We start from the raw sequence: 42,819 nt of genomic DNA on the forward strand, positions 1-42,819 counted from the left end.
CGCGGTGCCGCCGGCGGCGAGCGCCTTGGCGAGCATCTCGTCGACCTCGTCCTTGCTCTCAGCGCTGACGGAGAGCTGCATCTCGTTGCCGACGGTCGCGTCGACGATCTGCTTGCTCGTGAACTGCTGGAAGAACGGCTTGACGAGGATCATGACGTAGATGGTGTCGCTGATGACGATGCAGGCCGCGTTCGCGTCGGTGAAGGCGGGGTTGATCGACCAGCCGAGCGCCTCGTAGAAGGCCTTCGAGGCCTCGAGGTCGTCGACGGCGATGTTGACGAAGATCATCGTGGGCATGACGCACCTGGTTCCCATCGTCCCGAAGGCCCGGTGCCGCCGGTCGTGGGGTCAGCATGGCCCCGGCACGAGCGGCGGTCAAGGAACCCGCGGCATACGGTGCGGTCGGCGTCGGCGTCGGCGTCGGCGTCGGCGTCGGCGAGCCTGTGCGGCCGGTCGGTTCGGGGGTGCAGTCTCGACGTCATGAAGAACACGACACTCGGCCAGGTCGACGGCGGCCTCGACGTCGGACGCCTGGGCCTCGGCCTGATGGGCATGTCCGCTTTCTACACCGGCGACAGCACGGACGACGACGAGTCGGTGCGGGTCATCCACCGCGCGCTCGACGTCGGCGTCACGCTGCTCGACACGGCCGACATGTACGGTCCGCACACGAACGATCAGCTGCTCGGACGGGCCCTCAAGGGCCGGCGCGACCAGGCCGTCGTCGCCACGAAGTTCGGCAACGTGACGGACAAGGAGGCGCGGCTCGAGCGGACCGTCGACGGTCGCCCCGAGTACGTGCGCAGGTCGGTCGACGGATCGCTCAAGCGCCTCGGCATCGACCACATCGACCTCTACTACCAGCACCGCGTCGACCCGCAGGTGCCGATCGAGGAGACCGTCGGGGCCATGGGCGAGCTCGTCACCGCGGGCAAGGTGAGGTTCCTCGGGCTGTCGGAGGCCGCGCCCGAGACGATCCGCCGTGCCCACGCGACGCACCCGATCACCGCCCTGCAGACCGAGTGGTCGCTGTGGAGCCGTGAGCCCGAGGCCGAGATCATCCCCACCGTCCGTGAGCTCGGCATCGGCTTCGTGCCCTACTCGCCGCTCGGCCGCGGGTTCCTGACGGGCACGATCCGGTCGGTCGACGAGCTCGCGCCCGACGACTTCCGACGCTTCGCCCCCCGCTTCTCGGGCGACAACCTCGAGGCGAACGTGCGGATCGTGCAGCAGGTCGACGAGGTCGCGCGTGCCGTCGGCGCGAAGCCCGGACAGGTCGCGCTGGCCTGGCTGCTCGCGAAGGGCGAGGGGATCGTGCCGATCCCGGGCACGAAGCGCCGCGCGTACCTCGACGAGAACGTCGCCGCCGACGAGATCGTCCTCTCGGAGGAGCAGCTGCACCAGCTCGACGACGTCGCCGCGCCGAAGGGCGCCCGCTACGCCGACATGTCGACCGTCGACGAGTAGCACGGCGACCGACGTCCCTGGGTGAGCCGCCACCCCGCCTCGCCGCCACCCCGCCACGAAATGAACATCCCGCCACGTTTTCTCGTGGCGTGATGTGCACATCGTGGCGGGGTGAGACGTCCGCGCGAGGGGCGAGGCCGAGGAGGCGCGGGTACGGTCGAGCGATGGACGACGTGATCAGACGCCGGGCACTCGTGCACGGCCTCGTGCAGGGTGTGGGGTTCCGTTTCTCGACCGAGGGCGAGGCCGATTGCCTCGACGTGGGCGGTTTCGTCCGCAACCTGCCCGACGGAGACGTCGAGGTGGAGATCGAGGGGCGACCCGACCGCGTCGCTTTGATGCTCGAATGGCTGGAGCAGGGCCCGCAGGGGGCGACGGTCGACTCCGTCGAGGTACGGGAGCTCGGTCCGATCGGCGAGACGGAGTTCACCACCCGGCGCTGACATCGACGACTCGGCTCGCGCGACGCCTCGGCTCGCGCGTCGCCGGGGGTCGCCCTCGGACTGCGGCGCGGGTCGCGCACGGACCGCGGCGACGATCTCCGACCGGCACCTCACATACGGGGCTCGAGCACCGTCTACAGGGTGAGTAGCATCGCCGAGGGTGAGGAGCCGACCGTGACGACCGAGACAGACCTGCCGCCGACCGTCCATACGACCGTGCCGAGCCCGCTGGGCGATCTCACGCTCGTGGCCTCCGAAGACGGCCTCGCCGGGCTGTACTTCGCCGAGCACCGCAACCTCCCCGACCCGGCCGGTTTCGGGCGGGCTTCGCCGACGGGCGTCGGGGTCGTCGACTTCGACGAGGTCGAGCACCAGCTCGGCGAGTACTTCGCGGGCGAGCGTCGTCGATTCGACCTCCCGCTGGCGCCGCGCGGCAACGAGTTCCGCCGACGGGTCTGGGCCCTGCTGCGCGACATCCCCTACGGCGAGACGCGCAGCTACGGCCAGCTGGCGCGAGAGCTCGGCGACGTCGGCCTCGCCCGGGCCGTCGGGGCGGCCAACGGGCTGAACCCGCTCAGCATCGTCGTGCCGTGCCACCGGGTCGTCGGCGCCGCCGGTGCCCTCGTCGGCTACGCCGGGGGTCTCGACCGCAAGCGGCGGCTGCTCGATCTCGAAGAGCCCGAGAGCGCCTCCTCGGGCCGCCTGTTCTGACGTGCTGCCGTTCGCCCGCGTCGTCGAGCTGCACGGGGCCACCGTGTGGCGCGTCTGCCGTGCGGTGCTCGACGAGCACGACACCGACGACGCCTGGTCCGAGACGTTCGTCGCAGCCCTCGTCGCCTACCCCTCGCTGCCCGAGACGGCCAACGTCGAGGCGTGGCTGGTGACCATCGCGCACCGCAAGGCGATCGACATCGCGCGGGCCACGACACGTCGTCCGCAGCCGGTCGAGGTCGTGCCCGAGCGGCGACCCGCGCCTCCGGCGGACGAGGCGCTGGCCCGGCGCGACGAGCTGATCCGCGCCCTCGACCGCCTGCCTCCCGGTCAACGCCGGGCCGTCGTCCACCACCACCTCGTCGGGCTCTCGCACGCCGAGGCGGCGGAGCTCACCGGCATCACCCCCGCCGCCGCCCGCCGTGCCTCGGCCGACGGCATCGCCCGGCTCCGACTCCTCCTCAGCCCACCCGACCCGCGAGCACCGTCAGGGGCCCCATGACCGACACACCAGACACCGCCGCGAGCATCCCCGAAGGCGAGGCCCCGCGGTCTGCCGCGCCCGAGCTCGATGCCGTGCTGCGGCAGCGGCTCGGGGGCTTCGCTCCGAGCGACGACCGTCTCGCCGCCCTGCACGCCCGGTTCGTCCGCTCGGCGATGGACGCCGACGCCGTCGACGTGGCGTACCGCACGGTCGACTCCCCCGTCGGCCGGCTCATGGTCTGCACGACGACCGTCGGCATCGTGCGGATCGCCTTCGACGTCGAGGGGCTCGACACTGTGCTCGACCGGCTGGCCGCGGCCATCAGCCCGCGGATCATCGAGGCGCCCGACGCCCTCGACACGGCGGCGGGTCAGCTCGACGAGTACTTCCGCGGCGAGCGCCGGTCGTTCGATCTGCCGCTCGACCGCCGGCTGTCGAGGGGGTTCCAGCGCACCGTGCTCGAGCATCTGCCCGAGATCGGCTACGGGGCGACCGAGTCGTACGCGTCGGTCGCGCGGGCCTCGGGCAGCCCCAAGGCCGTCCGCGCCGTGGGCACCGCCTGCGCGACGAACCCGCTGCCCGTCGTCGTCCCGTGCCATCGGGTCGTGCGGAGCGACGGCGCCCCCGGGAACTACCGTGGGGGGATGGCCGCCAAGCAGACCCTCCTCGCGCTCGAGGCCACGTCGTGAGCCCCGCCGACGATCCCTCGGTCGTGATCGGCGACGACGGGCTCGCACGACCCGTCTGGGCCTCGACCGACCCTATGATGCGCGAGTACTACGACAACGAGTGGGGCATGCCCGTCCGCGACGAACGCGGGCTCTTCGAGCGACTGAGTCTCGAGGCGTTCCAGTCGGGCCTCTCGTGGGCGACCATCCTGCGCAAGCGCCCGGCGTTCCGCTCCGCGTTCGCCGACTTCGACCCCGACGCCGTGGCGCTCTTCGACGATGCCGATCGTGCTCGGCTGATGGGCGACGCCGGCATCGTCCGCAACCGGTTGAAGATCGACGCGACCATCCAGAACGCGCGAGCCGTGGTCGGACTGCGCGCCGACGAGGGCCTGGTCGACTTCGTCTGGTCGTTCCGACCGGCCGAGACCCCGTCGCCGCAGACCATGGCCGAGGTGCCCACGACGTCGCCCGAGTCCGTGGCGCTGTCGAAGGCTCTCAAGAAGCGCGGGTTCACGTTCGTCGGGCCGACCACCATGCACGCGCTGATGGAGGCCGTCGGGCTCGTCGACACGCACCTCGTGGGCAGCCACCGACGCGGCACGTCGGGGGTCTGGGTCGACGCCCCGCGGCCGGGCGCCCGGCAGGCAGCCTCGGCTCCGGGCCACGACTCGTGACGCGTCTCGACGTGCGGGCGGTCGGCGAGTACGACCACCGGCACGCCGTGGGTCTGCTCGCGGCCCACAGCATCCCCGGGGCCGAGGCCACCGACATCGGCGCGGCCTCGCATTCGCGGCTGGTCGAGGCGGGCGACGGGGCCTCCCGCGCCTCCTACCGGGTCGATCTGACCTTCACGGCCGACGGCGTCTCGGTCGACGTGGCGACCGACGACGAGAGGGTGCTCGCCCAGCTCGAGACGGTCGTCCGCCGATGGCTCGACCTCGACGCCGACATCGCCGCCGTGCACGACGCGTTCTCGAGCGACCCCGTGCTCGGCCCGCTGGTGACGGCACGACCGGGCATCCGCATCACCGGCAACCCCGACGGCTTCGAGACCGCCGTCGTCACCGTGCTGGGCCAGCAGGTGTCGTTGGCGGCCGCCCGCACCTTCAGCGGGCGACTCGTCTCGGCGTACGGCGAACCCGTCGAGGGCACCGGGCTGACGAGGTTCCCCCGGGCCGACGTCCTGGCCGCCGCCGACGTCGACGAGCTGCGATCGGCCGTCGGCATCACGAACAGTCGAGCGCGCACCGTGCAGGCCCTCGCCGTGGCCGTCGCCGACGGTCTCGTCATCGCACCGGGCGACGATGCGACCGAGGTGCGGCGCCGGCTGCTGGCCCTCCCCGGCATCGGCCCGTGGACGGTCGACTACCTGGCCGTCCGCGCCCTCGGCGACCGCGACGCCTGGCCCGCCGGCGACCTCGTGCTGCGGCGCGTGCTCGGCGGCCTGACCACGCGACAGGCCGAGACCGCCGGTGCCGCCTGGTCGCCGTGGCGGGCCTACGCGCTCTTCCACCTCTGGGCCGCCGTGCTGCCCACCGCACCCGCGGCGACGGCGCAGGCGACGGCGACGTAGCCGCCCGGCGCACCGCGCGCCGAACCTGGGAGTCGGTCACCGCCGCGGCGCGTAGCGTCACACGGGTCGAAGGCGTTTCTTTCGTCTTCTCTGGCCGGTGTTGCTCGCATCCCTGCCCGTGAAGCTCAACTGCGACAACATCGGCACGAGGGGCACGGACGGCGGCATCGCCACGACCGTGCCCCTCATCTCGTTTCATGTGACCAGTGAGCAGCGCCACTCAGTCGGGAGACGTGGACCGGGCGAGATGACAGCCGCGGGGATCTCGGACATCCTGGAGACCCGACAGGTGTCGACGTGTCGACCACCCCCGAGCCGACCGAGAGCACCGATGCGACTCCTCCTCATCCGCCACGGCGAGACCGCCGACAACGTCGCCCAGACGATCGGCTCGCGGCCGCCCGGCCCTCCCCTGTCGCCGGTCGGCGTCGATCAGGCTCGAACCCTGGCGGGTCGACTCGCTGGCGAGCCGATCGCCGCCGTGCACTCGTCACGGGCCCTCCGCGCCGCCGAGACCGCCGCCGTCGCCGCGGCAGCGCTGGGCGTGCCGCACCACGAGCTCGACGGCCTGCTCGAGATCGACGCGGGCGACCTCGAGGGCCTCTCGTACGCCGACGCCCTGCCCGGGTACATGGGCACCATGCAGAAGTGGTGGACGGACCGCGACGCGCGCATCCCCGGCGGCGAGAGCGGCAGCGAGTTCGTGGCCCGCTACGACGCCGCCGTCGCCTCCGTGGTCTCGACCACCGACCCGGCGTCCACCGCGGTGATCGTCTCGCACGAGGCCGCGATCTGCGTCTGGGCGGCGAACACCGCCGACAATCTGGACGCCGAGTTCAGCCGCACCCACGGGCTCCGCAACACCGGCGTGGTCGCCCTCGAGGGGTCGCCCGACCGGGGCTGGGTCGCCGTCTCGTGGGACGACGACCTGCTCTCGCGCTGAGCGTCGTCGGTCGAGCACCTCCTGCGGAGGTCGTCGCTTTTCGGCCATCGCACCGACGAACGCCCGATCGACCGGGATCGCCGAAACAGCCGGTCAGAGGGCGTAGTTAGAGCGACTAGGCAAAATCGACCACTGACCGGGGTTTTCTTGATTTGTCACCGCCCCTCCGGGGACGTATTTTCGAAGGGTGCCGACCATCTCGATGGCTCGGCGGGTCGCACCTCCGACCGAGCTTGCACGGGCAGGGAGCGGAGGCGCGACCCTCCCCGCCGGCCTCGCCTCAGGCGGCTCGCCTCGTTCACAGCTCGCCCCGCGCCTCCCGGACACAGATGCCAACGACTCCCCCCGCCCCTCTCTCGACCTTCTCTCGTCACGAGGAGTCCGGCACGGACCTGGCCGAGGCGGTGCGGGTGCGTTCGTCGCGCCACGGCGGCCGCGACTTCCGGGCGCGGCTGGCCGACGAGCCGTTCTCGTATCACTACGTCACCGTCGGCGATTCGCGGCTGGGGCTCCAGACGACGCGCTTCACCGCCTATCTGCAGGGCACCGTGCCGTATCCCGAGCAGTACGCGCTCATGTGGTTCCGTCGCGGCAGCGCCACCATCGACCATGGTGGGCGGACCTTCACGAGCCACGGCGCCGATCCCTTCCTGGTGCCCGCCGAAGATCCGTACTCGTTCTCGCTGACCCCCCGGCACAGTCAGCTCGTGCGCGTGGGCCGGGACTTCCTCGAGGAGACCGCCGCCGATCTGCACGGCGGACCACCGCAGCGCATCGTCTTCGATCACACGACGGCCCCCTCCGCCGCCGCCCTCCGACGGTGGCGGTCGGTCACCGCCGCGGCCACCCCGAACATCGTCGACGCGGCCACCGAGCCGCTGCTGCGCCTCGAGTCGCAGCTCAGCATCGTGCGGGCCATGCTCGAGCTGTTCCCGTGGCGGCCGCTCGACCTGCCCGCGAGCGTCCGCACCGAGCGCGGCGTCAAGGTGCGCCTCGCCGCGGAGTACATCCACGCCCACGCCGGTCAGGCCATCACGCCGGCCGACATCGGGCGAGCGGCGGGGCTCAGCCCGCGGGCCCTGCAGCTGGCGATGAACGAGCACTTCGAATCGTCGCCGACGAACTACCTGCGGCAGGTGCGACTCGACCGCGCGCACGCCGAGCTGCTCACGTCGCCGCCGGGCACCGCCCGCGTGTCGGACGTCGCACGGCGCTGGGGGTTCGGCAACCTCGGCCGATTCGCAGCCGCGTACGCCGCTCGGTTCGGCGAGTACCCGCGCACCACGTTGCGCCGCTTCTGAGCGCCGCACCGCGCCTCCTCGGGGGCGGGGGGTGGACGCGGGCGGCCCTGGTGGCGGGTGGCCCTGCTCGCTAGGGTGACAGGACCGATCGAGGGGACTGGTCACATGAACACCGCAATCGTCGTCATCGCCCTGGTGGTCGTCGGCATCGTCGCCGCCACCATCGCCATCGTCGTCCGCGAGCGCCGCGACCGCGCGGTCGCCGCCCGTCTCGACGAGGCGGACCCCGGGGCCGGCGTGCGCGCCCACGCCGACGCCGAGCGGCAGCAGGCCGGCCCCCGCGGCGAGGCCGGCGGCATGTCGTGGTCGGCCGGCGGGCAGAACTCGGCCTGAGCGCCCCGCAGCCGCGCGCATGCCCGCCTGCGTCTGCGCGCCGGTCTCAGGCGCTAGCGGAGCGCGTCGCGGGCGGCTCGAGCCCGGGTCTTGATCGCGGCGATGACCTCGTCCTTCGCGTCGGCGTAGTCGTTCGAGTCGCCCCAGCTGCGAGTCATGAGGCCCTGCTTCACGGACTTGTACAGAGCGCGGTCGGCGGCGTCGGAGCGGAGACGATCGCGCAGGAGGCGGTAGTCGTCGACCGCAGGATCCCCGCGTCGGTAGACGTGCACGTGCACGTCGCGAGCTGGCGTCCGCACGAGTCGGTGCCCCGGCTCGCGCACCCGCAGCTCGTACCCGGCGGCGAGCAGGGGCTCGAGGTAGTCCTCCTCCGCCGTGATGTCGGCCACGACCACCACGAGATCGATGATCGGCTTGGCCGCCAGGCCGGGCACCGAGGTCGATCCGATGTGGTCCACCTCGATCTCCTGCCCCGCCAGCGCCTCGAGGATCCGATCGCGGTGCGCGACGAAGTCGGCGGCCCATCGAGGGTTGTACGGCTCGAGCGTCACATGGAGCGGCTGCGGGCCGCCGACGAGCTCGAGAGTCGTGACATCCGGTCGGCGCGGGTTCCCGCTGTTCGTCGCCATCAGGCCTCGGCCGCGGCCCGGCCGCGTACTGCCGCGACATGCGCCCGCATGGCCGCCTCGGCCGCGTCGGCATCCCCCGAGTCGAGGGCCTCGAGCACGGCCCGGTGCTCGCGGATGGCGTGGTCGGCGTCGCTGACGCCCAGCCCGCCGAACATGCGGAACCGTTGCGCCTGACCACCCAGCGAGTCGAACGCCCGGTGCAGGAACGGGTTGGCGGCCTGCTGCGCGATGAGCTCGTGGAAGGTCTCGTCGGCCTCCCAGTACGCGTGGTACTCCGCGAAGGTCGGGCCCTTCGGCGCCTCGGCGAGCCGGGTGAGGGTCTCGGCGAGCGCGTCGATGAAGGCGTCGGTGCGCCGAGGAGCCGCGAGCCGCGCGACCGCGGGCTCGATGACGCCCCGGGCGTGCATGAGGTCGTCGAGTTCGGCCCCCGTCAGCAGGGGCGCCGCGCGATAGCCGCGGAGTGCCGCCCGGGTGACGAGACCGGTCGACTCCAGGCGGGCCAGCGCCTCGCGGATCGGCGTCTGCGACACGTCGAGATCGCGAGCCAGAGCGTCGATGTTGAGCGGCGTGCCCGGCGGCAGGGTGTCGTCGAACAGTCGGCGCAGCAGTTCGTCGTAGACGCCGTCCGACAACGAGACACGCTGGGGTCGGCGCGGGCCGTCACTGGGTGGCATCCGACCAGTGTTCCACACGTCGGGGCGTGTCGTCTTTCCTATAGGCGGTGTCATCGACCTCGTGCCGACGAGGCGTCCGGAGCCCGGCAGGAGGCGCGGGCCGCCTCGTCGAGGACGCTCGCCACCGCCGCGACGTCGTGGGCTCGTCGCCCCAGGAACAGACCGTCCACCGCGGGTGCTGTCCGTGTCAGCAGTCCCGGCCCCGCACTGCCGCCGTAGACGAGGCGCGTGGTCGGGGGCAGCCCGGCGCGCAGAGCGCGGGCCACGCCGACGATGTGCTCGACCGGAGCCGGCTCCGGTGCGCCGATCGCCCACACGGGCTCGTGGGCGACGACCAGCGGCTCGGCGGCGGCCGCACCGACCTGCGCCAGGCACGACGCCGCGGCCTCGACGGGGCCGACCCGCGCCTCCTCCCCCACGCAGAGCCAGGGCACGAGGCCGACTTCGCGGCACCGGTCGATCTTCGCTCGGATGACGGCGTCGGTCTCGCCGAGGAGCCCGCGACGTTCCGCGTGACCGACCTCGACGTAGGCGACGCCGATGTCCGCGAGGAGCGAGGCGACGTCCTCACCCGTCACCGCGCCTCCGGCGAATCGACTGACGTCCTGCGCCATGACCTGCACGCCGGTGCCGTCGAGCAGCCGCACGGCCGCCTCCAGGAGCGGCGTCGAGGGGGCCACGACGAGCTCGACCGCGCTGCTCCGCACGGCAGCGTGCCCCTGAGCGAGGTCCGCGACGGCCGCCAGCCAGTCGAGGGTGCGGGCGCGGGACAGATAGGCCTTCGTGCTGATGCCGACGAGCACGGTCAGGGCTGACGGAGGATCCGGCGACCGGCCACCGCGATGGCCACGTCGAGGGCGCGCTGACTCGAGGTGACGCTCGCGACGCCGGTCCCGGCGATGTCGAAGGCGGTGCCGTGCGCCGGGGTCGCGATGACCACGGGCAGGCCGCCCTGCACCGTCACCCCGCCGTCGAAGCCCAGCAGCTTGATGGCGATCTGACCCTGGTCGTGGTACATCGTCACGATGCCGTCGTAGCGCTCTCGCGCCCCGACGAAGATCGTGTCGGAGGGGAACGGGCCGACGACGTCGATGCCGCCCGCCGCCGCCTCGGCGACGCCCGGGGCGATGACGTCGATCTCCTCGCGGCCGAAGATGCCGTTCTCGCCGTTGTGCGGGTTGAGACCGCAGACGCCCAGTCGCGGGCGTGCGACGCCGGAGTCGCGCAGCAGCTCGTCGAGCAGGCGGACGGCGTCGACCACGCCCTGCGTCGTGATGCGGTCCGCGACGTCGCGGATGCCGATGTGCGACGTCACCCGGGCGGTCCACAGACCCGGGATGATGTTGATCTCGCTCGTCACGCCGTCGCAGTGCAGCTCCTTCGCGAACCAGCGCAGTTCGTCCTCCTCGGACATGCCTCCGAGGTGCAGGCTCGTCTTGTTGAGGGGCGTGAACACGATCGCGCCGACCTCCCCGGCGTTGGCCAGGTCGATGGCGCGCCGCAGCTGATGCAGGGCGCGCTCCCCCGCCTCCTTGCTGACCTGACGCGGCGGGATGGGCTCGGCGGGCGCCGACCCGTCGTCGAGGAGGGTGGCGAAACCGGGGCGCGGCTCGTCGCTGAGCGGGATCGTGACTCCGACGACCGCCGCGGCGGCGTCGAGCTCGGCGCGGTCGGCGAGCACCACGATGTCGGCCGCCTCGAGGTTCGCGGGGTCGGAGAGCAGGCGGGCCGCGAGTTCGGGGCCGACGCCCGCGGGATCACCCAGGGTGAGGGCGATGCGGGGGCGGCGCACCGATCCGTCGGCGGGATCGGCGAGGGCGGGGGCGGGTGTGCTGACGGTCATGCTGCGGATCCTTCCGGGGATGCCTCGTAGGTGCTGATGACGTCGACCTTGGCGGCCGATGCGCTGGTGGGGTCGAAGCGGTGGTCGAGCCACTCCGACGCGAGGCGCCGGGCGAGCTCGATGCCGACGACGCGCTGGCCGAAGCAGAGCACCTGCGCATCGTTCGAGAGCACGGCCCGTTCGACCGAGAAGCCGTCGTGGGCGGTCACGGCACGGATGCCGGGCACCTTGTTCGCGGCGATGGCCACCCCGAGCCCTGTGCCGCAGACCAGCAGCGCCCGGTCGGCCCGGCCGTCGGCGACCATGCGGGCCGCCTCGATCGCGACATGCGGGTAGGCCGTGTGCCCGTCGGGCCCGACGCCGACGTCGACCACGCTCGCGACGCGGTCGTCGCCCTCGAGGTCGGCCCGCAGGCGCTCCTTGTACTCGTAGCCGGCGTCGTCGCAGCCGACGACGATCCTCAGCGGTTCGTTCACGGTTCAGGCCTCCTGGTGGATGGGGTTCGCGGTCGGGGTGTCTCCGACCGTGTCGACTGTGATCGCGCCGCTCTGCGCCGCGACCTCGCGGGCGACGACGCCGGCGATGCGCGCGAACGACACCGCGCCCGCGTCGGGGTGACCGAGGCTCTTCTCGGCGAGCGGTCGCGCACGGCCGAGTAGGGGTCGGAGGCGCGCGGTCGCGTCCGCGGCCTCGCTCGCCGCCGCTGCGGCCCGCGCCCACGCCTCGGGCAGGTCGAGCCCCTCGTCGGCCGCGCGCCCGAGCGCGTCGACCAGGGGGACGAACGCGTCTACCAGGGTCTTGTCACCGACCTCGGCCCCGCCGAGACGCTGGATGGCCTCGAGCCCCGCCGCAGCGGCCCGGGCCGACGCCTGCGGGTCGCGGAGGTCGGGCTCCGCGGCCAGGGCGGCGCCGGCGCTCGTGAGGCAGACACCCCAGAGCGCACCGGAGGTGCCGCCCGCGTGCTCGGCCCAGCCCTCTCCGGCCTCGGCGAACACGGTCGAGACGCCGGCGCCGCGCTCGACGGCGGCGCGGGCCGACGCCAGTCCGGCGGTGATGCCGCGAGCCATGCCGATGCCGTGGTCGCCGTCGCCGGCCACCGCGTCGAGACGGCCGAACTCCTCCTCCGAGGCGACGACCATCTCGGCGACGTGCTCGAATCCCTCGAGCAGGCGCCGACCGGCGCCCACATGACGATCGTCGTCGGCCGGGGCGACCGACGGGGGCGCCTCGAGACCGGGGCCGCCTCCTGCGTCGTCGACCCGCGCCTCCACGGCTCCCTTCCGGAAGGCGGGGCTCGAGGCCGGGCTCCCCCAGAGCTGCTCGAGTTCGTCGTCGACCCAGAAGAAGGTCGCCGAGACGCCCGACATGTCGAGGCTCGTGACGAGCTCGCCCACCTCGGGCTGCACGACGGTGACGCCGGCCTCGTCGAGCAGGCGCCGGACGTGGCCGTAGAGCACGAAGAGCTCCTCGTACTTGTAGGTGCCGAGTCCGTTGAGCAGCACGACGATCCGGTCTCCGGCGCCTTCCGGGGCCTCGGCGAGCAGCGATCCGACGAGCAGTTCGGCCAGTCCGCGGGCCGACGGCAGGTCGGCCTCGCCGATGCCCGGTTCGCCGTGGATGCCGAGGCCGATGGACATCCGACCCTCGGGCACCGTGAAGAGCGGCTCCGTCGCGCCGGGCAGGGTGCATCCGGAGAACGCGACGCCGAACGAGCGCGTGCGGTCGTTCGCCCGTCGCCCGAGCTCCTCGACGCGGTCGAGGTCGAGACCGGCCTCGGACGCGGCGCCGAGCACCTTGAAGACCGTGAGGTCGCCCGCGATGCCTCGACGCTTGGCGATCTCGTCGCGGCTGCCGCTGGCGATGTCGTCGGTGACCGCGACCACGCGGACGTCGACTCCCTCGGCCCGGAGGCGCTCGGCGGCCTGGCCGAAGTTCAGGACGTCGCCGGCGTAGTTGCCGAACGACAGCACGACCCCGCCGCCGCGCTGAGCGGCCCGGGCCACACGGCACACCTGACCGGCGGACGGCGAGGCGAAGATGTTGCCGTAGGCGACACCGGCGGCGAGACCCGGACCGACGAGGCCGGCGAAGGCCGGGTAGTGGCCGGAGCCGCCGCCCACCACGACGGCGACCTGGCCGTCTGCGAGGGGTGTGCGCCGCACGACGCCGCCCTCCACACGGCGCAGGGAGTCATGGGCCGCCGCGAAGCCGTCCAGGGCCTCGTCGGCGAAGGTGGTCGCGTCGTAGTCGAGGATGGTCACGACACCATCTCCTCTCTCGGGTCGGTGACGGCGGAGGCGACCAGCGCCTCCCGCCCGTCGAGGACGGCCATCCGCTCGGCGCTGGGCAGCACGCGGCGGAGGTAGTCCCGGTTCAGGGCGGCGACGGAGAGCCCGTCGCCGCCGTAGTGCTCGCAGACGAAGGTGCCGCGGAAGCCCGCCTCGACGGCGTCGCGCACGGCGTGCCGGTAGTTGATGAGGCCGAGCTCGAGCGGGGCGGGCAGGGCCGTGTAGGCGCCCGTCGCCGGGTCCTCGTCACGGTGGTAGTTCTTGACGTGCCAGTAGTTGGCGTGCGGCAGGGTGGCGGCCAGTGTCTCGCGCCAGTCGTCGATCGGCCGATGCAGACGGACGAGGTTGCCCACGTCGGGATTGAGACCGACGTTGTCCAGTCCGACCTCGGTGACGAGACGCACCGAGCTGGCAGCGGTGCCGAGATAGGTGTCCTCGTACATCTCGAGCGTCAGGTCCAGGCCCAGTTGAGCGGCGTGCCGCCCGAGCTCCGTGATCCGCGCCACGGCGAGCTGCCAGTTCTCGGGGTCGTCCGGCGCGTCGATCTCGCCCTGCGCCGTCCAGAACCACAGCCGATCCCGCTGCTCGCTCGTGAGCGGCCGGTGGAAGCCGACGGAGACGACCCCCGCCCCCAGACGGGCCGCGGCCTCGAGGGTGCGGTGGCTGTAGGCGAGGTTCTCGAGACCGACCTCGGGGTCGATGACGCTCGACCGCACCACGCAGACGCTCGTGAGGTCGACGCCGGCATCTCGGCCGGCACCCGCCAGCTCGTCGAGACGCCGGCCGGACAGATCGCCGACCCGCAGCCAGTTGTCGTTGATCTCGACGAGGTCGAAGCCCGTCTCGCGGATCTCCTCGAACGAGGCCCGCCAGGCCTCCGGCTCGGCGTCGAGGGTGCTCGTGCCGTCGCGGTCGACCGCCGGGAACTGCAGCATCGCGGCCGCGATGGGCCAGTCGTCGCGCGAGGGGCTCATCGTCCGGCCTCTTCCCGGGCGTGATCGCGCGTCTCGGCGTCGTCGGTCGCTGCGACACGGGGGCTGCGGCGGACCGCGAAGCGCCCGGCGATCTTCGGGCCGACCATCAGGGCGGCGGCGAAGAGGAGGATGCCGACGCTGATCGGGCTCTGGAGCAGGACGAGGAAGCTGCCCTGGCCGATGGCGGAGGTCTGCACGAGCGCCTTCTCGAACAGCGGGCCGAGCACGAGGCCCAGCACGAGCGGCGCCATGGGCAGGTCGAGCTCCTTCATGATCCAGCCGACCACCCCGAAGATCAGGACGAGCACGACGCTGAACATGTTGTTGCTGACCGAGTAGGCGCCGACGAAGCTGGTCAGCAGGATGATCGGATAGAGGTAGCCGTAGGGGATGCGCAGCATCTGGGCGAACACCGGCGCGAGCGGCAGGTTCAGCACCAGCAGCATCACGTTGCCGATGAAGAACGACACGAGAAGACCCCAGATCAGCGTGGGCTGCGTCTCGAACAGGCGGGGTCCGGGCTGGAGCCCGTACACGGTGAAGGCGCCCAGCAGGACCGCCGTCGTGCCGCCTCCGGGGATGCCGAGGGCGAGGGTCGGCACGAAGTTCGCGTTGGCCGCGGCGTTGTTGGCGCTCTCGGGGGCGGCGACGCCCTCGATGGCGCCCTTGCCGAACATCGCCTTGCGGGGCGACACGCGCTTCTCGATGCCGTACGCCATGAACGAGGCGAGGGTCGAGCCGGCGCCGGGCAGGATTCCCAGCACGAAGCCGATGCCGCTGCCGCGGAGGATCGGACCGGCGCTGCGCTTCAGTTCGCCGCGGCTGATGACCATGTCGCGGAACCGGGTGCGGATGGGGGCGTCGGCCCCGCGTCGGATTTGGTGCAGCACCTCTCCGACGGCGAAGAGACCGATCATCACCTCGATGAAGGGGATGCCGCTCAGCAGGTTGATGCTGCCGAAGGTGAAGCGCGCGTCGCTGAAGCCGGTCGCGACCCCGACGGTGGAGATGAGCAGACCCGCCGCCGCCATCATGAGCCCACGGGACAACGAGCCCCCGGCGAAGCTGACGACGATGACGAGACCGAGGATCATGATCGCGAGGTTCTGCACCGGTCCGAAGTTGAGGGCCAGGTCCGCGAGCGGAGGTGCGAGCCACATGAGCAGCGCGAGCGAGATGATCGCTGCGACGAACGAGCCGATGGCGCTGATCGCGAGGGCCGATCCGGCCTTGCCGTTCTTGGCCATCTGATAGCCGTCGAGCGTGGTGACCACGCTCGCGGCCTCGCCGGGCGTCGAGATCAGCACCGACGTGATCGTGCCGCCGTACTGGGCGCCGTAGTAGATGCCCGCCAGCATGATGAGCGCCGTGACGGGTTCGAGGGTGAGGGTCAGGGGGATGAGGATCGCGACGCCGGTGGTCGAGCCGAGACCGGGCATCAGCCCGATGATCGTTCCGAGCAGCACGCCGATGAAGCACCAGAGGAGGTTCTCGGGCGTGAAGGCCGTCGAGAAGCCGAGTGCGAGGTTGTCGAGCATGGTCGTCCTTCAGATCAGGCCGAGCAGACCCTGCGGCAGCGGCACGCGCAGCAGGGCGACGAAGATGGCGTAGGTCACGACGCCCGCGGCGACCGCCACGAGGGCGGACGGGAGGACTCGGCGGTGCTCCACGAAGACGGCGACCACGAAGAGCAGCAGCACGAAGGCGAGGAGGAAGCCGACCACCTGCACCATGGCGAGCGTGACGACGACGAGGCCGAGCACGACCGCCAGCATGCGGTTGCGCTGACGCTGGGTGCGGCCGAGGATGTCGACTCCGTCGTCGTCGTCGTCCGTCGCCAGGGGCGAGTGGATCGACTGGGTGCTGGTCGTGGGAGCACCCGGGTCGAGCGGGTCGCCGAGGACGATGCCGTCGTCGGGCCGGGAGCGCGTGTCGAGGATGAGCTCGGCCTGGGAGGGCCGGTCGGGACGTCGACGGAGGCGCCCCACCAGATCGAGGACGGCGAACACGGCGACCAGGCCGCCGGCCATGGCGGGCAGGAAGCCCGGGCCGATCTCGCCTCCCTCGACCGTCACGCCGTACCCGAGACCCCCGACGAGGGCGGCGGAGCCGATCGCCGCGAGGACGGCGCTGGCGGCGAGTCCGCCGCGGTGGACGGCCGTCACTCGGCGAACACCTTCTCGAGGTCGGCCGTGTTCTCGCCGAGGTAGGTGCCGAACTCGTCGCCGTACTGGGCGTTCGGCTGCAGGTAGTTGCTCTCGACGTACTCGGTGTACGCGTCGCTGTCGGCGTACGCCTCTCCCGCGTCGATCCAGAACTGCTCGGTCTCGGCGCTGATGCCACCGGGGGCGATGAAGCCGCGGAACTGCGCGAACGACACGTCGATGCCCTGCTCGGCCGCCGTGGGGATGTCGGCGAGCGCCTCGTACTCGTAACGGTCTTCGGCGACGGCGCACAGCGCCTTGAGGTCGCCGGCCTCGAGCTGGGCGATGACCTCCGCCGGGTTGAGCGACGCGACGTCCACCTGGCCGCCGAGCAGACCCGTGAGCACCTCGCTGCCGGACTCGAACGGCACGCGGTCGAACTCGACGTCCTCCTCCTGCTCGATGAGGGTGAAGACGATCTCGTCGAGCGACGTCGATCCCGACACCGCGGCGACGACGCGCTCGTCGGCGGCCGCATCCACGACGTCGGTGCAGGTGTCGTACTCGCTGTCGGCCGGGACGACGATCAGAGTGAAGTCGTCGCCTACCTTCATGATCGGCGTGAAGTCCTCGTAGGTGAACTGGACGTCCTGGGTGACGGGCAGCGCGAGCATCGCCGTCTCGGCCGCGAGCAGCAGATCGTTGCGGCCCTCCTGTCCGAGGAAGTACGAGTAACCGATGGCGCCCGAACCGCCTTCGCGGTTCTCGACGCTGACGTTCAGGCCGGTGCCGCCTTCGAGGCCCGAGGCGATGGCGCGACCCGAGAGGTCGCTGCCGCCACCGGCGCCCATCGGGACGAGCATCGTGACGTTGCCCGTGGGGGCGCCGTCGGCGGTGCTGCCTCCCGCAGCGGAACCGCAGGCGGTGAGGCAGAGCAGGGACGCCGCGGCAAGGCCGGCGACGAGGGGGGTACGTGACTTCATCGTCTTGATCTCCAGTGATCGGGTCCACCCGGGTGCGAACCACCCGCTTCAGGAACTATCGCATATCCTATCGGATTCGCGCCAGCCCTGTGTCGATGGTCCCCGGTCAGCCCCCCGGTCAGATCCCCGCGAGGCTCACCCGCGCCTCCTGAGCTCCCGCGACAGCAGCCAGACGAGGTAGCAGCCGCCGACGACGACCGTCACGACGCCGACCGGCACCGTGACCGGCAGCACGTGCTGCGCGATCAGGTCCGAGCCGAGCAGGACGACGGCACCGGTCAGCGCCGACGCGACCAGCGGCACCTTCGCCGTGCGCGTGAGACGCCTCGCGATCTGCGGGGCGGCCAGGGCGACGAACGCGACCGGACCGGAGACGGTCGTGGCCACGCAGACCAGCGCGACGCCGATCACCAGCGAGGAGGCGCGCAGCCGTTCGACCCGCACCCCCGTCACCGCGGCGAGATCGTCTCCGATGCCCAGCTGCCGGAGCCCCGGAGACAGCACCGGCACAACGAGCAGGAGGAGCACCACGAGCACGCCCGCCGCCCCGACCCCCGTCGCCTCCACGCCCGCCAGCGTGCCGGCACCCCACGCCGACGCGAACAGCGCCGTGTCGAGCTCGACCTGCAGCAGCAGCCAGGTGCCGAGCGACGCCGCCATCGACGACACCGCGATGCCCACCACGATGAACCGGAACCCGCCGGCCGACGTCCCGCTCGAGAGCAGGGCGATCAGCAGGGCCGTCACGAGACCGCCGATCAGAGCTCCGAGGGTTCGCGACTCCCACGACGGCCCGACGACGATCAGCGCGCCGAGCATCCCGACGAACGCGCCGTTCGACAGACCCATGATGTCGGGGCTCGCGAGGGGATTCCGGGTCACGGTCTGGAACAGCCCGCCGGCGACCCCGAGCGCGATCCCCACCACCGCGGCGGCCGCGATGCGCGGCAGCCGCCACTCGAGCACGATCGTGCGAGGCAGACCCTCTGTCGACCCGGTGACGATGCCGAGCACGTCGGGCAGAGAGACGGCGAAGTCGCCCGACATCGACCCGACGACGGCCAGGGCGAGCGCGGCGGCGACGAGCGAGACCGAGACCGCCACGACACGATGCCGCCCGGGGCCGGGCCGCCCGCCGGCTGGACGGTCGGCACCGGCGGCGCCGGCGGCACCGGCCGCCTCCTCGCGCCGCGACGTCCCGCTCACAGCGCCGTGGCCCCGCGTCGGCGCCGCACCAGCACGACGAGCACGGGCGCTCCGACGAACGCGGTGACGATCCCGACCGGCATCTCGGACGGCGACACGAGCACCCGTCCGACGACGTCCGACACGAGCACGAGCACGGGCGCGACCAGCATCGAGCCGACGACGATGCGGCGGTGGTCGACGCCGATCCCCCAGCGCACCACGTGCGGGATCATCAGGCCGACGAACGAGATCGGGCCGGCGAGCGCCGTGGCCGTGCCGGCCAGCAGGGTGATGGCGGCGAGCGAGAGGAGGCGCGTGCGCGCGAGGTGCACCCCCTGACTCACCGCGGTGTCGTCGCCGAGCGCGACCGCGTTCAGGGCGGGCGCGACGACGAGGGCGAGGATCGCGCCGAGGGCGACGAGGGGCGCGACCGAGGCGAGCCCGTCGAGACCGCGACCGACGAGACTCCCGGCCGACCAGCCGAGGAGGCGCTCGAACGCATCCGGGTTCGTCAACGTCAGCCCCGTGGTGACGCCCGAGAGCACCGCCCCGACCGCGAGACCGGCGAGCGTCAGCCGGACGGGGTCGGCGCGGCCCCGGCCCGCCGACCCGAGCACGGAGACCACGGCGGTCAGCACGAGCGCCCCGCCGAAGGCGAACCAGACGTACTGACCGATCTCGACGACGCCGAAGAAGACGACGGCGACGGCCACCGCGGCCGCGGCGCCCGCATTGACACCGAGGATGCCCGGGTCGGCCAGCGGGTTCCGGGTCAGCGCCTGCATCAGGGCCCCGGCTCCGCCCAGCCCGACGCCGACCACCGCACCGACCAGCGTGCGCGGCAGCCGCTGCTCGATCACGACGAAGCGGGACTCGTCAGTGCCGCCCCCGGCGAGGGTGTCGAGCACGAGCCGCGGGCTCAGCGCGTTGGCGCCGAGCGCGAGCGACAGCAGGGCGGCGACCAGCAGCGCGACGACGGCGACGGCGATCCCGACGCCGACCCTCATCCGCCTCGCCTGCGGTCGCTCCGCCGGGCGGCGCTCAGCCAGGCGGCGCTCAGCCAGGCGGCGCTCAGCCGGGCGGCGCCCAGCCGGGCGGCGATCGTCGGGGAGGCGCGTCACCGGGTGCGGCTCAGGACGCCCTCGATGTCGTCGAGCACGGCCAGACCGCCGAGCGGACCGACCCCGGTGATCCAGTACGACTGGTCGACGAGGTGCAGCTCGGGGAACGCCGAGGGGTTGTCGCTGATCGCCTCGGGCGTCGTCGACTCGTCGGAGACGTCGGTGGTCGTGACGAAGACCTGGTCGGCCGTCGCGTCGAGCACCTTCTCGGGTGAGAGGTCGACCGAGATCGAGTCCTCCCAGTCGCGCTCGGGAGTCTCGAAGCCCACGCACTCGAGGGTGCTGCCGGCGAACGACTCGGGGCCGTAGAGGGTCAGCAGGCCGTCGCGGGGCCTGATCAGCTGCGCCGTGCCCGAGACGTCGAACTCGGAGGCGATCTCGTCGCAGCGCGTCTGGTAGTCGGCCAGCAGCGCCGTCGCCTCGTCGGCCCGGCCGAGCGCCTCGCCCACGAGATCCACGTTGTCCTTCCAGGGGTCGGCCTGCGAGGCCAGGAAGACCGTCGGCGCGACCGCGCTGAGCTGGTCGTAGAGCGCCGAGTGGCGCGACTCGGTGCCGATCACGAGATCGGGGGCGAGCGAGGCGATCTTCTCGACGTCGGGCTCGGTGACGGTGCCGACCGTCTCGATCGACGCCGCCTCGTCGCCCAGGTAGGCCGGCACACCGGCCGCTTCGTTGAGCACCGCGGCACCGACGGGCACGATGCCGAGCGCGATGGTGGTGTCGAGGGCGACGGGTTCGAGCACGACCACGCGCTGCGGCGCGGCTGGGACGGCCGTCTCGCCGCGGGCGTGCGCGACCGTCCGGGCGGACGACGACGAGGACGCGTCGGCCTCGGAGCCGTCGGCGGCGGAGCCGACACCGGTCGTGCAGGCGGACAACGCGACCGAGAGGGCGACGGCGACCGATGCGGACGCGAGGCGGATGAGCATCGGGGACCGCCCGGACGGGGAGATCGACGGGGAGGAGGGGCGAGGGAGAACCACGGGGAGAGCCTTCGATCGTCTGACGAGAGGGGGAGCCGGGTCGGGACCGGCTGGAACGGGGACGACCATAGTAGGTAAGCCTTACCTAACACAACTGGGCGTCGGGGCGCCGTCGGCGGCGAGCGCCTAGCGTCGACCGCACCCAGCACGAGAGGACCCCCATGAGCGAGAGCACCGACGGCCCGAACGCCGCACGACCCGACGACGAGCGCGCCGCCGTGGATCAGGCGACCCTCGAGGCGGCCGCCGTCGAGACCTACCGCGCCAGCCAGGGCGACGGCAGCCCCGACGCGAGCGACCGCGACGGCACCGACGATGGCGACCGCGACGGCACCGCCGACACCGACACCGACACCCAGGGGGCGCCCGCGACCGGCGACGAGGCGACCCCCGACGGCGACGTCGCCCAGCCTCTCGGCGGCACGCTCTCGGGCGAGGAGGACTACGTCGCGGCGAGCCCGGCCGGGCTCTCGGGCGAGCAGGACGCCGCCCTCGCGGCGGATGTCCGCTCCGACGACCCCGAGGCCGGCGCCCACCGCGGTGACATCGGCGCGAACCGCGGCGGCAGCGGCGGCCGCTGACCCCGCGGCGAGACCCCACGGAGTCACCGAGACCCCGGCGCGCGCACCGGGGTCTCCACGACTTCGTGGGGTCTCGCGGGCGACCGGGTGGTGCATGCTGGTTTCGATGACTTCTTCACGCCCTCACCTCGACGATCTCGCCCGTTTCATCACCGCCTCCCCCTCGTCGTTCCACGCCGCGGCGGAGGCCGCCCGGCGTCTCGACGAGGCCGGCTTCACCCGACTCGTCGAGACCGACGCCTGGCCGACCGGCCCGGGTGCCCGCTACATCGTGCGCGACGGCGCCGTCGTCGCCTGGATCGAGCCGACCGGAGCGGGCGCGACCACGCCGTTCCGCGTGGTCGGCGCGCACACCGACTCCCCTGGATTCAAGCTCAAGCCGAAGCCGACGACCGGCACGCGCGGCTGGCTGCAGGCCGGCGTCGAGGTCTACGGCGGGCCGCTGTTCAACTCGTGGCTCGACCGCGACCTCGAGTTCGCGGGGCGCCTCGTCACCCGCACCGGCGAGACGCGCCTCGTGCGGACCGGCCCGCTGCTGAGGTTCCCGCAGCTCGCCGTGCACCTCGATCGCGGTGTCAACGCCGAGGGCCTGAAGCTCGACCCCCAGCGCCACCTGAACCCCGTCGTCGGGGCCGGCCCGCTCGACGAGGCCGACGTCCTCGGCCATCTGGCGGCGTTGGCGGGTCTGGCGCCCGCCGACGTGACCGGGTACGACGTGGTCGTGGCCGACACCGCGCCTCCTGCACGTCTCGGTCTCGACGGCGAGCTCTTCGCGGCCGGCCGCATGGACAACCTCACGTCGACCCACGCCGGGCTCGTCGCCCTGATCGAGACCGCGGCGAGCGCAGGAGGCGCGGGTGCGGAACTCGATCACGTCGCCGTCTTCGCCGCCTTCGACCACGAGGAGGTCGGTTCGGCGACGCCCTCGGGCGCCGCGGGTCCGATGCTCGAGGATGTGCTGGCCCGCGTCTCGGACGGCCTCGGAGCGACCGCCACGGATCACCGGCGCGCCCTCGCGGCGTCGTGGTGCCTCAGCGCCGACGCCGGTCACGCCGTGCACCCGAACTACCCCGAGCGCCACGACCCCGCCAACCAGCCGATCGTGAACGGCGGTCCGCTGCTGAAGATCAACGCCAACCAGCGATATGCGACCGACGGGCTCGGGGCCGCCGAGTGGTCGAGGGCGTGCGACCAGGCCGGGGTGCCGTTCCAGGAGTTCGTGTCGAGCAATGCCGTCCCCTGCGGCTCGACTATCGGGCCCATCACGGCGACGCGGCTGGGCATCCGCACCATCGACGTCGGGGTGCCGCTGCTCGGCATGCACTCGGCCCGCGAGCTGTGCGGCGCTGACGACCCCGGGTACCTGTCGCGCGCCGCCGCGGCGTTCCTCGCCCCCGTCGCCTAAGCCCCTGAGGGCGCTCGCGTCGGCGGACCCCCGACGGTCGGCTCAGGCGAACGCGTCCTCGGCGGGGGTGCCGAGCGCCCAGGCGAGCATCTCGGGCCAGGGCCCGAACCCCGAGTCGGGGGTGAGGTGACCGCCTCGGGGCACGAGGTGGAGCGGGGCGTCGACCCGCGCCTCCCACGTGTCCTGCAGACCGAGCGGCAGCCACTCGTCGTCGTCGCCCGCCACCACCACCGCCTCGGCGGCACCCGCGGGCAGGAGCCGCCCGTCGAAGGCCTCGCCGGCGACGAACGCGCGGATGCTCTGGCCCGCCACGAGCTCGGGCGACGGCGGCGACACCAGCGCGACGCGGTCCACCCGAGGAGGCGCGTCGCCGGTCTGCAGACGCAGCCAGAGCACGGACGCGAGGCTGTGGCAGATCACGGTGACCGGGCCCTGGGGCAGGGCGGCGAGCTCGGCGCGCACGCTCTCCTCCCAGACTGCGAGGTCGGGATCGTCGGCGTCGGGCAGCTGCGGATAGCGGACCACGAGGCCGCGCGCGGTCAGCTCGTCGGCCAGCCGCTGCTGCCAGTGATCCGCCGGCCGGTGGTTCTGCCAGCCGTGCAGCACGAGATAGGAAGCGGTCACGCGTCGATCCTCCCCCGTCGACGCGACTCGTCGTGGCAGGCTCGACCCATGACGTCATACGCGGCCCGCGGATTCGGCGAGGCTTTGACCGTCGACGACCCGGTCGGCTTCGACGCCCCGCCGCCTCACGGGTTCCGGGTCACGCGTCGATCGCGGGTGATCGGCCGCGGCGACGCCGTGTTCCGATCCGCCGGCGACGCCGTGCTGCGCTTCGAGGTGCACCGCGGCTCGGGCTTCGTGCCGCTCGACGTGCCCGCACGGGTCGCACCGGGGGTCTCGAGCATGTGGGCGGTGACCCTCGGCCCCCTCCGCCCCGCGGTGGCCTGCCGCGTGATCGACGTCGTCGACTCGCCCGCCGAGATCGGATTCGTCCACGCCGCGCTCGTCGGCCACCCGCAGCGCGGCTTCGAGAGCTACGTCGTGCGACGGCACCCCGACGGCACGGTCACCCTCGACATCCGCGTCGTCTGGCGCCCCGCCGCCTGGTGGATGCGCGCGGCCGGCCCGCTCGGAGCCCTGGCCCTGTCGCTCATCCTGCGCCGCAACCTGCGCGCCCTCGACCCGGTCGTCGCCCGCGCCTGAGCCGCCGGGCTCGTGCCACACTGTGTCGATGACCGCCCGACGCCGCCATGCCGGCTCCCCCAGGCGCGCCGCCGCACGCGACGCCGCCCGTGCGTCGGGGGTCGACACGACCGTCAGGGTCGAACGGATCCGCAGCGGCGACCTGTACGTGCGCGTCAACACCATCGGCCAGTCGGGCGAGCGGCCCTTCGTGCTGGTGCCCGGCATCGGGGTGTCGTCCGACTACTTCGAGCGTCTCGCGCCGAACCTGAACGAGTTCGGCCCCGTGCACGCGCTCGATCTGCCCGGCTTCGCCGGCGTGGCGCACCCGGGGCACGCCCTGACGATCCGCGAGTACGCCGACCTGGTCGGCGCCGCCATCGACGGCCTCGGGCTCGACGACCCCGTCCTGGTCGGCCACTCGATGGGCACCCAGATCGTCACCGACCTGGCCGCCCGACGCCCCGACCTCTCGACCCTCGTGCTGATCGGCCCGGTGATCAACCTCGCCGAACGCCGCGTCGTGACCCAGGCGCTGCGGTTCGCGCGGGCCGCCTGGCACGAGCCGGGGCGCGTGAAGTTCCTGGCCGTCAGCGCCTACGTGCTCTGCGGGGTGCGGTGGTTCTCACGGATCCTGCCGAAGATGATGACGTACCCGATCGAGGACCACCTGCCGGAGGTGCGGGCCGACACCCTCGTGATCCGCGGCGAGTTCGACGCCGTGGCCCCCCGCGACTGGGTGCGACGGGTGGGCGAGCTGCTGCCGTCGTCACGACTCTGGGAGATGCCCGGCGCGGCGCATTCGGTCATGCACGCCCACGCCGAGGAGGTCGCGAAGCTCTGCGTCGAGCACGCTCAGCAGCCCATCGACACCGATGAGGGCGAGCAGCTGCACCACTACGACGATGCGAGCGACGGCGACGAGAGCGACGACTTCAGCCCCAGCCCGAGCGACTTCGCCAAGGCCGTCGGGGCGCGGCTGCGGGCGACCGTCGCGACGCTGAAGGGCGACGACGAGGCCCTGGCCGCGGCCAAGACCGACCACGCCGAGTCGATGCAGGCCGCCTTCGATCGGCGCCAGGCCGAGAAGGCGGCGGCCGGGGTCGCACCCGACGACGGCCCCCACATCGACCCCGCCTGAGCCTCCGCGGCCCGTTCGGTCGATGAGTCACGACACGCCGCGCCCCCGCGCGACGCGCGGCGTGTCGTGACTCCCCGACCCGCGCCTCCCCGACCCGCGCCTGCCCGGCCCGCGGCGTCCGCGGCTCAGGCCCCGGTCACCGTCAGCCAGATGAGCGCGAGGTTGAGCGCGACGACCACGCCGACCGCGATCCACGCCGCGATGCGGATGCCCAGCACGTTGCGGCTCTCGCCCATCAGCGACGCGTCGCTGGTCGCCCGGACGAGCGGCACCAGCGCGAACGCGATGCCGAAGCTCAGCACGACCTGACTCAGCACCAGCAGCCACGTCGGGCTGATCCCGGTCGCGAGCAGGACGAGCGCCGGCACCAGCGTGACGACCCGCCGCACGAACAGCGGGATGCGGATCTTCAGCAGACCGCGCATGATCTCGGCGCCCGCCATCGACCCGACCGACGTCGAGGCGAGCCCCGAGGCGAGCAGCCCGACTCCGAACAGCACCCCGACCAGCGGGCCGAGCGCCTCGGTGATCGCCGCATGGGCGCCCGGGATGGTGTCGGTGCCGGTCCGCCCCTGCAACGTCGAGGCCGCGAGCACGAGCATCGCGATGTTCACCCCTCCGGCGACGAGGAGGGCGAGCACGACGTCCCACCGGGTGGCCTTCAGCACCCGCCGACGGTCGGCGCCCACGGCGACGTCCCCGTGGTGGTCGCGGACCAGCGCCGAGTGCAGGTACACGGCGTGGGGCATGACCGTCGCGCCGAGCATCGACGCCGCCAGCAGCACCGACTGCGCGTCGTCGAAGCGGGGCACGATGCCCGCGAGCATGCCGCCGGCCGACGGCGGCGCGAAGAGCAGACCCGCGCAGAAGCCGATCGTCAGCACGGCCAGCAGACCGATGATGATCGTCTGGAAGACGTGACCGCCGCGGTAGCGGGTCAGCATCAGGATGCCGAGCGACACGACGCCGGTGATGACGCCACCGAGCACCAGCGGCACCCCGAAGAGCAGCTGCAGCGCGAGGGCCCCGCCGATCACCTCGGCGACGTCGGTCGCCGCGGCCACCAGCTCGGCCTGGCCCCAGTAGGCCAGGCGGCGCTTGCGCGGCAGGCGCCGACCCATCACCTCGGGCAGCGACTGCCCGGTGACGATGCCGAGCTTCGCCGACAGGTACTGCACGAGCACGGCCATCGCGTTCGCCGCGACGAGCACCCAGAGCAGCAGGTAGCCGTACTGGGCACCCGCCGTCAGGTTGGCCGCGACGTTGCCGGGGTCGACGTACGCGATCGCGGCGATGAAGGCCGGGCCGAGCAGTACACCGCGGGGTCTCGGGTGGGCGGGGGCGCGGCGGTCGTCGACCCGCGCCTCCTCGGTGTCCGTCGGTCGTGCGTCATCTGTCGCCATACGACGACCCTACACAAAGTTCGGTGACCCGAACTTTCACTCTCGGCACAGAGAAATGCCCGGGTCGAGACCCGGGCATCACTCGTGCGTCCGTGCGGTGAGGACCTACTGCGTGGCGACGGTGATCGTCGCGACGCCGACGAGCAGCTCGTCGGGCACCAGGTCCGTCTCGAACGTGGTGTTCAGCAGCTCGGCCGCCTCGGAGCTGACGTGGACCGTCGTGCCCTCGAGGACGGCGTCGGTGCCCTCGGTGCGCAGCGGCTCGAGCGTGCCGCCCCAGAGGTTGAAGAGGTAGGCGTGCCCGGCGGCCGGCTCGCCGTTGACCGAGACGTCGCCGTAGAGCTTCGAGGCACCGGGGTCGATGTCGAAGTTCGTCAGCTCGACGACCGTGTCGCCCGAGCTGAGGCTGATGCCCGAGCCGTCGTGCTGGATGTCGCCCTGCACGTACGGCCGCACCTCGCCCTCGGGGTCGTAGTACGAGACGTTGCCGCCCGTGATCGGGAACGAGAACGCGCCGTCGGCGAAGGTCGCGTCGCCGACGGGGGCCGGCGTGAGACCGAGCAGCGTGAGCGCGCTGGTGAAGCTCTCGTCGACGGCGACCTGCGTGTCGACGCCGCCGCTCAGATCGGGCACGACGGCCAGCGGGGTGGCCTCCGATTCGGGCAGCTCGGGGTTCTCGCGGTGGATCGGGGCCGTGTTGTTGCTCTCGGAGTCCGACGTCGAGTAGCACGCCGTCAGCGAGAGGGCGAGGCCGCCGGCGACGGCGACACCGAGGACGGTGCGGACGAGTGACGGGCGTGAGGTGAGGCGCATGGTGGTTCCTTCGTTCGGTCGGGTCGAGCTAATCACACCTGGTCGGACGGGATGAAACGGTCGACCTTGCGGTGCCAGCGCTGCCCGAGCAGGCCGCCGAGCACGGCGCCGACGAAGCTCAGCACCACGACGAGGCCGATGAACACGATCGACTCGATCGACATGGCCGAGGCGTCCGTCGCGCCGTCCGCTGCGGTCGCGCCGCCCAGCGACGAGAAGTCCGCGCCGAGCGACACGTAGGCGACGACCGCGAGGATCAGCCCCACGACGACACCCCAGAGCCAGGTGGCCAGACCCTGCTTGAAGCCCGAGAAGCGGGCGACACGCGAGGCGGTGAACCCGCCGATCAGGTAGCCGAAGAACACGACGGCGAGCACGACGACCGCGGTCACGATCGACAGCACGTCGCCGTTGTCGGTGGCGAACCGCTGCATGCCGGTGAAGGCGTTCGACGAGCCGTCGGCCGATGCGGCGACCCAGGCGCCGACGATGCCTCCGTAGATCGCCATGATGACGAAGCCGAAGCCCGTGGCGGCGAACCAGCCGAGCAGACCGGCGCCGAAGCGGATGCCGCTGAACTCCTCCTTCTGCTGCGTGAGCAGATCGCGACGGACGGCCACGTGGTTGATCCCGCCGTCGGCGACGAGCGGGTACGAGCCCGTGCCGGGCTGAGCCGGGTACGAGGCGGAACCCTGAGTCGGGCCGGCGACGGTGGGGGCGTCGTCACGCGAACGCGAGCCGTGCTCCGCAGCCGAGGAGGCGCGGGTCGGGTCGGACGCGATCGGCGCGACCACGGTGGGGGCGTCTCCGTCGCGGTCGGTGCGGTCGGTGCGGTCGTCGCCCACGGTGCGGTCGCGGTCGCTCGCGTCGCCGTGGTCGCCGCGCGAGGCCTCGGCGGCCCGGAGGGCCTCGTCGTCGTGCAGCGTGCGGCGCTGGTTGTCGTCACCGCTCGTGGCGGACCAGGCGCGTGCGGGCGGAGCCGTGGGGGCGACCATCGGCGGCACGGCCGCGGTCGGCGCGTCGGCGTCGCGGGTGTCGCGGGTGCCGTCGTCGTCGCGTGCGTCGGCGGGGACGGGCTCGATGACCTCGGTCTCGCCGTCGCGGGCGCTGCCGTCACGGTCGCCATCGCGGACGTCACCGTCGCGGTCGCGGACGTCACGGTCGCTGCCATCGCGGACGTCACGGTCGCTGCCGCCGCGGTCGGCGGCCACCGGCGCGGCGAACGGGTCGTTCGAGGGCACGGGCGCGCCGGCCTCCGAAGCGTCGGCGGGGGCGGTCGCCGGGAACGCCGGGGCGCCGAAGTCGACGGCGGGCGCGTCGGCCGGTGCGGACGCCCCGCGGTCGTCGTAGGCGCCGTCCGACTCGTCTCGGCGGTCCTCCGGGGCGACCGCGGGCTCGCGCGGTGTCGTCTCGTCGGCGTCTCGGTCGTGGTCGGGGCGGTCGCTCCCGGGAGTGCGTGCGTCCGTCATGTCAGGCTCCTCGTACGTCGTAGCCCGTGGTCCGGGCCCTGTGATCCTCCTGAACGGTACGCCCCGCGGGCTCCCGAGGCCGGGAGGCCCGCCCGACCGAGGGAGGACTCCGCACCGGGGCGACCGGTAGCGTGGTGCCGACCGACGAGCGAACCGAAGACGAGGACGTCATGACCGACACCGCCGACAGCACTCCGACGGGGGCCATCCCCACGCAGACCCCCGGGTCGTCCGACCGTGCGGCGCGCCGCCGGCCGAACCCCGACATCGCCCGTTCCTGGCTGCTGGTGCCGGGCACGGCGCCCGACCGCTTCGACTCCGCGGCCGCCTCGCGCGCCGACCAGATCGTGCTCGACATCGAGGACGCCGTCGACCCGGCCCGCAAGCCCGCCGCCCGGGCCGACGTGGTGTCGTGGCTGCGCGACGGCGGCAGGGCCTGGGTCCGCATCAACGACCACTCCACCGAGTTCTGGTCGGACGACGTCGACGCGCTGCTCGGACTCCCGGGTCTGCAGGGCGTGATGCTCGCGAAGACCGAGGCCCCGGAGGACGTCACCGAGACCTTCGACCGGCTCGGCGGCTCGCTCCCCGTGCTGGCGCTCGTCGAGTCCGCCCTCGGCATCGAGGAGAGCCCCGCGATCGCGAAGGCCCGCGGCGCCTACCGCCTCGCGTTCGGCAGCGGCGACTACCGCCGCGACACCGGCACCAGCGCTGACGACCTGGCGATGGCCTACCCCCGATCGCGCCTCGTGGTCGCCAGCCGCATCGGCGGTCTGCCCGGCCCGATCGACGGTCCGACCGTCGGCAGCAGCCACCCGGTGCTGCGCGAGCAGTCGTCGGTCGCCGTCGCCCTCGGCATGACCGGCAAGCTCTGCCTCGACGTCGAGCAGCTGCCCGTCATCAACGAGGTCATCAGCCCCACGCCGTCGGACGTCGCCTGGGCGCAGGACTTCCTGGCCGACTTCGAGAGCCGCGGCCGCGTCATCCGCGACGGCAGCGACCTGCCCCGCCTGGGTCGCGCGCAGAAGATCGAGAAGCTGGCCTCGGCGTTCGGCGTGCTGCCCTCGAGCTGACCCGCAGATCCACAGACAGAAGGAGGCGCACCCACCCGGGCGCGCCTCCTTCTGTCTGTCCGGACGCTTGACAGACGATAGTCGGCGACATATCTTTGACGCATCGCGACACGTTGTCACGAGCAGACCACATCCCCGAGAGGAGTACCCCATGGGTACCGACACCATCTTCGAGAACGACGGCGACCCTCGTCGCCACCACCATGACTCCGACGAGCGCGGCGCGACGTCCGGCTCCGACCCGTTCGGCCACGGCTCCGGCGGCCGGGGTCGCTTCGGTCGGCCCTTCGGGCGCGGCTTCCGCCCCGGCCAGGGCTTCGGCGGCTTCGGCCCCGGCGGCCCCGGCTTCGGCGGACCCGGGTTCGGCGGACCCGGCTTCGGCCCGGGTCGCGGCGGGCGTGGCCGTGCCCGCCGCGGTGACGTGCGCCTCGCCATCCTGTCGCTGCTCGCCGACGCCCCGTCGAACGGCTACGGCCTGATCAAGGCGATCGCCGAGCGCACCGACGGCGCCTGGAAGCCGAGCCCCGGGTCCGTCTACCCGACGCTGCAGCAGCTCGTCGACGAAGAGCTGATCGTCTCGGACGAGGCCGCGTCGAAGAGCGTCTTCAGCCTCACCGACGCCGGCCGCGCCCACGTCGCCGAGCACTCCGCCGAGATCGAGAAGGCCTGGGCGGCGACGGCAGACGACGCCAGCGACTCCGACCGCGAGTTCCAGACCAGCCTGATGAAGCTGATGGGCGTCGTGAAGCAGTTCCACCACGACGGCAGCGAGGCGCAGCGCGTCGCCGCCACCGCCAAGCTGGACGAGACCCGGCGCGCGCTCTACGCGATCCTGGCCGACTGACCCGCGCCGCGCCTCCTCGGCGGCGGGCGCGAGCCCTCGCGGCACGGGCTCTCGGGGCACGGGGTAGCGGTGCGAGCCCGCGGGGCGCGGGGGTCGCGGTGCGGGCTCTCGGGGCACGGGCTCTCGGCGGGCGCGCAAGGTGCCGTGCCAGAATCTCGCGCCGTGACCGACTCGACCCCGCGCCCGCCCCTGCCCGACGACATGTCGCAGGCGGTCACCGTGCGGCGAGACGACGACGTCGCGCCGAGTCTCGCCAGCCCGTGGCGTGAGGTCCGCATCGACTTCGTCGTCCCCGAATCGTCGGCGGCCGCGGCGGCCGACGTCCGGCGGCTGCTGCCCGAACCCGAACTGCACTGGGCGCCGGGGCTGCGGCGGGGCACCCTCGCCGTGCTGCCGCACCCCGCCGCGCTGACCCGCGTGCTGCTCAGCTGGGAGTGGACTGTCGCCGCGGCGGACTTCTCGGTGCACTCGTTCGACGACTCGCCGTTCTCCGCCGACGAGCGGGCGGCTCTCGAGAGCTGGCTGCGCGGCGCGGCAGCGCGCCTGCAGCTGCTCGACGGCGCGCTCGAGGCGGCCGTGGAGCGGGCCGTGACCGACGTGGCGTCCGGCAGCGACCGGAGCGCGCCTCCTGCAGGGGTCCCCGACGGGCCGGTGGTCGGAGCCGTCCTCGGCACGCGGGTCGCCGTGCCCGACGCCCGTTCGGCGCACCCGCGGGTCGACGTCGCACTGCCCGACGGGGCCGACCCGGGGTGGGAGGTCTTCGTCGACGCCGTCGAGGGCGAGCGACTCGGCTATCGCCGCACCCTCGACGACGACGGCGAACCCTACGCGTTCAGCTATCTCGTCGCCGACCATGTCGACGACGTCTCACCCGACGACCTCCGGCACTGGCACGATCAGCACATCCACCGGCAGCTGCTCGCCGACGACGTGCGGCAGGCCTACGTGCACCTGCTGGCGGGTCTCGACGCGCCCGCATCGGTGACGTACTCGGGCTGACAGCGACCCGGCGGCCCGGCGGCCCGGCGACGGACCCGACCCCGTCGATCCCGTCGGCCCCGTCGGCCCCGTCGCTACGGGCGCTCGTCGACGATCGCGACGAACCGGCTGCCGACGCCGGCGACCTCGCGACGGGCGAGCCCGGGCTGAGGGTCGGGGAGCTCGTCGACGCCGTGGTCGTCGCAGCTGAGCCAGGTGTAGTCGGGCCACCACTTCTTGGGCCGGGCGGCCTCGTGGAACCCGCAGACGACGCAGGCGAGGTCGACCCAGACCGGCTTGCCGGTGCGGTTGGCACGCGACTGCACGAGCCAGGCTGGCGGCGACTTCTCGAGCTCGACCAGCTCATCGACGGTCAACCGGGCGGGGATGCCGTGCCGCTTGGCCATCTCGAGCGGGATGTCGAGTTGCAGGGCGGCGTCTCGTCGCGTGATCACGGCACCCACCTTAAGCGACCGACGACCGCGACGCAGCACCCGTGAGGCGGTCGGCGCTCAGGCGAGCACCCGCTCGAAGCAGATCGACGTCGGGATGGTCGTGATGTAGGGCTCGTAGGTCGGGATCGGAGTCCAGCCGACCTTCTCGTAGAGCGCGACGGCGTCGGGCTGACGGTCGCCCGTCTGCAGGATGAGCCGTCGAGCCCCGGCGGCGCGGCCGATCGAGTCGAGCTCGGCCATGATGAGCCGACCGATGCCCCGGCCACGACGGGCGCCGTCGACGATGACCCTCTTGACCTCCCATTCGCCGTCGCGGTCATAGAGAACGGCGTGCCCGACGGCCTCTCCGTCGTCGGCCACGACCAGCACGGTCGCTCGGACGTTCTCGGGGTGGACCGTCAGTGCGGCGTCACGGGCCGCGGCCTTCTCGGCGGGCTCGTGGGGGTCGCGGCCGACCGAGTAGACGGCCGTCATCTCGGCGTCCATGCGGGCGCGGAGCTCGCGGGCGCGGGGGTCGTCGTAGTCGACGCGTTCGAGGTGGAGGGGAGGGAGCTCGGTGCGGGGTGCGTTCGTCACCCGACGATTCTCCTCCTTCTCGCGCCTCCTCCGTGCCGCCGAGGAGGCGCGGGTCGAGTCCGCGAGGAGGCGCGGGTCGAGCCCGCGAGCGGCGACTAGCGCAGGCTGACGCCTCGTGCCGACATGAACGGCACCGGGTCGGTCGAGCCGCCGTTGATGCGCGTCTCGAAGTGCAGGTGGCAGCCGGTCGAGTTGCCGGTGGAGCCGACGAGGGCGATCAGCTGACCGGCGGCGACCGACTGGCCGTTCGCGACTCGGATGCCGCCGTTGACGATGTGTCCGTAGGCGGTGCTGACGCCGCCGCCGTGGCTGATGCGGACGTAGTTGCCGTACCCGCCGTAGTAGCCGGCGTAGCTCACGGTGCCCGACGACGCGGCGTAGATCGGGGTCGAGCAGCCCGGTGCCAGGTCGACGCCGTCGTGCAGCTTGTAGACGCCGGTGACCGGGTTGATGCGATAGCCGTAGGGGCTCGACATGTAGCCGCCGCTCGGGCGGACCCAGCCGCCACCGCCACCGCCACCGGTCGAGGGGGCCGGGGTCGAGGGTCGGCTCGGCGCCGGGGCCGACGGGGTCGGGGCGCTCGGGCGGGCGGCTGCTGCGGCCTGAGCGGCTCGAGCGGCCTCGGCCGCTGCGGCGGCAGCCTGCTGCTGCTGACGCTGCAGCTCGGCGGCGACCCGGGCGGCCTCCTCTTCGCGGGCCTTCTTCTCGGCGGCCAGACGCTGGCGCTCGGCCTCGACGCCGGCCTCGTAGTCCTGCTGGGTCTTGGCGGTGGTGTCTTGCAGCACGGCGAGCTGGGCCTGCAGGGTCGCCTCGTTCTCCTGCTGCGCGGTGACGGCGGCGAGGGCGGCGTCCGACGCGGCCTGCGCCTCCTGCATGGAGCTCTCGGCGTCGTTCCGCAGACCGACCAGCGCCTTCTCGGCGACGGCGGCCTGATCGCTCAGCGACGCGGCCACGTTGCGGTCGGTGACCGCCTGCTCGCGGATGCCGTCGGCCTGCTCGGTGATCTTGCTCATCGCGCCGAGGCGGTAGAGCAGATCGCCGGCACCGGCCGAGTCGCCGACCAGCTGGGTCGAGACGTCGCCGCCGCCGGTGCGGGCGAGCTGGGCCGAGACCTGGCCGGCCCGCTGCTCGCTCTCGTCGGCGACCCTGTTCTGCTCGTCGACCTGCTTCTGAAGCTCGGCGAGCTTCGATGCGGCCTCGTCGGCGTCGCTCTGGGCAGCTTCGAACTCGGCGCCCTTCGCCTCGGCCTCGGCCTGGGCGTTCGCGGCGTCGCTCTGCAGCTGGCCGAGCAGCGACTGGAGCTCCTGGATCTGAGCGGCCTTGGTGTTCTCGTTCGCGACCGCGGCTCGGACGTCGTCCCAGCTCGGGTACGTCGCGGCCTTCGCCGGCGAGGCGCCCATCACCGTCCCGCTGACCACGAACGCCAGGGCGAGCAGCACCGTCAGGACGGCGGCGGGCAGGCTCCGGAGGTGGGAGGCGGACGCGGGGGAAGTCACGGAGGTGGAACCAATCTCGAAGTCGACACCGGTACGGGGAGGCAGGAAGCGACCGCACGAAGTCCGGGGAACCCGCTCAGCCTAAGTGCCAGACCACCGAAGGGTAAAGCCTGGGATGAATGTTGACGCAGGGCGGCCTGTCCCCAATCGGGGTGTCTCATGCGTTCACACGAGTCACACGAGTCACACCCGTTCGACGAGATGTACCCCGCGGTGTCCCCGCAGCGTCACCTGGGAGGGCAGGAGGCGCGGGCCGGGTCAGACCGTCGGGCGGCCGCTCGGCTCGTCGTCGCGGTAGGCCGAGTTGAGGCGTCCGAGCGACTCGGCGAGGGCCGCGACGTCCGCGGCCTCCCACCCCTCGAGGCGGGCGGCGAGAGCCTCGCGATTGGCCTCGATCGATCGGGCGAGGAGCGAGAGCCCGGCCTGCGTGACCGACAGCGCGCGCCCTCGTCGCGGCTCGCGGTCGTCGTCGCCCTGGATGAGCCCGAGCTCGGCGAGGTTCGCGAGCTGCCGCGACACCGTCGACCGGTTGAGCGAGAACTCGGCCGCGAGGTCGATGGCCCGACGACCCGGCTCGGCCGCGATGACGTCGAGCAGCGAGTGCTCGACGAAGGTCAGCGGCGAGCTGCGACGACGCGCCCGGGCCACGGCCCGGCGCGAGACCAGCTCGAGCTCGGCGTAGACGTCGTCGATGCCGGTCGGTGCGGGGTCGGTCACGGTCCGAGCCTAGGCCGCACGGGCGCGACTCGGATCGGGCGGGCAGACTGCGGCCATGGCGACGACGCGGAACTGGTCAGGCACTCTCACGTACTCCGCCTCGCGCATCGTCAGGCCCGAGTCGGTCGCCGAGCTGCAGGAGGCGGTGGCCGGCTCGACGCGGATCCGCGCCCTCGGCACCCGCCACTCGTTCAGCGACGTCGCCGACGGCACCGGGGTGCTCGTGTCGACCACGGCCCTCCCCCTCGACCTCGTCGTGTCCGCCGACCGCCGGTCGGCGACCGTGGGCGCGGGCGCCACGTACGGCGCCGTGGCGCAGGCGCTCGAGGCCGAGGGTCTCGCCCTCGCGAACATGGGGTCGTTGCCGCACATCTCGGTCGGCGGCGCCGTCTCGACCGGCACGCACGGCTCGGGTCGTCGGCTGCAGAGCCTCGCCGGCTCGGTCGCCGCCCTCGAGATCGTGGGCCCCGACGGTGCGATCCGCTCGGTTCGGCGGGGCGACGCGGAGTTCGCCGGCAGCGTCGTCGCCCTGGGGGTGCTGGGGGTCGTGGTCCGCATCACCCTCGACGTCGAGCCGTCGTACCGCATGCGGCAGGACACCTTCGTGGGGCTGCCCTGGTCGAGCGTCGACGACCACCTCGTCGAGGTCATGTCGGCCGGGGCGAGCGTCTCGTTCTTCCATGAGTTCGACGACCGCATCCGCGAGGTGCTCGTGAAGTCCCGGGTGCCGGCCGATGCGCACGACGTGACGGTGCCCCGGCGACTCTTCGGCGCCTCCCGGGCTCCGGTCGACGAGCACGCCGAGGTGACGGGCGGCTCGCAGACGCCGATGGACGGCAGCGTCGGCGCATGGCTCGACCGGCTGCCCCACTTCCGCCTCGATGCCACGCCGTCGAACGGGTCCGAGCTGCAGAGCGAGCACTTCGTCGCACTCGGCGACGGTGCGGCGGCGCTGCGGGCCGTCCAGCTGCTCGGAGACGACCTCCGCCCGCACCTGCACACCTGCGAGACCCGCACGGTCGCCGGCGACGACCTGTGGTTGAGCCCCACCCCGGTCGACAGCCTCGCAATCGCGTTCACCTGGCGGAAGCACCCCGTCGAGGTGGCGGCCCTCGTCGAGCGGGTCGAGGAGGCGCTGCGTCCCTTCGCACCGCGCCCGCACTGGGGCAAGCTGACGTCTCTACCGCCCATGTCGATCGTCTCGCGGTATCCGCGGTTCGGCTCGTTCGTCGAGCTGATGCGCGACGTCGACCCGGGTGGCATGTTCCGCAGCCCCTACATGGACCGACTGCTGGGCTAGAAGCCCTCGCCGGTGGGGTCGGCGTCGGTGTCGTCGTCGAGCTCGGGACCGCCGACCGGGGCGCCCTGCCAGGCGACGAGCCGCCAGCCCGACGCCGGATCGCCCTCGAGCACGACGACACCGGTGTTCTCGAGCGGATGCTGCGCCACGAACTCGGCTGACCCGTGCGATCGGGAGCCGCACCAGCCGCGGATCGCGGCACCGTGGCTGACCACCGCGACCGTCTCGTGACCCGAGGCGACGGCGCCCGCCACGGCGGCGTCGAAGCGGGCGAAGAACTCATGGCCGTCTTCGGAGCCGGGCAGCCGACGGTCGAGATCGCCGGACACCCACGACACGACGGCGCCCAGGTAGGTCGACACGGCGTCGTGATCGCTGCGCGCCTCGAGCTCGCCCGCGATGACCTCACGAAAGCCGGCGACCTCGATCGGCTCGAGGCCGAGGGCTGCGGCGAGGGGTGCCGCCGTCTCGTGCGTGCGTCGCAGCGTGCTGACGTAGAGGGCGCCGATGGACTCGTCGGCGAGCGCCGCGGGCACCGCTGCGGCCTGCCGTCGACCGAGGTCGGTGAGACCCGGGCCGGGTGCGGCGGTGCCGAGTCGGCCGACGACGTTGTCGGGGGTCTGACCGTGGCGGATGAGGAGGAGGCGCATGCCGACCACCCTAGAGGGGGCCTCCGACACTCCTCAGCGGCGGTCTGTGGAGGTGGCGCCGGCCGCCGCGTCGGCGGCGGCGCGCTCGCGGCGGCCCCGCAGCACGCTCCGCAGCCCGGCGATCAGGACGGGTGTCACCGAGAGCAGCACGAGCACGATCGCCCACACGTCCACGTGGTCGCGGATCAGCGGGATGCCGCCGAGCAGCGAGCCGAGCACCACCATGCCGACGGCCCACACGAAGGCGCCGACCACGTTGAAGAGGAGGAACTTCGGGTAGCGGTAGCCCGCCGTGCCCGCCGCGAGGGGCACGTAGGTGCGGACGATCGGGACGAACCGGCCGAGGATCAACGAGACGCCGCCGTACTTGGCGAAGAACGCCTCGGCCTTCTCGAGGTGCGCCGTCTTGAGGATCCGCGCGTCGGGCGTGAACCAGCGTCGGCCGAAGCGGTTGCCGAGGAGGTACCCCACCTGGTCGCCGAGGAACGCCGCGACGAAGGCGCAGAGCGCGATCGTCCAGACCTGCAGGCCCAGGGCCTCGTGCAGCAGCCCGGCGGTGAACAGCAGCGAGTCGCCGGGCAGGAACGGGAACAGCACCCCCGATTCGATGAAGATCATGATCGAGATCCCGGCGAGGGCCCACGGCCCGAGCGCGGGCAGCAGCGACTCGGGGTCGAACAGCAGGAATCCGCCCGAGGCGGCGGGCAGGGCGGAGGCGAGGAGGGAGGCGGTGGTCACCGGAGGACTGTAGCGTCCGCGCCTCCGGACACCGCGCCTCCTCGTCCCTTCGGAGGACTCCCGCCCCGCCCGATCTCGTCCGCCCGAGGGATATCGCCCGTGAGGGCCGGCTCCTAGGCTGACCTCTGGACGAGGCCGCCGCTGGCGGCCCCACGACCTGCGACAGAGGAGACATCCCACCGATGATCGAAGCCCATGGCTTGACCAAGAGGTACGGCGCCAAGCTCGCCCTCGACGACGTGTCGTTCACCGTCAGGCCCGGTCTCGTGACCGGGTTCCTCGGACCGAACGGCGCCGGCAAATCGACCACGATGCGCATGATCGTCGGGCTCGACCGGCCGACGGCCGGCTCGGTGACGGTCAACGGCCGTCGCTACGCCGACCACACCGCGCCCCTGCACGAGGTCGGCGTGCTGCTCGACGCCAAGGCCGTGCACAGCGGCCGCTCGGCGGCGGACCACCTGCTCGCCATGGCGGCGACCCACGGCATCGGCAGATCCCGTGTCAAGGAGGTCATCGCCCTGACCGGTCTCGAATCGGTGGCGAAGAAGCGCGTCGGCGGCTTCTCGCTCGGCATGGGGCAGCGCCTCGGCATCGCGACGGCCCTGCTCGGCGACCCGGCCACGGTCATCCTCGACGAGCCCGTCAACGGCCTCGACCCCGAGGGCGTCGTCTGGGTGCGCACCCTGGCGCGGCACCTCGCGGGCGAAGGGCGAACCGTGTTCCTCTCGTCGCACCTGATGAGCGAGATGGCGCAGACCGCCGACCACCTCATCGTCCTCGGCCGGGGCCGCGTGCTCGCCGACTCCCCCGTCAGCGACGTCATCGCCCAGGCCTCGGGCGAAGCCGTGCGCGTCCGCAGCCCGCGGGCCGACGACCTCGTCCGACTCGCGCAGACGCACGACGTCGCCGTCACCCCCGTCGACCCCGGCCTCGTCGAGCTGCGCGGCATCACCGCCGAGCGCGTCGGCGAACTCGCCGCCTCGTCCGGCATCGTCCTCCACGAGCTGACCCCGTTGGTCCGCTCGCTCGAAGACGCCTACATGACCCTGACGCAGGACTCCGTCGACTACCACGCCGGAGGCGCGCCCACCACGGCCGCGTCCCCCACCACCGAAGGGGCCCAGCGATGAGCACCAGCGCTCCCACCAGACAGTCCCGTCCGCGCTCCGCCGGGGGCGGGGTCACCTTCGGCGGCGTCCTGCGCTCCGAGTGGATCAAGCTCCGGAGCCTCCGCTCCACCGTGTGGTGCTTCGCCATCATCGCCGTGCTGATCATCGGATTCGGGGCGCTGTTCAGCGCCGTCGCCTCCGGCTTCGAGGGCATGGAGTCCACGCCCGAGCAGCAGCAGTCGCTCGCGGCGTCGGTCACCACCATCGGCGTCGCCTTCGCGCAGCTGGTCGCCGCCGTGCTCGGCGCGCTGATCATCACAGGCGAGTTCGGCACCGGCATGATCCGCTCGACCTTCGCCGCCGTGCCCCGCCGCACCCCGGCGCTCATCGCGAAGCTCATCATCGTGGCCATCGGCACCTTCGTGGTCTCGGCCATCAGCCTCGCCATCACGTCGCTGCTCGCCGTGCCCCTGCTGCGCGGCGTCGACATCGAGCTCGACCTCGCCGACGGGAAGTACTGGCTCTCGATGCTCGGCGCGGCCGCCTCGGTCGCGTTCATGGCCATGATCGCGTTCGGTCTCGGCATGATCATCCGCAACAGCACGGGCGCCATCGCTGCGGCCATCGGAGTCGTCTTCGTGGTGCCGATCCTGTTCTCGATCGCCATGGGCCTCGTCTCGGGCACCTGGGTGTACTCGCTCAACGAGTTCATCCCGCCGACCGCCGCCTCGCGGATCTACGAGTACGTGGTCGACGGCAGCTCGATGCTGACCGCTCCCGCCGTCGACGGAGCGATCCGCCTCGAGCCCTGGCAGGCGCTGCTCGTGCTCGTCGGCTGGGTCGTGGCGCTGTTCGCGGCCGGGCTCGCCCTCGTCAAGCGCCGCGACGTCTGACCCACCCGCACCGCGCCTCCTCGGCGCTCTGGACGGTCCGGTTCGACCCATCCTCACGGATCGGGAAGAACCGGACCGTCTCGTGCGTTCGGACGCACAGGCACACCCGCCGTCACCCTCGAGGAGCCCCATTTGACCAGCGCGACATCCCCGGCGACGACCACCGAGCCCCTCGACGACGACGGGACGGCGGCGCGCAACAAGCTCGTCATCGGCCTGCTGCTCGTCTCGGCGTTCGTCGTCATCCTGAACGAGACGATCATGGGCGTGGCCCTGCCGAGCCTCACCCGCGACCTCGACATCACGGTCACGGCCGGCCAGTGGCTGACCACCGGCTTCATGCTGACGATGGCGGTCGTCATCCCGATCACCGGGTTCCTCCTGCAGCGGTTCAACACCCGACCCGTGTTCATCACGGCCATGAGCCTGTTCAGCCTCGGCACCGCCATCTCGGCCGTCGCACCCGGGTTCGGCGTGCTGCTGCTCGGCCGCGTCGTCCAGGCCTCGGGCACGGCCATCATGATGCCGCTGCTCATGACGACGGTGCTCACCCTCGTGCCGCCGGCGACCCGCGGGCGCACGATGGGCAACATCTCGATCGTCATCTCGGTCGCTCCGGCGATTGGACCGACCATCTCGGGCGTCATCCTCAGCGTGCTCGAGTGGCGCTTCATGTTCATCCTCGTGCTGCCCATCGCGCTCGCCGCGCTGGCGCTCGGAGCGGCCCGCGTGAAGAACGTGACCACACCGAAGAAGGTGCCGCTCGACGTGCTGTCGGTGATCCTGTCGGCCTTCGCCTTCGGCGGCATCGTGTTCGGGCTCAGCTCGATCGGCGAGGGCGCCGAGGCGGCCGTGCCGGCGTGGGTGCCGCTCGCCGTGGGCGCCGCCGCGCTCGTCGTCTTCGTGCTGCGTCAGCGTTCGCTGCAGCGCCACGACCGCGCCCTGCTCGACCTGCGCACCTTCTCGTCGCGCACCTTCACCATCTCGGCGACCGTGCTCGGCATCGGCATGATCGCCCTGTTCGGCACGTTGATCGTGCTGCCGATCTACCTCCAGAACGTGCACGGCCTCGACCCGCTGTCGACCGGTCTGCTGCTGCTGCCCGGCGGGCTCGTGCAGGGGCTGCTGTCGCCCGTGGTCGGTCGCCTGTTCGACAAGCACGGCCCCACCGTCCTGCTGGTGCCCGGCACCATCCTGGTCAGCGCCGTGCTGTGGTTCATGTCGACCGTCTCGGAGGCGACCCCGATCCCGATGATCCTCGGCGCGCACGTCGCCCTCAGCATCGGACTCGCGTTGATGTTCACCCCGCTCTTCACGTCGGGGCTCGGCTCGTTGCCGTCGAACCTCTACTCGCACGGCAGTGCGATCGTCGGCACGGTGCAGCAGCTGGCCGGCGCAGCCGGGACGGCGGTGTTCATCACGGTCATGACCCTCGCGACGACGGCCGCCGCGCGCGGTGGCGTGGTCGACGTCGCCGCGACCGGCGCTGGCGTGCGGGCGGCGTTCCTCGTCGGAGCGATCATCTCGGTGTTCGCCGTCGTCGGAGCGTTCTTCGTCCGCCGCCCCGCACAGGACGCCCCGCCCGTCGCGCACTAGCCCAGCCCCTGGCGCCCCGTGGCCTCGCTCACGGGGCGCCGGGCCCCTGGCGGAGCGCCCGCCCGGGCGCCCCGGGCGTGGCGCCCGGGGCGCCGGGCGTGGCGCGCGCCCTGTCTGCGACGCCCCGCCTCCCCCAGCGCCGCTCACCCCGTCGCCGCCTCCGCCTCCTCCGCGCCGCTCGTCCGTCGGCGCCTCCGCCTCCCCCGCGCCGCTCGTCCGGCGGCGCCTCCGCCTCTGCCAGCGCCGCTCACCCCGTCGGCAACTCCTGCTCCCTGCGGCGCCGCGGAACGGCGAGCCGCCAGTGTCTGCGCCCCCGCGGCCCGAGGACTCGCGGCAGGCAGGAGTTGCCGACGTGTGCAACGGGTCTCGGCCCTCCCGCGGTGGAGATCAGAGCATCGATCGCCGCTGCCGTCTCCTCCCACGTGTCGCGCACCATCAGCGTGCCCGCCCGGAACGGGATGCGGCCCTCGCGCGCGATCGCGGCGTCCTTGAGGCGGTCCTCGTGGAACCTCTCCTCGTGGTGCTGCCGCCCGTCCGTCTCGAACCCGATAATCCCGTCGACGACCATGTCGATGATCCTCCGCGAACGTCCGACGGGCACCTGACGGCGCACATGGTGCCCGGCGCACCTGAGGCGAGTGCCGGCGGCGCTCTCGAGAATGCTCTCCGCGCCTCCCTCGCTCCACGCGACGAGGCCCGCTGCGTCGGCGTGTTTCCGAGACAGGACCTCCGCGGCATCGTCGTCATCGAGAACCACACCGGCCTGCCGGGCCCAGTCCACGAGGATCACGGCGTCTTCGAGTGATCGTGCCTCGACGACGGCCCTGGCGAGAGCGTCACGGGGGTCGACCGACCAGGCGGTGCCCCTCTCGCTGAGATCGAGCGGGTCCCAGACGACCCGGATGCCGCGACGCCGCCGGAGGCGCGAAGCCGTCTCGGGCACGGACACGGTGATCGGCGGGCGCGTCCACGCCCAGGCACCCAGCGCGTGGAGAGCCGCGGCCCCGGTCAGTCGCCCGCCGATGCTGACGGCCACGTATCGCGGATCGGTTCGGTCCCAGGTGGAGTACCAGCCCCTTCGGGGCCGTGTCACTCCTGGAGAGCGGACGGCGGCCGTGAGGTGCCGGTCGGTGGCTCCGTGAGCCACCAGGTCGCGCTTGTGCAGGAGGCCCCCGGCGGAGATGACGAGTTCGGCGATCGTGGTCATGCCGACACAGCGTGCCCAAGACCCGCCCGGCTCCGTGCCGAAGACCTCCGCACTGTGGAGAGACGGGGAATCGGCCCGTCTGGGGACGAGGGATCGACCACGTTCGGCCTTCACCTGGGGATGACGAGACCCGACGCTGGCAACTCCTGCCTCCTGCGCACACGAGGGCAGCCGCCCGGCGAACGCACCGGCCGAGACGACCGCGGCCAGGAGTTGCCGACCACCCGCCGGAGCGGAGTGCGGGTGTCGGACGCACCGTTCAGGTGCGCATCGGTACGGCCGCCCGGGTCGAGACCCAGAGGCCGGCGTCGGAAACTCCTGCTCGCTGCAGCACGTCACGGGGCATCGCCTGTTCCGGCCCGTGCAGGCGACGGGAGGCAGGAGTTGCCAGCGGCGGGTCTCGTCATCCCCCGGTGAAGGCCGAACGTGGTCGA

General features: G+C 72.7%; 46 protein-coding genes. 21 read left to right on the top strand and 25 right to left on the bottom strand.

Annotation, left to right across the window (positions count from 1 at the left end; genetic code table 11):
• On the bottom strand, positions 1 to 297 hold a 297-nt coding region (locus ACZ6JE_RS11470), incomplete at its 3' end, for a VOC family protein (RefSeq protein WP_464319011.1).
• Positions 298 to 480: 183 nt separating this feature from the next.
• On the opposite strand from ACZ6JE_RS11470, the gene ACZ6JE_RS11475 reads away from it, so the two are divergent.
• The 10 genes from ACZ6JE_RS11475 (at position 481) to ACZ6JE_RS11520 (ending at position 7,926) form a co-directional block, all read left to right on the top strand.
• Complete coding sequence (locus ACZ6JE_RS11475; RefSeq protein ID WP_464319012.1) at positions 481 to 1,467, top strand: aldo/keto reductase; 987 nt, start codon at positions 481 to 483, stop codon at positions 1,465 to 1,467.
• A 164-nt stretch (positions 1,468 to 1,631) separates the two neighbouring features.
• Positions 1,632 to 1,910 (top strand): acylphosphatase, encoded by a 279-nt coding sequence (locus tag ACZ6JE_RS11480; RefSeq protein ID WP_464319013.1) that lies wholly within the window; start codon positions 1,632 to 1,634, stop codon positions 1,908 to 1,910.
• A 174-nt stretch (positions 1,911 to 2,084) separates the two neighbouring features.
• Positions 2,085 to 2,621 carry a methylated-DNA--[protein]-cysteine S-methyltransferase gene (locus ACZ6JE_RS11485; protein WP_243215699.1) on the top strand — a complete coding sequence of 179 codons (537 nt, stop codon included), beginning with the start codon at positions 2,085 to 2,087 and terminating at the stop codon, positions 2,619 to 2,621.
• Position 2,622: 1 nt separating this feature from the next.
• Positions 2,623 to 3,123, top strand: coding sequence for an RNA polymerase sigma factor (locus tag ACZ6JE_RS11490; protein ID WP_464319014.1), 501 nt, complete (start codon positions 2,623 to 2,625; stop codon positions 3,121 to 3,123).
• Positions 3,120 to 3,794, top strand: a complete 675-nt coding sequence (locus tag ACZ6JE_RS11495) for a methylated-DNA--[protein]-cysteine S-methyltransferase (protein WP_464319015.1) — start codon at positions 3,120 to 3,122, stop codon at positions 3,792 to 3,794. Before ACZ6JE_RS11490 ends, ACZ6JE_RS11495 begins: the two co-directional genes overlap by 4 nt.
• Complete coding sequence (locus ACZ6JE_RS11500; protein WP_464319016.1) at positions 3,791 to 4,450, top strand: DNA-3-methyladenine glycosylase I; 660 nt, start codon at positions 3,791 to 3,793, stop codon at positions 4,448 to 4,450. The genes ACZ6JE_RS11495 and ACZ6JE_RS11500 overlap by 4 nt, the downstream gene beginning before the upstream one ends.
• Positions 4,447 to 5,349 (top strand): DNA-3-methyladenine glycosylase 2, encoded by a 903-nt coding sequence (locus ACZ6JE_RS11505; protein ID WP_464319017.1) that lies wholly within the window; start codon positions 4,447 to 4,449, stop codon positions 5,347 to 5,349. The genes ACZ6JE_RS11500 and ACZ6JE_RS11505 overlap by 4 nt, the downstream gene beginning before the upstream one ends.
• Before the next feature lie 331 nt (positions 5,350 to 5,680).
• Positions 5,681 to 6,292, top strand: coding sequence for a histidine phosphatase family protein (locus ACZ6JE_RS11510; protein WP_464319018.1), 612 nt, complete (start codon positions 5,681 to 5,683; stop codon positions 6,290 to 6,292).
• 329 nt (positions 6,293 to 6,621) lie between these two features.
• Positions 6,622 to 7,593 carry an AraC family transcriptional regulator gene (locus tag ACZ6JE_RS11515; RefSeq protein WP_243215694.1) on the top strand — a complete coding sequence of 324 codons (972 nt, stop codon included), beginning with the start codon at positions 6,622 to 6,624 and terminating at the stop codon, positions 7,591 to 7,593.
• Between the two features lie 105 nt (positions 7,594 to 7,698).
• Positions 7,699 to 7,926, top strand: a complete 228-nt coding sequence (locus ACZ6JE_RS11520; protein ID WP_192058901.1) for a hypothetical protein — start codon at positions 7,699 to 7,701, stop codon at positions 7,924 to 7,926.
• A 53-nt stretch (positions 7,927 to 7,979) separates the two neighbouring features.
• Here the strand turns inward: ACZ6JE_RS11520 and ACZ6JE_RS11525 are convergent, their stop codons facing one another.
• From ACZ6JE_RS11525 to ACZ6JE_RS11585, 13 genes are all read right to left on the bottom strand, one after another.
• Positions 7,980 to 8,555: a GrpB family protein gene (locus tag ACZ6JE_RS11525; RefSeq protein ID WP_464319019.1), complete on the bottom strand. Its 576-nt coding sequence runs from the start codon at positions 8,553 to 8,555 to the stop codon at positions 7,980 to 7,982.
• On the bottom strand, positions 8,555 to 9,229 hold the full coding sequence (locus ACZ6JE_RS11530; protein WP_192058905.1) for a GntR family transcriptional regulator: 675 nt from the start codon (positions 9,227 to 9,229) through the stop codon (positions 8,555 to 8,557). The genes ACZ6JE_RS11525 and ACZ6JE_RS11530 overlap by 1 nt, the downstream gene beginning before the upstream one ends.
• A 50-nt stretch (positions 9,230 to 9,279) precedes the next feature.
• Entirely contained in the window at positions 9,280 to 10,032 is a 753-nt protein-coding gene (locus ACZ6JE_RS11535) for a triose-phosphate isomerase family protein (protein ID WP_464319020.1), read from the bottom strand.
• 2 nt (positions 10,033 to 10,034) lie between these two features.
• Entirely contained in the window at positions 10,035 to 11,072 is a 1,038-nt protein-coding gene (locus tag ACZ6JE_RS11540) for a 4-hydroxythreonine-4-phosphate dehydrogenase PdxA (protein WP_464319021.1), read from the bottom strand.
• A complete protein-coding gene (locus ACZ6JE_RS11545) occupies positions 11,069 to 11,548 on the bottom strand; it encodes a ribose-5-phosphate isomerase (protein ID WP_243216509.1) in 480 nt (159 codons plus the stop codon). Before ACZ6JE_RS11545 ends, ACZ6JE_RS11540 begins: the two co-directional genes overlap by 4 nt.
• 3 nt (positions 11,549 to 11,551) lie before the next feature.
• Positions 11,552 to 13,333, bottom strand: a complete 1,782-nt coding sequence (locus tag ACZ6JE_RS11550; RefSeq protein WP_464319022.1) for a dihydroxyacetone kinase family protein — start codon at positions 13,331 to 13,333, stop codon at positions 11,552 to 11,554.
• The gene (locus ACZ6JE_RS11555; RefSeq protein WP_464319023.1) at positions 13,330 to 14,334 is read right to left on the bottom strand and encodes a sugar phosphate isomerase/epimerase family protein; all 1,005 of its coding nucleotides are present in this window, start codon (positions 14,332 to 14,334) and stop codon (positions 13,330 to 13,332) included. The genes ACZ6JE_RS11550 and ACZ6JE_RS11555 overlap by 4 nt, the downstream gene beginning before the upstream one ends.
• Positions 14,331 to 15,872 carry a tripartite tricarboxylate transporter permease gene (locus ACZ6JE_RS11560; RefSeq protein ID WP_192058914.1) on the bottom strand — a complete coding sequence of 514 codons (1,542 nt, stop codon included), beginning with the start codon at positions 15,870 to 15,872 and terminating at the stop codon, positions 14,331 to 14,333. The genes ACZ6JE_RS11555 and ACZ6JE_RS11560 overlap by 4 nt, the downstream gene beginning before the upstream one ends.
• A 9-nt stretch (positions 15,873 to 15,881) precedes the next feature.
• The gene (locus ACZ6JE_RS11565; RefSeq protein WP_464319024.1) at positions 15,882 to 16,499 is read right to left on the bottom strand and encodes a tripartite tricarboxylate transporter TctB family protein; all 618 of its coding nucleotides are present in this window, start codon (positions 16,497 to 16,499) and stop codon (positions 15,882 to 15,884) included.
• Positions 16,496 to 17,461, bottom strand: coding sequence for a tripartite tricarboxylate transporter substrate binding protein (locus tag ACZ6JE_RS11570; RefSeq protein WP_192058919.1), 966 nt, complete (start codon positions 17,459 to 17,461; stop codon positions 16,496 to 16,498). Before ACZ6JE_RS11570 ends, ACZ6JE_RS11565 begins: the two co-directional genes overlap by 4 nt.
• A 135-nt stretch (positions 17,462 to 17,596) precedes the next feature.
• Positions 17,597 to 18,565: a FecCD family ABC transporter permease gene (locus ACZ6JE_RS11575; RefSeq protein WP_464319025.1), complete on the bottom strand. Its 969-nt coding sequence runs from the start codon at positions 18,563 to 18,565 to the stop codon at positions 17,597 to 17,599.
• 98 nt (positions 18,566 to 18,663) lie between these two features.
• A complete protein-coding gene (locus ACZ6JE_RS11580; protein ID WP_464319026.1) occupies positions 18,664 to 19,656 on the bottom strand; it encodes an iron chelate uptake ABC transporter family permease subunit in 993 nt (330 codons plus the stop codon).
• 110 nt (positions 19,657 to 19,766) lie between these two features.
• Positions 19,767 to 20,753: an ABC transporter substrate-binding protein gene (locus ACZ6JE_RS11585; protein ID WP_464319027.1), complete on the bottom strand. Its 987-nt coding sequence runs from the start codon at positions 20,751 to 20,753 to the stop codon at positions 19,767 to 19,769.
• 161 nt (positions 20,754 to 20,914) lie between these two features.
• Between ACZ6JE_RS11585 and ACZ6JE_RS11590 the strand changes: the two genes are divergently transcribed.
• Entirely contained in the window at positions 20,915 to 21,334 is a 420-nt protein-coding gene (locus ACZ6JE_RS11590) for a hypothetical protein (RefSeq protein WP_464319028.1), read from the top strand.
• A gap of 106 nt (positions 21,335 to 21,440) precedes the next feature.
• Complete coding sequence (locus ACZ6JE_RS11595) at positions 21,441 to 22,739, top strand: M18 family aminopeptidase (protein ID WP_464319029.1); 1,299 nt, start codon at positions 21,441 to 21,443, stop codon at positions 22,737 to 22,739.
• 42 nt (positions 22,740 to 22,781) lie between these two features.
• On the opposite strand, the gene ACZ6JE_RS11600 is transcribed toward ACZ6JE_RS11595, so the two are convergent.
• A complete protein-coding gene (locus ACZ6JE_RS11600) occupies positions 22,782 to 23,363 on the bottom strand; it encodes an RBBP9/YdeN family alpha/beta hydrolase (protein ID WP_464319030.1) in 582 nt (193 codons plus the stop codon).
• Between the two features lie 48 nt (positions 23,364 to 23,411).
• Between ACZ6JE_RS11600 and ACZ6JE_RS11605 the strand changes: the two genes are divergently transcribed.
• Complete coding sequence (locus tag ACZ6JE_RS11605) at positions 23,412 to 23,945, top strand: DUF1990 family protein (RefSeq protein ID WP_464319031.1); 534 nt, start codon at positions 23,412 to 23,414, stop codon at positions 23,943 to 23,945.
• A 28-nt stretch (positions 23,946 to 23,973) separates the two neighbouring features.
• A complete protein-coding gene (locus tag ACZ6JE_RS11610; RefSeq protein ID WP_464319032.1) occupies positions 23,974 to 25,065 on the top strand; it encodes an alpha/beta fold hydrolase in 1,092 nt (363 codons plus the stop codon).
• Between the two features lie 125 nt (positions 25,066 to 25,190).
• Here ACZ6JE_RS11610 and ACZ6JE_RS11615 read toward each other — a convergent pair whose 3' ends face one another.
• The 3 genes from ACZ6JE_RS11615 to ACZ6JE_RS11625 all read right to left on the bottom strand — a co-directional run bounded on the left by ACZ6JE_RS11615 (position 25,191) and on the right by ACZ6JE_RS11625 (position 28,750).
• A complete protein-coding gene (locus ACZ6JE_RS11615) occupies positions 25,191 to 26,468 on the bottom strand; it encodes an Nramp family divalent metal transporter (protein WP_192058936.1) in 1,278 nt (425 codons plus the stop codon).
• A 105-nt stretch (positions 26,469 to 26,573) separates the two neighbouring features.
• Complete coding sequence (locus tag ACZ6JE_RS11620; protein ID WP_192058938.1) at positions 26,574 to 27,281, bottom strand: hypothetical protein; 708 nt, start codon at positions 27,279 to 27,281, stop codon at positions 26,574 to 26,576.
• A gap of 32 nt (positions 27,282 to 27,313) precedes the next feature.
• The gene (locus ACZ6JE_RS11625) at positions 27,314 to 28,750 is read right to left on the bottom strand and encodes a YrzE family protein (protein ID WP_464319033.1); all 1,437 of its coding nucleotides are present in this window, start codon (positions 28,748 to 28,750) and stop codon (positions 27,314 to 27,316) included.
• Between the two features lie 206 nt (positions 28,751 to 28,956).
• On the opposite strand from ACZ6JE_RS11625, the gene ACZ6JE_RS11630 reads away from it, so the two are divergent.
• The 3 genes from ACZ6JE_RS11630 to ACZ6JE_RS11640 all read left to right on the top strand — a co-directional run bounded on the left by ACZ6JE_RS11630 (position 28,957) and on the right by ACZ6JE_RS11640 (position 31,666).
• The gene (locus tag ACZ6JE_RS11630) at positions 28,957 to 29,823 is read left to right on the top strand and encodes an HpcH/HpaI aldolase/citrate lyase family protein (RefSeq protein ID WP_371740671.1); all 867 of its coding nucleotides are present in this window, start codon (positions 28,957 to 28,959) and stop codon (positions 29,821 to 29,823) included.
• 151 nt (positions 29,824 to 29,974) lie between these two features.
• Entirely contained in the window at positions 29,975 to 30,667 is a 693-nt protein-coding gene (locus ACZ6JE_RS11635) for a PadR family transcriptional regulator (RefSeq protein ID WP_320477781.1), read from the top strand.
• A 162-nt stretch (positions 30,668 to 30,829) separates the two neighbouring features.
• Positions 30,830 to 31,666 (top strand): hypothetical protein, encoded by an 837-nt coding sequence (locus ACZ6JE_RS11640; protein ID WP_464319034.1) that lies wholly within the window; start codon positions 30,830 to 30,832, stop codon positions 31,664 to 31,666.
• 74 nt (positions 31,667 to 31,740) lie between these two features.
• Here ACZ6JE_RS11640 and ACZ6JE_RS11645 read toward each other — a convergent pair whose 3' ends face one another.
• From ACZ6JE_RS11645 to ACZ6JE_RS11660, 4 genes are all read right to left on the bottom strand, one after another.
• Positions 31,741 to 32,100 carry a hypothetical protein gene (locus ACZ6JE_RS11645; protein ID WP_192058949.1) on the bottom strand — a complete coding sequence of 120 codons (360 nt, stop codon included), beginning with the start codon at positions 32,098 to 32,100 and terminating at the stop codon, positions 31,741 to 31,743.
• 57 nt (positions 32,101 to 32,157) lie between these two features.
• Entirely contained in the window at positions 32,158 to 32,676 is a 519-nt protein-coding gene (locus tag ACZ6JE_RS11650; protein ID WP_243215817.1) for a GNAT family N-acetyltransferase, read from the bottom strand.
• A 95-nt stretch (positions 32,677 to 32,771) separates the two neighbouring features.
• A complete protein-coding gene (locus tag ACZ6JE_RS11655; protein WP_464319035.1) occupies positions 32,772 to 34,172 on the bottom strand; it encodes a peptidoglycan DD-metalloendopeptidase family protein in 1,401 nt (466 codons plus the stop codon).
• Positions 34,173 to 34,430: 258 nt separating this feature from the next.
• Positions 34,431 to 34,889 (bottom strand): MarR family winged helix-turn-helix transcriptional regulator, encoded by a 459-nt coding sequence (locus tag ACZ6JE_RS11660; RefSeq protein WP_192058953.1) that lies wholly within the window; start codon positions 34,887 to 34,889, stop codon positions 34,431 to 34,433.
• Positions 34,890 to 34,944: 55 nt separating this feature from the next.
• On the opposite strand from ACZ6JE_RS11660, the gene ACZ6JE_RS11665 reads away from it, so the two are divergent.
• Complete coding sequence (locus ACZ6JE_RS11665) at positions 34,945 to 36,189, top strand: FAD-binding protein (protein ID WP_464319036.1); 1,245 nt, start codon at positions 34,945 to 34,947, stop codon at positions 36,187 to 36,189.
• On the opposite strand, the gene ACZ6JE_RS11670 is transcribed toward ACZ6JE_RS11665, so the two are convergent.
• Both ACZ6JE_RS11670 and ACZ6JE_RS11675 read right to left on the bottom strand, forming a co-directional pair.
• Positions 36,186 to 36,839, bottom strand: coding sequence for a histidine phosphatase family protein (locus ACZ6JE_RS11670; protein ID WP_243215815.1), 654 nt, complete (start codon positions 36,837 to 36,839; stop codon positions 36,186 to 36,188). The two genes, ACZ6JE_RS11665 and ACZ6JE_RS11670, sit on opposite strands and share 4 nt — an antisense overlap.
• 33 nt (positions 36,840 to 36,872) lie before the next feature.
• A complete protein-coding gene (locus ACZ6JE_RS11675) occupies positions 36,873 to 37,577 on the bottom strand; it encodes a DedA family protein (protein WP_243215814.1) in 705 nt (234 codons plus the stop codon).
• A gap of 182 nt (positions 37,578 to 37,759) precedes the next feature.
• On the opposite strand from ACZ6JE_RS11675, the gene ACZ6JE_RS11680 reads away from it, so the two are divergent.
• From ACZ6JE_RS11680 to ACZ6JE_RS11690, 3 genes are all read left to right on the top strand, one after another.
• Positions 37,760 to 38,710: an ABC transporter ATP-binding protein gene (locus tag ACZ6JE_RS11680; protein WP_464319037.1), complete on the top strand. Its 951-nt coding sequence runs from the start codon at positions 37,760 to 37,762 to the stop codon at positions 38,708 to 38,710.
• Positions 38,707 to 39,582 (top strand): ABC transporter permease subunit, encoded by an 876-nt coding sequence (locus tag ACZ6JE_RS11685; RefSeq protein ID WP_243215812.1) that lies wholly within the window; start codon positions 38,707 to 38,709, stop codon positions 39,580 to 39,582. Before ACZ6JE_RS11680 ends, ACZ6JE_RS11685 begins: the two co-directional genes overlap by 4 nt.
• 132 nt (positions 39,583 to 39,714) lie before the next feature.
• Positions 39,715 to 41,178: a DHA2 family efflux MFS transporter permease subunit gene (locus ACZ6JE_RS11690; protein WP_192058963.1), complete on the top strand. Its 1,464-nt coding sequence runs from the start codon at positions 39,715 to 39,717 to the stop codon at positions 41,176 to 41,178.
• A gap of 247 nt (positions 41,179 to 41,425) precedes the next feature.
• On the opposite strand, the gene ACZ6JE_RS11695 is transcribed toward ACZ6JE_RS11690, so the two are convergent.
• Positions 41,426 to 42,127: a hypothetical protein gene (locus ACZ6JE_RS11695; RefSeq protein WP_464319038.1), complete on the bottom strand. Its 702-nt coding sequence runs from the start codon at positions 42,125 to 42,127 to the stop codon at positions 41,426 to 41,428.
• Positions 42,128 to 42,819 lie beyond the last annotated feature (692 nt).

Source organism: Frigoribacterium sp. AC759 (assembly GCF_979256015.1).

Coding starts and splice junctions, on each gene's coding strand:
- ACZ6JE_RS11475 (WP_464319012.1), top strand. CDS start 481: ATGAAGAACACGACACTCGGCCAGGTCGACGGCGGCCTCGACGTCGGA.
- ACZ6JE_RS11480 (WP_464319013.1), top strand. CDS start 1,632: ATGGACGACGTGATCAGACGCCGGGCACTCGTGCACGGCCTCGTGCAG.
- ACZ6JE_RS11495 (WP_464319015.1), top strand. CDS start 3,120: ATGACCGACACACCAGACACCGCCGCGAGCATCCCCGAAGGCGAGGCC.
- ACZ6JE_RS11510 (WP_464319018.1), top strand. CDS start 5,681: ATGCGACTCCTCCTCATCCGCCACGGCGAGACCGCCGACAACGTCGCC.
- ACZ6JE_RS11515 (WP_243215694.1), top strand. CDS start 6,622: ATGCCAACGACTCCCCCCGCCCCTCTCTCGACCTTCTCTCGTCACGAG.
- ACZ6JE_RS11520 (WP_192058901.1), top strand. CDS start 7,699: ATGAACACCGCAATCGTCGTCATCGCCCTGGTGGTCGTCGGCATCGTC.
- ACZ6JE_RS11525 (WP_464319019.1), bottom strand. CDS start 8,555: ATGGCGACGAACAGCGGGAACCCGCGCCGACCGGATGTCACGACTCTC.
- ACZ6JE_RS11530 (WP_192058905.1), bottom strand. CDS start 9,229: ATGCCACCCAGTGACGGCCCGCGCCGACCCCAGCGTGTCTCGTTGTCG.
- ACZ6JE_RS11540 (WP_464319021.1), bottom strand. CDS start 11,072: ATGACCGTCAGCACACCCGCCCCCGCCCTCGCCGATCCCGCCGACGGA.
- ACZ6JE_RS11555 (WP_464319023.1), bottom strand. CDS start 14,334: ATGAGCCCCTCGCGCGACGACTGGCCCATCGCGGCCGCGATGCTGCAG.
- ACZ6JE_RS11560 (WP_192058914.1), bottom strand. CDS start 15,872: ATGCTCGACAACCTCGCACTCGGCTTCTCGACGGCCTTCACGCCCGAG.
- ACZ6JE_RS11570 (WP_192058919.1), bottom strand. CDS start 17,461: ATGAAGTCACGTACCCCCCTCGTCGCCGGCCTTGCCGCGGCGTCCCTG.
- ACZ6JE_RS11580 (WP_464319026.1), bottom strand. CDS start 19,656: ATGAGGGTCGGCGTCGGGATCGCCGTCGCCGTCGTCGCGCTGCTGGTC.
- ACZ6JE_RS11590 (WP_464319028.1), top strand. CDS start 20,915: ATGAGCGAGAGCACCGACGGCCCGAACGCCGCACGACCCGACGACGAG.
- ACZ6JE_RS11595 (WP_464319029.1), top strand. CDS start 21,441: ATGACTTCTTCACGCCCTCACCTCGACGATCTCGCCCGTTTCATCACC.
- ACZ6JE_RS11605 (WP_464319031.1), top strand. CDS start 23,412: ATGACGTCATACGCGGCCCGCGGATTCGGCGAGGCTTTGACCGTCGAC.
- ACZ6JE_RS11610 (WP_464319032.1), top strand. CDS start 23,974: ATGACCGCCCGACGCCGCCATGCCGGCTCCCCCAGGCGCGCCGCCGCA.
- ACZ6JE_RS11615 (WP_192058936.1), bottom strand. CDS start 26,468: ATGGCGACAGATGACGCACGACCGACGGACACCGAGGAGGCGCGGGTC.
- ACZ6JE_RS11620 (WP_192058938.1), bottom strand. CDS start 27,281: ATGCGCCTCACCTCACGCCCGTCACTCGTCCGCACCGTCCTCGGTGTC.
- ACZ6JE_RS11625 (WP_464319033.1), bottom strand. CDS start 28,750: ATGACGGACGCACGCACTCCCGGGAGCGACCGCCCCGACCACGACCGA.
- ACZ6JE_RS11635 (WP_320477781.1), top strand. CDS start 29,975: ATGGGTACCGACACCATCTTCGAGAACGACGGCGACCCTCGTCGCCAC.
- ACZ6JE_RS11665 (WP_464319036.1), top strand. CDS start 34,945: ATGGCGACGACGCGGAACTGGTCAGGCACTCTCACGTACTCCGCCTCG.
- ACZ6JE_RS11670 (WP_243215815.1), bottom strand. CDS start 36,839: ATGCGCCTCCTCCTCATCCGCCACGGTCAGACCCCCGACAACGTCGTC.
- ACZ6JE_RS11680 (WP_464319037.1), top strand. CDS start 37,760: ATGATCGAAGCCCATGGCTTGACCAAGAGGTACGGCGCCAAGCTCGCC.
- ACZ6JE_RS11685 (WP_243215812.1), top strand. CDS start 38,707: ATGAGCACCAGCGCTCCCACCAGACAGTCCCGTCCGCGCTCCGCCGGG.